The sequence below is a fragment of the Neorhizobium sp. P1_A6 genome (genome assembly GCF_056406795.1).
On the sequence record NZ_JBFTZM010000013.1, the window covers coordinates 1 to 57,671 of the forward strand.

General features: G+C 60.7%; 51 protein-coding genes (1 of these 51 running past the window's edge). 22 read left to right on the forward strand and 29 right to left on the reverse strand.

Going from position 1 to position 57,671, the window contains the following annotated elements:
* Positions 1-92 precede the first annotated feature (92 nt).
* From AC1D3C_RS22975 to AC1D3C_RS22990, 4 genes are all read right to left on the reverse strand, one after another.
* Entirely contained in the window at positions 93-854 is a 762-nt protein-coding gene (locus AC1D3C_RS22975; RefSeq protein WP_477484483.1) for a M48 family metallopeptidase, read from the reverse strand.
* Positions 855-945: 91 nt separating this feature from the next.
* Positions 946-1,368 carry a DUF2852 domain-containing protein gene (locus AC1D3C_RS22980; protein WP_038547389.1) on the reverse strand — a complete coding sequence of 141 codons (423 nt, stop codon included), beginning with the start codon at positions 1,366-1,368 and terminating at the stop codon, positions 946-948.
* 147 nt (positions 1,369-1,515) lie between these two features.
* Positions 1,516-2,799: a polyhydroxyalkanoate depolymerase gene (locus AC1D3C_RS22985; RefSeq protein WP_247135357.1), complete on the reverse strand. Its 1,284-nt coding sequence runs from the start codon at positions 2,797-2,799 to the stop codon at positions 1,516-1,518.
* Between the two features lie 261 nt (positions 2,800-3,060).
* The gene (locus tag AC1D3C_RS22990; protein WP_477484484.1) at positions 3,061-3,903 is read right to left on the reverse strand and encodes a fumarylacetoacetate hydrolase family protein; all 843 of its coding nucleotides are present in this window, start codon (positions 3,901-3,903) and stop codon (positions 3,061-3,063) included.
* 155 nt (positions 3,904-4,058) lie between these two features.
* Between AC1D3C_RS22990 and AC1D3C_RS22995 the strand changes: the two genes are divergently transcribed.
* Positions 4,059-4,658 carry a nitroreductase family protein gene (locus AC1D3C_RS22995; RefSeq protein ID WP_247135323.1) on the forward strand — a complete coding sequence of 200 codons (600 nt, stop codon included), beginning with the start codon at positions 4,059-4,061 and terminating at the stop codon, positions 4,656-4,658.
* A gap of 139 nt (positions 4,659-4,797) precedes the next feature.
* Here AC1D3C_RS22995 and gyrB read toward each other — a convergent pair whose 3' ends face one another.
* The 5 genes from gyrB to AC1D3C_RS23020 all read right to left on the reverse strand — a co-directional run bounded on the left by gyrB (position 4,798) and on the right by AC1D3C_RS23020 (position 10,126).
* A complete protein-coding gene (gyrB, locus tag AC1D3C_RS23000; RefSeq protein WP_247033264.1) occupies positions 4,798-7,233 on the reverse strand; it encodes a DNA topoisomerase (ATP-hydrolyzing) subunit B in 2,436 nt (811 codons plus the stop codon).
* 139 nt (positions 7,234-7,372) lie between these two features.
* The gene (locus AC1D3C_RS23005; RefSeq protein WP_477484485.1) at positions 7,373-7,738 is read right to left on the reverse strand and encodes a helix-turn-helix domain-containing protein; all 366 of its coding nucleotides are present in this window, start codon (positions 7,736-7,738) and stop codon (positions 7,373-7,375) included.
* Positions 7,735-8,316 (reverse strand): Smr/MutS family protein, encoded by a 582-nt coding sequence (locus tag AC1D3C_RS23010; protein WP_477484486.1) that lies wholly within the window; start codon positions 8,314-8,316, stop codon positions 7,735-7,737. Before AC1D3C_RS23010 ends, AC1D3C_RS23005 begins: the two co-directional genes overlap by 4 nt.
* The gene (gene mltA / locus AC1D3C_RS23015; protein WP_477484487.1) at positions 8,313-9,431 is read right to left on the reverse strand and encodes a murein transglycosylase A; all 1,119 of its coding nucleotides are present in this window, start codon (positions 9,429-9,431) and stop codon (positions 8,313-8,315) included. Before mltA ends, AC1D3C_RS23010 begins: the two co-directional genes overlap by 4 nt.
* Positions 9,428-10,126, reverse strand: coding sequence for a Tim44/TimA family putative adaptor protein (locus AC1D3C_RS23020; RefSeq protein WP_038594330.1), 699 nt, complete (start codon positions 10,124-10,126; stop codon positions 9,428-9,430). Before AC1D3C_RS23020 ends, mltA begins: the two co-directional genes overlap by 4 nt.
* A gap of 126 nt (positions 10,127-10,252) precedes the next feature.
* Between AC1D3C_RS23020 and AC1D3C_RS23025 the strand changes: the two genes are divergently transcribed.
* Positions 10,253-10,768 (forward strand): FxsA family protein, encoded by a 516-nt coding sequence (locus AC1D3C_RS23025; RefSeq protein ID WP_038547374.1) that lies wholly within the window; start codon positions 10,253-10,255, stop codon positions 10,766-10,768.
* An 85-nt stretch (positions 10,769-10,853) separates the two neighbouring features.
* On the forward strand, positions 10,854-11,330 hold the full coding sequence (gene secB / locus AC1D3C_RS23030) for a protein-export chaperone SecB (protein ID WP_038591599.1): 477 nt from the start codon (positions 10,854-10,856) through the stop codon (positions 11,328-11,330).
* A gap of 51 nt (positions 11,331-11,381) precedes the next feature.
* Here the strand turns inward: secB and dnaQ are convergent, their stop codons facing one another.
* From dnaQ to AC1D3C_RS23055, 5 genes are read right to left on the reverse strand one after another with little or no spacing between them, the layout of a single operon-like run.
* On the reverse strand, positions 11,382-12,086 hold the full coding sequence (dnaQ, locus tag AC1D3C_RS23035) for a DNA polymerase III subunit epsilon (protein ID WP_477484488.1): 705 nt from the start codon (positions 12,084-12,086) through the stop codon (positions 11,382-11,384).
* Positions 12,079-12,690, reverse strand: coding sequence for a dephospho-CoA kinase (gene coaE / locus AC1D3C_RS23040; RefSeq protein WP_477484489.1), 612 nt, complete (start codon positions 12,688-12,690; stop codon positions 12,079-12,081). The genes dnaQ and coaE overlap by 8 nt, the downstream gene beginning before the upstream one ends.
* Positions 12,687-13,547, reverse strand: a complete 861-nt coding sequence (locus tag AC1D3C_RS23045) for a shikimate dehydrogenase (RefSeq protein WP_477484490.1) — start codon at positions 13,545-13,547, stop codon at positions 12,687-12,689. The genes coaE and AC1D3C_RS23045 overlap by 4 nt, the downstream gene beginning before the upstream one ends.
* Positions 13,540-14,133: a Maf-like protein gene (locus tag AC1D3C_RS23050; protein WP_477484491.1), complete on the reverse strand. Its 594-nt coding sequence runs from the start codon at positions 14,131-14,133 to the stop codon at positions 13,540-13,542. Before AC1D3C_RS23050 ends, AC1D3C_RS23045 begins: the two co-directional genes overlap by 8 nt.
* Before the next feature lie 32 nt (positions 14,134-14,165).
* Positions 14,166-14,987 (reverse strand): pyruvate, water dikinase regulatory protein, encoded by an 822-nt coding sequence (locus AC1D3C_RS23055; protein WP_247033251.1) that lies wholly within the window; start codon positions 14,985-14,987, stop codon positions 14,166-14,168.
* A gap of 476 nt (positions 14,988-15,463) precedes the next feature.
* Here AC1D3C_RS23055 and hemE point away from each other — a divergent pair, with 476 nt between their 5' ends.
* The 8 genes from hemE (at position 15,464) to AC1D3C_RS23095 (ending at position 24,071) form a co-directional block, all read left to right on the forward strand.
* Complete coding sequence (hemE, locus tag AC1D3C_RS23060) at positions 15,464-16,426, forward strand: uroporphyrinogen decarboxylase (RefSeq protein WP_477484582.1); 963 nt, start codon at positions 15,464-15,466, stop codon at positions 16,424-16,426.
* A complete protein-coding gene (hemJ, locus tag AC1D3C_RS23065) occupies positions 16,423-16,968 on the forward strand; it encodes a protoporphyrinogen oxidase HemJ (RefSeq protein WP_477484492.1) in 546 nt (181 codons plus the stop codon). Before hemE ends, hemJ begins: the two co-directional genes overlap by 4 nt.
* A gap of 191 nt (positions 16,969-17,159) precedes the next feature.
* Positions 17,160-18,425: a transcription termination factor Rho gene (rho, locus tag AC1D3C_RS23070; RefSeq protein WP_477484493.1), complete on the forward strand. Its 1,266-nt coding sequence runs from the start codon at positions 17,160-17,162 to the stop codon at positions 18,423-18,425.
* 86 nt (positions 18,426-18,511) lie between these two features.
* Complete coding sequence (gene mnmE / locus AC1D3C_RS23075; RefSeq protein WP_477484494.1) at positions 18,512-19,816, forward strand: tRNA uridine-5-carboxymethylaminomethyl(34) synthesis GTPase MnmE; 1,305 nt, start codon at positions 18,512-18,514, stop codon at positions 19,814-19,816.
* Positions 19,817-19,861: 45 nt separating this feature from the next.
* Positions 19,862-21,742: a tRNA uridine-5-carboxymethylaminomethyl(34) synthesis enzyme MnmG gene (mnmG, locus tag AC1D3C_RS23080; RefSeq protein WP_477484495.1), complete on the forward strand. Its 1,881-nt coding sequence runs from the start codon at positions 19,862-19,864 to the stop codon at positions 21,740-21,742.
* Entirely contained in the window at positions 21,742-22,359 is a 618-nt protein-coding gene (gene rsmG / locus AC1D3C_RS23085) for a 16S rRNA (guanine(527)-N(7))-methyltransferase RsmG (protein WP_477484496.1), read from the forward strand. Before mnmG ends, rsmG begins: the two co-directional genes overlap by 1 nt.
* A 15-nt stretch (positions 22,360-22,374) precedes the next feature.
* Positions 22,375-23,166: a ParA family protein gene (locus tag AC1D3C_RS23090; protein WP_477484497.1), complete on the forward strand. Its 792-nt coding sequence runs from the start codon at positions 22,375-22,377 to the stop codon at positions 23,164-23,166.
* Between the two features lie 23 nt (positions 23,167-23,189).
* Entirely contained in the window at positions 23,190-24,071 is an 882-nt protein-coding gene (locus AC1D3C_RS23095; protein WP_038591563.1) for a ParB/RepB/Spo0J family partition protein, read from the forward strand.
* Between the two features lie 10 nt (positions 24,072-24,081).
* Here the strand turns inward: AC1D3C_RS23095 and holA are convergent, their stop codons facing one another.
* From holA to leuS, 3 genes are read right to left on the reverse strand one after another with little or no spacing between them, the layout of a single operon-like run.
* On the reverse strand, positions 24,082-25,113 hold the full coding sequence (gene holA, locus AC1D3C_RS23100; protein ID WP_477484498.1) for a DNA polymerase III subunit delta: 1,032 nt from the start codon (positions 25,111-25,113) through the stop codon (positions 24,082-24,084).
* On the reverse strand, positions 25,101-25,610 hold the full coding sequence (locus AC1D3C_RS23105) for a hypothetical protein (RefSeq protein ID WP_477484499.1): 510 nt from the start codon (positions 25,608-25,610) through the stop codon (positions 25,101-25,103). Before AC1D3C_RS23105 ends, holA begins: the two co-directional genes overlap by 13 nt.
* A 40-nt stretch (positions 25,611-25,650) precedes the next feature.
* Positions 25,651-28,281, reverse strand: coding sequence for a leucine--tRNA ligase (gene leuS / locus AC1D3C_RS23110; protein ID WP_477484500.1), 2,631 nt, complete (start codon positions 28,279-28,281; stop codon positions 25,651-25,653).
* 177 nt (positions 28,282-28,458) lie between these two features.
* On the opposite strand from leuS, the gene AC1D3C_RS23115 reads away from it, so the two are divergent.
* Together AC1D3C_RS23115 and AC1D3C_RS23120 are read left to right on the forward strand one after the other, a co-directional pair.
* Complete coding sequence (locus AC1D3C_RS23115) at positions 28,459-29,118, forward strand: YggS family pyridoxal phosphate-dependent enzyme (protein ID WP_477484501.1); 660 nt, start codon at positions 28,459-28,461, stop codon at positions 29,116-29,118.
* A gap of 106 nt (positions 29,119-29,224) precedes the next feature.
* Positions 29,225-31,156, forward strand: coding sequence for a propionyl-CoA synthetase (locus tag AC1D3C_RS23120; RefSeq protein ID WP_477484502.1), 1,932 nt, complete (start codon positions 29,225-29,227; stop codon positions 31,154-31,156).
* A 57-nt stretch (positions 31,157-31,213) separates the two neighbouring features.
* Here the strand turns inward: AC1D3C_RS23120 and AC1D3C_RS23125 are convergent, their stop codons facing one another.
* Entirely contained in the window at positions 31,214-31,930 is a 717-nt protein-coding gene (locus tag AC1D3C_RS23125; protein ID WP_477484503.1) for a DUF1013 domain-containing protein, read from the reverse strand.
* 239 nt (positions 31,931-32,169) lie between these two features.
* Here AC1D3C_RS23125 and acs point away from each other — a divergent pair, with 239 nt between their 5' ends.
* Positions 32,170-34,122 (forward strand): acetate--CoA ligase, encoded by a 1,953-nt coding sequence (gene acs, locus AC1D3C_RS23130; RefSeq protein WP_038547318.1) that lies wholly within the window; start codon positions 32,170-32,172, stop codon positions 34,120-34,122.
* 38 nt (positions 34,123-34,160) lie between these two features.
* Here acs and AC1D3C_RS23135 read toward each other — a convergent pair whose 3' ends face one another.
* Positions 34,161-34,607, reverse strand: coding sequence for a thermonuclease family protein (locus AC1D3C_RS23135; protein WP_477484504.1), 447 nt, complete (start codon positions 34,605-34,607; stop codon positions 34,161-34,163).
* A 49-nt stretch (positions 34,608-34,656) separates the two neighbouring features.
* Entirely contained in the window at positions 34,657-34,875 is a 219-nt protein-coding gene (locus AC1D3C_RS23140) for a DUF1674 domain-containing protein (protein ID WP_477484505.1), read from the reverse strand.
* A gap of 123 nt (positions 34,876-34,998) precedes the next feature.
* Between AC1D3C_RS23140 and htpX the strand changes: the two genes are divergently transcribed.
* The 4 genes from htpX (at position 34,999) to purH (ending at position 40,855) form a co-directional block, all read left to right on the forward strand.
* Complete coding sequence (gene htpX, locus AC1D3C_RS23145; protein ID WP_477484506.1) at positions 34,999-35,961, forward strand: zinc metalloprotease HtpX; 963 nt, start codon at positions 34,999-35,001, stop codon at positions 35,959-35,961.
* Positions 35,952-37,370 (forward strand): RsmB/NOP family class I SAM-dependent RNA methyltransferase, encoded by a 1,419-nt coding sequence (locus AC1D3C_RS23150; RefSeq protein WP_477484583.1) that lies wholly within the window; start codon positions 35,952-35,954, stop codon positions 37,368-37,370. The genes htpX and AC1D3C_RS23150 overlap by 10 nt, the downstream gene beginning before the upstream one ends.
* Positions 37,371-37,469: 99 nt before the next feature.
* On the forward strand, positions 37,470-39,152 hold the full coding sequence (locus AC1D3C_RS23155) for a heparinase II/III family protein (protein ID WP_477484584.1): 1,683 nt from the start codon (positions 37,470-37,472) through the stop codon (positions 39,150-39,152).
* An 86-nt stretch (positions 39,153-39,238) separates the two neighbouring features.
* Entirely contained in the window at positions 39,239-40,855 is a 1,617-nt protein-coding gene (gene purH, locus AC1D3C_RS23160; RefSeq protein WP_477484507.1) for a bifunctional phosphoribosylaminoimidazolecarboxamide formyltransferase/IMP cyclohydrolase, read from the forward strand.
* 204 nt (positions 40,856-41,059) lie between these two features.
* Here purH and AC1D3C_RS23165 read toward each other — a convergent pair whose 3' ends face one another.
* On the reverse strand, positions 41,060-42,442 hold the full coding sequence (locus AC1D3C_RS23165) for an MFS transporter (RefSeq protein ID WP_477484508.1): 1,383 nt from the start codon (positions 42,440-42,442) through the stop codon (positions 41,060-41,062).
* 34 nt (positions 42,443-42,476) lie between these two features.
* Entirely contained in the window at positions 42,477-47,243 is a 4,767-nt protein-coding gene (locus AC1D3C_RS23170) for an NAD-glutamate dehydrogenase (protein ID WP_477484509.1), read from the reverse strand.
* A 174-nt stretch (positions 47,244-47,417) separates the two neighbouring features.
* On the opposite strand from AC1D3C_RS23170, the gene pdxY reads away from it, so the two are divergent.
* A complete protein-coding gene (gene pdxY, locus AC1D3C_RS23175; protein WP_038547291.1) occupies positions 47,418-48,290 on the forward strand; it encodes a pyridoxal kinase PdxY in 873 nt (290 codons plus the stop codon).
* 70 nt (positions 48,291-48,360) lie between these two features.
* Positions 48,361-49,035, forward strand: coding sequence for a carbonic anhydrase (locus AC1D3C_RS23180; protein WP_038591515.1), 675 nt, complete (start codon positions 48,361-48,363; stop codon positions 49,033-49,035).
* 37 nt (positions 49,036-49,072) lie between these two features.
* Here AC1D3C_RS23180 and AC1D3C_RS23185 read toward each other — a convergent pair whose 3' ends face one another.
* Positions 49,073-49,885 (reverse strand): lytic murein transglycosylase, encoded by an 813-nt coding sequence (locus tag AC1D3C_RS23185; RefSeq protein ID WP_477484510.1) that lies wholly within the window; start codon positions 49,883-49,885, stop codon positions 49,073-49,075.
* Between the two features lie 203 nt (positions 49,886-50,088).
* A complete protein-coding gene (locus AC1D3C_RS23190; RefSeq protein WP_038549857.1) occupies positions 50,089-51,123 on the reverse strand; it encodes an aspartate-semialdehyde dehydrogenase in 1,035 nt (344 codons plus the stop codon).
* A 502-nt stretch (positions 51,124-51,625) separates the two neighbouring features.
* Between AC1D3C_RS23190 and AC1D3C_RS23195 the strand changes: the two genes are divergently transcribed.
* Entirely contained in the window at positions 51,626-53,509 is a 1,884-nt protein-coding gene (locus AC1D3C_RS23195; protein WP_477484511.1) for an MFS transporter, read from the forward strand.
* A gap of 94 nt (positions 53,510-53,603) precedes the next feature.
* Here AC1D3C_RS23195 and lpxE read toward each other — a convergent pair whose 3' ends face one another.
* From lpxE to AC1D3C_RS23220, 5 genes are all read right to left on the reverse strand, one after another.
* Positions 53,604-54,419 carry a lipid A 1-phosphatase LpxE gene (lpxE, locus tag AC1D3C_RS23200; RefSeq protein WP_477484512.1) on the reverse strand — a complete coding sequence of 272 codons (816 nt, stop codon included), beginning with the start codon at positions 54,417-54,419 and terminating at the stop codon, positions 53,604-53,606.
* 135 nt (positions 54,420-54,554) lie between these two features.
* Entirely contained in the window at positions 54,555-55,664 is a 1,110-nt protein-coding gene (leuB, locus tag AC1D3C_RS23205) for a 3-isopropylmalate dehydrogenase (RefSeq protein WP_477484513.1), read from the reverse strand.
* 109 nt (positions 55,665-55,773) lie between these two features.
* Complete coding sequence (locus AC1D3C_RS23210) at positions 55,774-56,163, reverse strand: RidA family protein (RefSeq protein WP_038547274.1); 390 nt, start codon at positions 56,161-56,163, stop codon at positions 55,774-55,776.
* 16 nt (positions 56,164-56,179) lie between these two features.
* The gene (gene leuD / locus AC1D3C_RS23215; protein ID WP_038547271.1) at positions 56,180-56,785 is read right to left on the reverse strand and encodes a 3-isopropylmalate dehydratase small subunit; all 606 of its coding nucleotides are present in this window, start codon (positions 56,783-56,785) and stop codon (positions 56,180-56,182) included.
* A 138-nt stretch (positions 56,786-56,923) separates the two neighbouring features.
* Entirely contained in the window at positions 56,924-57,151 is a 228-nt protein-coding gene (locus AC1D3C_RS23220; protein ID WP_038591495.1) for a hypothetical protein, read from the reverse strand.
* A gap of 107 nt (positions 57,152-57,258) precedes the next feature.
* On the opposite strand from AC1D3C_RS23220, the gene AC1D3C_RS23225 reads away from it, so the two are divergent.
* Positions 57,259-57,671, forward strand: the 5' end (the start) of a protein-coding gene (locus AC1D3C_RS23225; protein ID WP_477484514.1) for an HpcH/HpaI aldolase/citrate lyase family protein. 490 nt of this gene lie beyond the right edge of the window; only the first 413 of its 903 coding nucleotides appear in the window; it begins with the start codon at positions 57,259-57,261; its stop codon lies beyond the right edge, outside the window.

Here is a 57,671-nt window from a genome sequence, read left to right on the forward strand (position 1 = left end):
YTCCCAGCCAATCTCCCCCCTTGAGGGGGAGATGCCCGGCAGGGCAGAGGGGGGTGCCACGCCCACCGCCGCCTTTCGCGCTTCCTTCTTCGTCACTCGAAATCAATCGCATGTAGCTGGGACCCATGCTGTTTCAGCCATTTTCGGGCCTCTTCCATGCGCGGGCAGAGCTCTCGGCACAGCGCCCAGAATTTCGGGCCGTGGTTCATCTCCTTCAGGTGCGCCACTTCATGGGCGGCGAGATAATCGATGACGAGAGGCGGGGCCATGACGATGCGCCAGGAAAAACTGAGGTTTCCGTCCCAGGAACAGGAGCCCCAACGGCTGCGGGTGTCCTTCATGGAGACCGATTTGACCGGTTTGCGGATGCCGGCGGCGTGGCGGGCGACCAGCACTTCGAGATCCTTGCGCGCTTCCTTCTTGAAGAAGGCGGAGAGCCGACGGCCCATGTGCTCCTCGAGGCCGCTGACCCGCAGCACCGGTTCGCCATCGACCAGGACTGCTTCGGTGAGGCCGCGCAGCGTGCCGGTATGTTCGATCCGATGGGGCATGCCGCGAAAGGCGATGCGGCCGCCTGATCGGATCGGGTTATCGGCCGAAAATTTGGCGAGCTTGGTGAGGAGCCAGCCCTGGTGACGGTCGAGGAAATCGTCGATCTCGCGCTTCAGCAGACCTGCCGGCACGGTGAGATTGAGCGCGCGGCCGCCGGGTTCGATCCTGAGCGTGATGCGGGTGGCGCGGCGGTTTTCCCTGATCGTCAGCGGCATCGCCCGATCACCGACATCAAGGGTCCGCTTCACCGTTTCGAGCGGTTTCGGCTTGGAGCGGACTGGCTTTTTCAGAAGCGCGAACATGGACCCTTTCTAGCCGATTCCTTTCCATAAGAAAGCCGGCGTCTAAACGACGCCGGCTCCCCATCACGTTTCACGTGAATCCCTGGGAGGATCAGAGATCGACAACCGGGTTCTGACCGGAGGAACGGTTCTGCCGCTCGCGCATGAAGCGGTCGAATTCTTCCTGGTCCTTGGCGCGGCGAAGCTCGCGGACATAGTTGTCGAATTCTTCGCGCATCTCATCCAGCTTGCGGCGCTCTTCCTCGATCCGGTCGATCTCGGTCTTGCGCCAGTCGTCGAAGGCGACGTTGCCAGTGGTGAAATGCGTGTTGTAGCGGGACTTCGCCCGACGGCAGCCGGCGAACATCCGGTCGGCGCGGTGGTTGGCATCACGCTTGAAGCCGCGGAGCCTCTCCCCGAACAGAATATAGGCGAGCATGGCAAGGCCGAGCGGCCAGAAAACGACGAAACCGAGCACCATGAGCGCGATGGTAGCCGGCGTCCACTCCGGACGAATCAATGCTGACTGGTTCATTGGTCACACCCTGATGTTTCAGCGGGTGGCCACATGCCAGCCCGACTGAATTCGATTTGGTGAGCCCATGATCCGCCTTCAAGAAGACGGATCATTAAATTCAAGAAGATGCTGAAATATAAACCAGAATTCGAAGACGCGACCGGACTAGCCGGCCTTGCCGCCCTTGATGACCCGCTTGACCGGAGTCTTCTTGACCACAGACCTGGCATGTTTCTGGGTGAAGGCAACGATGCGAGGCGCGATCTCGCGGCGGAAACGCGAGCCGTTGAACACGCCGTAATGGCCGACATCCGGCTGCATGTAATGCAGGCGCATGTCATCGGGGATATTGGGGCAGATGGTCTGCGCCGCATTGGTCTGGCCGAGACCGGAGATATCGTCGTTCTCGCCCTCGACGGTCAGAAGCGCCACCTGACGGATGAGCTTGGTATCGACCGGTACATTCCGGTGCATCATCTCGCCCTTCGGCAGTGAATGCTTGATGAAGACCGTGTCGACCGTCTGGAGGTAGAACTCCTCGGTGAGGTCCATGACCGCCAGATATTCGTCGTAGAACTCGCGATGCTTCTCGGCAGACTCGCCGTCGTTCTTGACGAGGTGCTGGAAAAATTCCTTGTGGGCGCTGACATGGCGGTCAAGGTTCATCGACATGAAGCCGGACAATTGCAGGAAGCCCGGATAGACGCGGCGCATGAAACCCGTATGCGGCCACGGCACGTTCATGATGACGTTATCGCGGAACCATTCGATCGGATGTTCTTCCGCAAGCTTGTTGACGGCGGTCGGGTTGATGCGGGTGTCGATCGGACCGCCCATCAGGATCATCGAAGCCGGAACCATCTGGTCGCGCTGCGATTCCATCACCGCCACGGCAGCCAGCACCGGGACGGAAGGCTGGCAGACCCCGATGACATGGGCGCCGGGGCCGATCGCATGCAGCATCTCGATGATGTAGTCGATATAGTCGTCGAGATCGAAGCGGCCGTCGGTGATCGGCACCATGCGGGCGTCGATCCAGTCCGTAATGTAGACGTCGGCGCTCGGCAACAGCGCTTCCACGGTGCCGCGCAGCAGCGTCGCATAGTGGCCGGACATCGGCGCGACGATCAGGATCTTCTGGTCCGGGGCACGGCCGGTGGGCAGATCGCGGCGGAAATGCAGGAGATTGCAGAAAGGCTTGGTCCAGACGATCTCTTCCGTTACCGCGACGGTCTCACCATCGACAGTCGTGAAGGGGAGATCGAAGGCCGGCTTGCCGTAACGGCGCGTGACGCGCTCGAAGACTTCAAGGCTGGCGGACAGCGTGCGGCCCATCGTGGTGTGGGAAAACGGATTGAGCGGATTGGAATAGAAGAAGTGCATGGCATCCGCGGCGGCGCGGACGGGAGCCATTGCGGCGTGGTTCATCTCGTAGAACTGATAGAACATCGACGTGCTACCTTTCGTGATTTCCGACAGCGCATTCGACAGGGACATCGAACCGATCGGTTCAGGAGCAGTGTGAGGATAGGCAAGCACTTTTCTATTGCGATGCAACATTATGGGGAATACCGGCTGAATTGGCCAAGAGGAAGGCGGGGCGGCAGATCATTCTGCTGTCTTGAGAATGACATGTAAGCCTTAAAGTTCCACCTTCCAAGCCTGGTTAAAGACTCATGCCCCGCCGGTGGGCATGAGTCCTCCTTCTATTTAGACGTCAGCGACGAAGGTCTGGCGCTGGGTGCCGAGGCCGTCGATGCCGAGTTCGACGACTTCGCCGGGTTTCAGGAAACGCTGCGGCTTCATGCCGAGGCCGACGCCCGGAGGCGTGCCGGTGGAGATGATGTCGCCCGGATGCAGCGACATGAACTGGCTGAGGTAGGAGACAAGATAACGGACGCCGTAGACCATCGTCTTCGTGGAGCCGTTCTGCATCTTCTCGCCATTGACCGTGAGCCACATGCCGAGGTTCTGCGGATCGGCGATTTCGTCCTTGGTGACGAGCCAGGGGCCAATCGGGCCGAAGGTGTCGCAGGACTTGCCCTTGGTCCACTGGCCCGAGCGCTCGCTCTGGAAGGCGCGTTCGGAAACGTCGTTGGTCAGGCAGTAGCCGGCGACATAATCCATCGCATCAGCTTCCGGGACATATTTCGCGGTCTTGCCGATGACCACCCCGAGCTCGACTTCCCAGTCTGTCTTCTGGGAACCACGCGGGATGACCACGTCGTCGTTCGGGCCGACGATGGCGGAGGTCGCCTTCATGAAGATGATCGGCTCCGGCGGTACGGTCGCGCCGGTTTCGGCGGCGTGGTCGGAATAGTTGAGGCCGATGCAGATGAACTTCCCGGTGCCGGCGACGCAGGCGCCGATGCGGGTCGGTTGCAGTTCGGGCAGGCTTTCCGGATCGAGAGCGGCGATCCTGGCAAGGCCTTCCGGGGAAATCGCAGGTCCGGCAATGTCGGCTACATGGCCGGACAGATCGCGGATCTTGCCCTTGTTGTCAAAAAGTGCCGGCTTTTCATGGCCCGGCTCACCAATGCGCATCAGTTTCAAAACATGGTCCTCCATTTAATCGAGGAGGTTTATGAAACATGCGCCCCGGCTTGTCACCCCCGTTTTCAGCCAACCAGAAGTCTGTTGCCAACCAGGTCACCGGGCCTATTGTTAATGTTAAACCTCCTCACGACCTGCAATTTCGGAGAATGCCCATGACCAGCAGCAACACTCGCGACTCGGAGTTTCCGATCGATACATTTTTCCTCGACCGCTGGTCGCCGCGGGCGTTTACCGAGGAGACGATCGATCAGGCGACCATGCTGACGATCCTCGATGCCGCTCACTGGGCGCCCTCCTCCGGCAACAACCAGCCTTGGCGTTTCATCTATGCACTGCGTGGGACGCCTTTTTTTCCGGTGCTTGTCGATATTCTTTCGCCGGGTAACCAGCGCTGGGCGCGGAACGCGGCAGCGCTGATGATCGTCGTCTCGAAGACCTATCGCGTGGCAAGCAATGGCGAGCACCGGCTCGCTTACACCCATTCCTACGATACGGGGGCTGCCTGGTTCTCGGTGATCTGCCAGGCGATGAAACTCGGTTATCACGCGCACGGCATGGAGGGTTTCGACAAGGAAAGGGCCGTCGAAGTGCTTGGCATTCCGGAAGGTTACCGGGCCGAGGCAGCGGCGGCGATCGGCCGGATTGCGGACCGGAGCACGCTTCCCGACGATCTTGCCGAACGAGAGTTTCCAAACAAGCGGAAGCCGGTTTCGGAGATCGCCTTTGAAGGAAAGTTTACCGGAGAGCCCTGAGCGCCAGCGACGTCTCAAATTGTTTCACGTGAATCCCTATCCACAGAAAAGATTCACGTGAAACATTTTTCGAGCTGGACAAACGAAAAGCGGCGGCCCTACCCAGGCCGCCGCTTTCTTGTTTTATGAAGCCTAAACCTCAGATGTCGAGGTTGGCGACGCTCAGCGCGTTATCCTGGATGAACTCGCGGCGCGGTTCAACTTCGTCGCCCATCAGGCGTGAGAAGAGACCATCGGCATCGGTCGCATCGTTCACTCTCACCTGCAGTAGCGAGCGGACGTTCGGATCGAGCGTCGTTTCCCAGAGCTGCTCGGCATTCATCTCGCCGAGGCCCTTGTAACGCTGCATGGAGAGGCCCTTGCGGCCGGTTGCGAAGATCGATTCCAGGAGGGCGCGGGGGCCGGACATTTCCTGCTGGCCGTCCTTGCGCGTGAGGACCGGCGGGGTGCGGTAGATTTCCTGCAGGCGCGGGGTCATCTGGTCGATATGGCGGGCATCGGCCGAGCCGATCAGCGCCACGTCAACGGCCGCGACTTCCTTGACGCCGCGCACCATCCGCTCGAAACGCAGGCCGCCCTCGTCGGTCACATGGCCTGACCAGCCGCGTTCGGTCTCCTCGGCGATCATATCGAGGCGACGAGCGACTTCGTCGGCGGTCTGCTGGGCCCGTTCGTGATTGTCGGTCAGCTCCGGATTGAGCGCACCGGCGATCGCAGCCTGTTCGATGATCGAGCGGCTATAGCGGGAATGCAAGCCCTCGACCAGGCTGCGCAGGCGCAGTGCATCCTGGATGACTTCGCGCATATCCTGGCCGGCACGCACTTCACCCGAACCGAGCGTCAGGGTCGCTTCCTCAAGGCCCATGGTGATCAGGTATTCTTCCAGCGCGCCTTCGTTCTTCAGGTACTGGATCGACTTGCCGCGGCTGACCTTATAGAGCGGCGGCTGGGCGATATAGATATGGCCGCGTTCGATCAGATCCGGCATCTGGCGGAAGAAGAAGGTCAGAAGCAGGGTGCGGATATGGGCGCCGTCAACGTCGGCGTCCGTCATGATGATGATCTTGTGGTAACGCAGCTTGTCGGCGTTGAACTCGTCCTTGCCGATCGACGTGCCGAGCGCGGTGATCAGCGTGCCGATTTCCTGGCTTCCGAGCATCTTGTCGAAACGAGCACGCTCGACGTTGAGGATCTTGCCGCGGAGCGGGAGGATCGCCTGGTTCTCTCGCGAACGACCCTGCTTGGCGGAACCGCCGGCGGAATCGCCCTCGACGAGGAAAAGTTCGGACTTGGCCGGATCGCGCTCGGAGCAGTCGGCAAGCTTGCCGGGCAGCGAGGCGATGTCGAGCACGCCCTTGCGGCGGGTCAATTCGCGGGCCTTGCGGGCGGCTTCGCGGGCGACGGCAGCTTCGACCACCTTGCCGACGAGGATCTTCGCTTCGGTCGGATGTTCTTCAAACCAGGTGCTCAGCGCTTCGTTCATCAGGCTTTCGACCACCGGCCGAACTTCCGACGACACGAGCTTGTCCTTGGTCTGCGACGAGAACTTGGGGTCGGGCACCTTGACGGAGAGCACGGCGGTCAGGCCCTCGCGGCAGTCTTCTCCCTGCAGCGTTACCTTTTCCTTTTTGGTGATACCGGAACTATCCGCATAGGACGTCACCTGGCGCGTCAGCGCGCCCCGGAAGCCGGCCATATGGGTGCCGCCATCGCGCTGGGGAATGTTGTTGGTGAAGCAGAGCATGTTTTCGTGGTAGCTGTCGTTCCACCACATGGCTACTTCGACCGTCATGCCGTCCTTCTCGCCCTTGATGGCGACGGGCTTGTCGACCAGCGGCTTCTTGGAGCGATCGAGATAACGGACGAAGGCTTCGAGACCGCCGTCATACAGCATCTCTTCCTCCTTGATGTCCGGCTTGCGCTTGTCCGTTAGCCGGATTCTAACGCCGGAATTCAGGAAGGCCAGTTCGCGCAGGCGATGCTCGAGCGTGCCATAGTCGTATTCGGTCATCGTGAAGGTGTCGGAGCTGGCGAGGAAGGTGACCTCGGTTCCGGAACGGCCTTCGTATTCGCCGATGACTTTGAGCGGTCCGTCGGCGACACCATGAGTGAAGGAAATCTCGTGGAGTTTGCCGTTGCGGCGAATGCGCAGTTTCAGCCAGACGGACAATGCGTTGACGACCGAGACACCGACGCCGTGCAGACCGCCGGACACCTTGTAGGAGTTCTGGTCGAACTTACCGCCCGCATGGAGCTGGGTCATGATCACTTCGGCAGCGGAGACGCCTTCGCCGGTGTGAATGTCGGTCGGGATGCCGCGTCCGTTGTCCGTGACGGTGATCGAACCGTCGGCATTAAGGGTCACGGTAACCAGGTCGGCATGACCGGCAAGCGCTTCGTCGATCGCGTTGTCGACGACTTCGTAGACCATGTGGTGCAGGCCGGAGCCGTCGTCAGTATCGCCGATATACATGCCGGGGCGCTTGCGCACTGCATCAAGGCCCTTCAGAACCTTGATCGAGTCGGCACCGTATTCGGCACTCGCGCCATTATCGCTGACGGGTGTATCGGTCATCAATTATCTTCCAATTCGTTTGAGATGCCGGTGAAGCGAATCACCGGCTATTCCACCCTCAGAATATAGGGAAATCGGGGCGGTTTCTAAAGGTTGAGCCTCGCCAATACGGCATGAAAGCCGTGGATGCGTAGCGAATTCAGCCTCGCATCTCGGCTTTTTTGAGGAGCGTGTCCATTTCCTCTATCACGTCGGGCGGTAAAGAGCGAATCCGCTGCGCCAGACGGTTGGCAAAGCCGGTGTATGATGGCGGCAGACCCGCGGTATCGAGCACGACTTTCGGATGGGACGCTTCGGCCAGCCGGAAAAGTTCTTCCGCCTCGTCCCAGATGACGTTGAAATATCCGGCGATCCGCTGCAGCAGTTCGAACGTCGGACGGCCGCGCTTTCCATGCTCCAGGGCGGAGAGATAGGCAGGCGTGACGCCGATCGCCTCGGCAAGCCCGCGCTGGGTGATGCCCTTGCGGCGGCGCAGCTCTCTCAATGCATGACCGAAGGGCGTCATTCCCGATCTCCGCGGCTGCGGGAAAGCCGCACATACATGGCGCCCTCTCCGCCGTGATGGCGCGCAGCCCATTCATAAGAGGAGATCAGGAAGCGGAATTCGGCTTTCGAAAACCACAGGGGCACGGCGCGTCGCAGCGCGCCTTCGCTACCCATCGAACTGCCCTTGCCGGTGATCACCAGGACATGGCGGAGCCCGCGTTCATGGGCCCGCAGCAAAAAGTCGAGAAGCAGGTCGTGGGCCTCGCCCTGAAATAGTCCGTGCAGATCGAGCCGGGCGTCGATCGGCAGCCGGCCCTTGGCGAGCTTTTTCTTGACAGGCTTTTCGAGCGGCTGATGAGAGCCTACGGGTCGCCTGGAGGGGACGGCAACCGGAAGTTCGACCGCATAACTTTCCTGCCGCGGCGCGGGTTTCGGCTTTTTCGCTTCGACAGCAGCTTCTTCCGCGGCGATCTGTGCGGCCTCCGCTTCCTCGAATTGCAGAATCTCCTTCATGCGGCCGGGCAAGGCGCGGGCCGACTTCGCGACCCTTCCCCACAATATCCGCTCTTCCGGATCGAGTTTGCGACCGCCCTTCATCCGCGGTACCTGACAGACGCTGCCTTGGGGATGAGAATATAGAAGTCCGCATCGTTGCGCACGGTTCCGGCAAGCTCGCCCGCCTCGAAGCCGGAACCGGTAAAAATGTCGCCCCGCGCCGGTCCGACGATCGCCGAGCCAGTGTCGAGCGCCAGCATCAGCCGCGCGAAGGGTTTGCCGCCATCCATATGGGTCAGCGTCTCGGAACGGATAAAGAAGGGAAAACCGAAAGTGTGGATCTGGCGATCGACCGCCAGCGAGCGCCCCGGGATCAGCGGCACCTTGGCGGCGGCCACCGGTCCGAGCGACGGATCGGAGACGTCCGCTTCCCGGAAGAAGATGTACGAACGATTGTGCCAAAGCACTTCATCAACCTTAGCCGGATTCTCAGCCAGCCAGGTTCGGATGCTCTGCATGGAAATCTTCGCAGGATCGATCTCGCCACGGTCGATCAGCAGCCTGCCGATCGGCGAGAACGGATGACCCGCCTTGGCGGCATAGGTGATCCGCCGGATGTTGCCGTCCGGATATCTCAGCCTTGCGGCGCCCTGGACATGGATGAAGAAGACATCGACCTTGGATTTCGCATAGGCGATCTCCAGGCCGCGGCCTTCGAGGAATCCGCGATCGATCTCGCCGCGATCCGGATAAGGCTCGATTCCGTCAGGTGTCTGCCGGCCAAACATGTAGCCGGAGTCCAATCCTGCCGGACGGTTGCCGTCGTCGAGATCAATAAGATCGTCCGGGCGACAATAGAAAGGATGCGCCCAGACCTCGTCCCGCGTTTCCGAGACCTCGATTTCCGGCTCATAAAAAGCGGTAACGAAACCGCGCCGGCCGTCGCTGCGCGCGATCAGGAAGGGTGTGCAATGGGTTTCGAAAAAGGCCCTGGCGGAAACGGCATCGCCCGGGAGGTCCCGGGCGGCTTCGATGAGGGTGCCGAGTTCTTCGGCGGTCAGGCCGAGGGAACCGGTACGGTATGGCTTGACCTTGCGGATATGCTCGAGCGACGCGCGCATGCCGGCAAACAGTGCCGTCGGATCGTCATCGCCCCACCCCGCAAGATCGGAGAAGGATACCGGCCGTAGAGTATAATCCGCAGAGCTCAAGGTCATTGTTCGGATTCGGTAGCGACCAATCTCCAGTTCGGATCGCGGGAGTGGATGTCGCGGGCGAAGGTCCAGATGTCGGTGACTTCGGCCACGGTTTCCTGGTCGCCGTCGATCAGTGCGCCGGCCTTGTCATAGGTGGCGGAAATCAGCTGACTGACGATGCGGACGGTGATCTGTTCCTCGGCATCCTTGACCGCGGCATGGGTGATATCCGCCTTGTCAATGCCGACGAATGTGGACTTCACCACTTCGCCGCGGGATTCCCGGTCGGTGATCGCCGTATCGAAACCGTCGAACACCTCTTTGGAGAGAAGGCCCTTCAGCGTCTTCCGGTCGCCGTCGGCAAAAGCCATAACGATCATTTCGTACGCCATGCGGGCGCCGTTGAGAAACTCGCGGGGACGGAAAGCGGGATCGGACTTGACCAATTCGCGCAGCGCGGCGTTAAGCGGCGTAGCCGGCTTGGCGAGAGCGTCGACATCCGCATAACGCTGCTCGTCCTCAGTGGCGTCCCGGCGCGGCAGGGTCACGACCTTGCTGTCGTCGCCGCCCGGGTTTTTTGCGACGTCGCGGGGGCTGTAAGGATCGAACGGCGGCTTCTCACTTCCCGTCCGGCGTCCGAGCACACTGCGCAGTTGCAGGAAGATCAGAACCGCTGCGACGAGGAAAAAGAGTGTTATAAAGTCGTTAGAGCCCATCTTAACCCGCATTTGGCGTTTAAAAGTTCGGTGCAGTTTCTCATATAGTCTGCATACGCCTATCATTCAAATGGCGAAGACGTTAGCGCTTTGCGCACTTCTGGATATCACGACACAGGGAATACCATGCGCTTCTTTCTCGTGCCGCTTCTTCTTATCGGCTGGCCGCTCGCCGAAATCGCGGGCTTCGTGCTGGTCGGCAAAGCACTCGGCCTCTGGGCGACGCTCGGCCTGGTGATCGGTACGGCGGTGCTCGGAGCCATCCTGCTGCGCAACCAGGGCACCCAGATCCTGAGACAGATTTCCACCGAGAGCCGCGACGGCCGCGCACCCGGCCGCGCACTGATCGACGGGGCGATGATCGTCGTCGCCGGCATCATGCTGCTGCTGCCCGGTTTCATCACCGACATCATCGGGCTTGCGCTGTTCATTCCCTTCGTGCGCAGCCTGATCTGGTCTGTGATCGGCCGGCGTATCGTCGTCGTCCGTTCGCCTCGCAGCAAGAGCTATCGCTACGAAAGTCCGAGGCCTTCGCCGGAGGCCAACAAAACCGGGCCGGTGGTCGATCTCGACGAGCAGGACTACCATCGCGATCCCGATCCCTCCTCGCCCTGGGCCGGACCTAAAAGCAAGGAACCTTGAGCGGTTCAGCCCGTTGGCCAGGGTTGTAAGCCCACAAGCGAAATGTTAGAGGGCCTCAACGCTCCAAAGCCTCGAGGAAATCCCAATGGCAGATGATAACAACCAGGCCGAAACGCCGTCCCTCAACATCCTGGCGCAATACACCAAGGATCTCTCCTTCGAGAACCCGGGCGCTCCTCGCTCGCTGCAGGCGCGCGACAAAGCGCCGGCGATCAACATCAATGTCAACGTCAATGCCAATCCGCTTTCCGACGCCGATTTCGATGTTATCCTGACGCTGAACGCCGAAGCCAAGGAAGGCGACAAGATCGTCTTCGCGGCCGAGCTGGTCTACGGCGGCGTTTTCCGCATCACGGGTTTCCCCCAGGAGCACATGCTGCCGCTCCTCTTCATCGAGTGCCCGCGCCTCCTGTTCCCGTTCGCCCGCCAGATCATCGCCGACGTGACGCGCAACGGCGGTTTCCCGCCGCTGATGATCGACCCGATCGATTTCGCGCAGATGTTCACTCAGCGCATGGCCGAAGAACAGGCTCGCTCCAAGGTCCAGGCACTCGACAGCTGAGATCGGATTTTTCGATTTGACGAAAGAGCCCGGGTTTCGACCCGGGCTTTTTTATTGGGCCTGCTTGTACTTCAGCCAGACCGCCTTGTCCTTCAGCGACGTGACCATGGCCGCATGCGCTTCGATCTCGGCCTCCGTCAGCCGGCGGTCAAGCGGCCGCGGGCGGCCGGTCACCGCCACCACGACTTCATCGACCTCGATCACGGTCGCAGACCGTTCGTTGCCCATCAGGCCGAGCGCCGTCTGACGGCCGCCCGTCATCTCGATATAGACTTCGGCGAGCAGTTCGGAGTCGAGCAGCGCGCCGTGCTTGGTACGGTGGGCGTTGTCGATGCCGTAACGGCGGCAGAGCGCATCAAGCGAATTCGGACCCATCGGGTGTTTGCGGCGGGCCATGGCCAGAGTGTCGATGACCTGGTCGGACATCACCGGCGGCAGGCCGAGGCGACCGAATTCTGCATTCATGAAGCCCATGTCGAAGGTGGCGTTATGGGCGATCCACTTGGCGCCATCGAAGAACTCGATGATCTCCTGGACGACATCGCCGAAGCTCGGCTTGTCCTTCAGGAACTCGTCGGTAATGCCATGGACCGCAAGCGCGTCCGGATGAACCTTGCGGTCGCCCGGATTGATGTAGAGATGAAGCGTCCTGCCGGTCGGAAAATTGTTGATCAGCTCGATGCCGCCGATTTCGATCACCCGATCGACCTTCGATTCGAGGCCCGTGGTTTCCGTATCGAAGATGATCTCACGCATTTGGCTTTTTCTCGCTCGTCTTTCCGGCCTTCAGAGACGCGATGATCTCGCGAACCCGTTCTCTCGCCGCTTCCAGTCCAAGGCCCGTATCGACGAGAAAATCGGCTCTTTTGCGTTTTTCCGCGTCGGGCATCTGGCGGGAGAGAATCATCGCCAATTTTTCCTCCGTCATGGCCGGGCGCGCAAGCACCCTGTCACGCTGTATCTGTGGATCGCAGGTAACGACGACGATGACATCGACGCGATCCTCGCCCTTCACCTCGAAAAGAAGCGGGATATCGAGGAGTACAAGATCGGTGCCGGCCTCTTTGTGGTGGGTCAGGAAATCGACCTCGCGCCGGCGGACCAGCGGATGGACAATCGCTTCGAGGACGGGGAATTTCTCGGGCGACGCCGAAAGCTGGCGGGAAAGTTCCTGGCGGTCGATGACGCCATCCTTGACCGTGCCGGGAAACGCGTCACCGACAGGAGCCACTGCGTCGGTGCGGTAGAGATCGTGGACGACGGCATCGGCGTCATTCACCGGGACGCCCTCTTCCGCGAACATTTTCGCGGTTGTGGATTTTCCCATTCCGATGGAGCCGGTGAGGCCGATCACGATCATCCGTGTTTTTCCATATCGCCGATGACGAGATCCCGGAGTGCCTTGTCGACCACCGGGCGACGGCCGAACCATTTTTCGAAACCCGGTACGGCCTGGTGAAGCAGCATGCCGAGCCCGTCGACGATCGCGAAACCCTGTTCTTCGGCCTGAGTAAGCAGCGGCGTTTTCAACGGGACGTAGACGATATCGGTGACGACCGCGCCGGACGCCAGCGGTGAGAAGTCAATCTTCAGCGCTTCGCTGCCGTCCATGCCGAGCGAGGTCGTGTTCACAAAAAGGCCTGCGCCGGACATGACCTCGTCAAGCGCTTCGACAGGATGGGCGTGAACTTTCGAACCAAAGCGATCGGCCAGTTCCTCGGCGCGTGAAACCGTGCGATTGACCACATGGATCTCACCGAGGCCGCGATCCCGTATCGCTTGGATGACAGCGCGGCTTGCGCCGCCGGCGCCCAAAATCACGGCGCGGCCGATCTTGTCCCAGCCCGAATGGCGGTCGTCGAGATTGGCGGTGAACCCGTGGCCGTCGGTATTGGTGGCATGCAGCAGTCCGTCTTCCATCCAGAGCGTGTTCGATGCCCCGAGTTCTTCGGCAAGATCATCCGGCCGGTCAGCCAGCTTAAAGGCAAGTTCCTTATGGGGAATGGTGACATTGCCGCCGCGAAAACCGGAACTCCCGTCTTTCAGCGATTGGATGAAGGCGGGAAAATCCGCTTCTGTGACAGCCTCGGCCGTGTAGGACCCGGCAATGCCGAACTGTCTCAGCCAGTGACCGTGGATCAGCGGCGAGCGAGAATGTTTCACCGGCCAGCCGGTTACGAAAGCATTAACCAAAAATGTTTCACGTGAATCAGCCATCGATCGCTCCCAATTCGCGCAGCTTCTCGAGGAGCGGCAGCATGGGCAGGCCGAGGATGGTGAAATAATCGCCCTCGATCCTTGAAAACAACTGGATACCCTCCCCTTCGAGCTGATAGGCCCCGACGCTCCCGTAGACCTTTTCGCCGACACGCGACAGATAGCGATCGACGAAGGTTTCGTTCAGCGCGCGGACGGTCAGGTCCGCATGCGCGACATGCTCCCAGACGATCTCGTGATCACGCGTAAAAGCGATTGCACTGTTCAGCCTGTGGGTCTTGCCTGAAAGGGAAAGCAGATTCTCTTTCGCTTCGGCAAGGGTCTTCGGTTTGTGATAAACCCGGCTTCCGAGCGACATGGTCTGATCCGAGCCTATCACAAGTGCGCCAGGGAAATGGCGGCTCACATCCACCGCCTTTGCCTTAGCAAGCGTCAGCGCCACCTGGTCCGGACTTGCGCCTTCCAATCCGGCCTCGATCTTCCGCTCATCAATATCGGCCGCACGGCTTTCAAACGTCAGGCCGGCATTTTCCATCAGCGTCCGGCGGAAGGGGCTGGAGGAGGCAAGTACGAGGGGCGCTGTCACGAAAATCTCCCAAAGGCTGCGAGCGGATTCGCTTAACGCAGCTTCGGGCGCAGCGCAACGATTGCGGCTGCCGTCTCCTCGATCGACCGGCGCGTCACATCGATGACCGGCCAGTTCTGGCGGGCGCAGAGCGCGCGGGCATATTTCAGTTCTTCATTGATCGTCGCGCGGTCCGTATAATGGCGCCGGTCGAAACCCTGGGTGACACCGAGCTCGCGGTTTTCACGCACTTGGCTGATCCGGTCGGTGGTCGCAATGAGACCGACGATCAATGGATGGGTCGCGCGGTATAGGCTATCAGGCAGTTCCACACCCGGCACGATCGGAATGTTGGCGGTCTTGATGCCGCGATTGGCGAGATAGATGCTGGTCGGCGTTTTCGAAGTGCGGCTGATGCCGATCAGCACGACATCCGCCTCGTCATAATCCTCCGGCATCTGGCCATCGTCGTGATCCATGGTGAAATTGAGCGCTTCGATGCGCTTGAAATAATCAGCGTTGAGCGCGTGCTGGGCGCCGACACGGCGACGGGACGGCGCCCCAAGATAAGCCTGAAAGGTCGCCATGACCGGTTCGAGAACATTGACGCAGGGTAGGCCCATTTCCCGACATCGCTGATCGATGAGTTCGGCCAGCTCCTGATCGACGATGGTATAAAGGACGATGCCCGGCTCGCGATCGAGCGCTTCGAGCACGGCCAGCAACTGCTTGCGGTTGCGGATCAGCGGATAAACATGCTCCACCGCTAGCGACGACTGGAATTGCGCCGAGGCCGCCCTGCCGGCGGAGATGAGAGTCTCGCCCGTCGAGTCAGATATGAGATGCAGATGGAAGAAGTTTTTTCTGTTCTCCACGCTAAACTTAACCCTTTGTTGATAACTCGGGAGAGACCATCGGGTTCTCCCAGGCCGGAACCAGGCCTCGGGAAAACCGCCTGGTTTTCCACATTCGCAGTTCCTGCGGATGCGGATCAGGCCTGCTTGTGCGTTCTGGGGATAGGCTCTTCGTCGCTCTTTTTCCTCCCCAGCTTATCCACAGATAGCGCCGAATTCCATTTCCCGCCATCCTCCTGAAATAACTTGCGAAATTCAAGCTATCCCAAGATCCGTCAACCGGAGGTGATTTTCTGTCCCGCGAGTGGCTGCAAAGCGGCGGATCGTCGCGTCGGCTGTGATTTGACTTTAATCCTTGCTACTCACCGACTCTAAGAAATAGAAATCTAGAAAGATTCATTTCTTATATTTTTAGGGAGAACCCATTGACCGGCGCATACCGGAAGATCATCCAAGTGCTGGAAGGCAAGACGGTCAGTCCGCCACCAATCTGGCTCATGAGACAGGCGGGACGTTATCTGCCGGAATATCGGGAGACGCGGGCGGCGGCCGGAAGTTTTCTCGATCTCTGTTACACGCCGGATCTGGCTGTCGAGGTGACCTTGCAGCCGATCCGGCGCTACGGTTTCGATGCGGCGATCCTGTTTTCCGATATCCTGGTCATCCCCGATGCGCTGCACCGGAACGTGCGGTTCGTGCAGGGCGAAGGTCCGCAAATGGATCCGATCGATGTCGCTGGTATCCAGGCGTTGAAGGGCGAAGGCGTTCTTGCCCATCTCGCTCCGGTCATGGAAACGGTTCGCCGGCTGAGACAGGAACTGCCACAGGAAACCACGCTGCTCGGTTTCTGTGGTGCGCCCTGGACGGTTGCGACATACATGATCGCCGGCCACGGGACGCCGGATCAGGCCCCTGCCCGGCTGTTCGCCTATCGGCATCCTGAAGCCTTCGAGAGGCTGCTGTCGCTGCTTGCGGAAATTTCCGCCGAATATCTGATCGCGCAGATCGATGCTGGCGCCGACGCCGTGCAAATCTTCGATTCCTGGGCCGGTGTTCTGGGCGAGAAGGAATTCGACGCCTATGCCGTGAAGCCTGTGGCCCGGATGATCGAGATCGTCCGCAGCGCGCGACCACAGGCGAAGATCATCGCCTTCGCCAAGGGTGCGGGCCTGAACCTGAAATCCTATCGGCAGAAGACCAAAGCCGATGCGATCGGCCTCGACTGGTCGGTGCCGCTGTCGTTTGCGGCCGAGTTGCAGAAGGATGGCCCGGTGCAGGGCAATCTGGATCCGATGCGGGTTGTCGCCGGCGGCAGGTCGCTGGAGGAGGGTATCGACGCCATTCTCGCTAAGCTTGGGCATGGGCCGCTGATCTTCAATCTCGGCCACGGCATCACCCCGGAGGCTAATCCGGATCACGTGCGCCAGCTGATCGAACGTGTGCGGGGAGCGAGCGCGTGAGTGGAGAGGAGCTGCAGACGGGCACGCCGGCGGGGAGGAGATCGGCACTGCGCGCCTTCGTCGCGCTTGCCGTCTTCATCGCTATCCTGGTTGCTGTCTATCTCGCTCAACCGAATGATTTTATTCTCTACATCAAGGCTTTCCATGTGATCGCGGTGATGTCCTGGATGGCGGGCCTCCTCTACCTGCCGCGGCTGTTCATCTATCACAGCGATGCGGAACCCGGCTCGGCGCAGTCCGAAACCTTTAAGATGATGGAACAGCGGCTCCTGAAGATCATCATGAACCCGGCGATGATGATCACTTGGGTTCTCGGTCTTTTTCTCGCTTGGGACGTCTACGAGTTTCGTGGCGGCTGGCTGCATGCGAAGATCGGGCTTGTCGTGCTGCTCACAATGGTGCATGTGCTGTTCAGCCGCGCGGTGCGCAACTTCGCGGTCGATGGTCCGCGAAAAACGCCGCGTTACTGGCGGATGATGAATGAACTCCCGACCGTTCTGATGATCGGGATCGTCATTCTGGTGATCGTGAAACCGTTCTGACGCGAGGATATTCTTTCTTTGGCAAGATTTCCGTCTTGCCCCTTGCGGCGTTCCACGTGAATCGCTATTTTCCTCCCCATCTCATCTCGTGGCATGCGTGTAATTTCCTGTCGTCCCCGGATCATCTTCCGCGGTAGCGAATTTCACCGACACGCCTATCCCCCCGAAATTCTCAATATGGTCCCCCCTTCATGGCTGAAATGAAGCTTCAAGAACTCAAGAGCAAATCCCCCACCGATTTGCTGACCTTCGCCGAATCACTGGAGGTCGAGAACGCCAGCACCATGCGCAAGCAGGAACTGATGTTTGCGATCCTCAAGGTTCTGGCGAGCCAGGACGTCGAAATCATCGGCGAAGGCGTGGTCGAGGTCTTGCAGGACGGGTTTGGTTTCCTGCGTTCCGCGAACGCAAACTATCTGCCCGGTCCCGATGACATCTATATCTCACCCTCCCAGATCCGCCGCTTCTCGCTGAAGACCGGCGACACGGTCGAGGGCCCGATCCGCGGTCCGAAAGAAGGCGAGCGTTATTTCGCCCTTCTCAAGGTCAACACGATCAATTTCGACGACCCGGAAAAGATCCGCCACAAGGTCCACTTCGACAACCTGACGCCGCTCTATCCGAACGAGCGGTTCAAGATGGAACTGGAAGTTCCGACTTCCAAGGATCTCTCCGCCCGCGTCATCGACCTTGTGGCGCCACTCGGCAAAGGCCAGCGTGGCCTGATCGTCGCGCCGCCGCGCACCGGTAAAACCGTTCTGCTACAGAACATCGCCCACTCGATCACCGCCAATCATCCGGAATGTTATCTGATCGTCCTCTTGATCGACGAACGGCCGGAAGAAGTCACGGACATGCAGCGGTCGGTGAAGGGTGAAGTCGTCTCCTCGACCTTCGATGAACCGGCCGTACGCCACGTACAGGTCGCCGAAATGGTCATCGAGAAGGCCAAGCGCCTCGTCGAGCACGGTCGCGACGTCGTCATTCTGCTCGACTCGATCACCCGCCTCGGCCGCGCCTACAACACCGTTGTGCCCTCCTCCGGCAAGGTTCTAACGGGCGGCGTCGACGCCAATGCGCTGCAGCGTCCGAAGCGTTTCTTCGGTGCCGCTCGTAATATCGAAGAAGGCGGTTCGCTGACGATCATTGCGACGGCGCTGATCGATACCGGCAGCCGCATGGACGAAGTTATCTTCGAAGAATTCAAGGGCACCGGCAACTCGGAAATCGTGCTCGACCGCAAGGTCGCCGACAAGCGCATCTTCCCGYCGATGGACATCCTCAAGTCCGGCACACGTAAGGAAGACCTGCTGGTGCCACGCCAGGATCTCCAGAAGATCTTCGTGCTTCGCCGTATCCTTGCCCCGATGGGCACCACGGATGCGATCGAATTCCTGATCGACAAGCTGAAGCAAACGAAGACCAATGGCGATTTCTTCGACTCGATGAACACCTGATCCTTAGCCGGATTCAAATTAGATATGGAGCGCTCGGTTTTGCCGGGCGCTTTTCAGTTTAGTGCCGCCTCTGGTAAGTTGAACCCATGGCCCAGGCAGACAACGATACGATCTTCGCGCTCTCGAGCGGCACCCTGCCAGCGGGTGTCGCTGTTATCCGCTTGAGCGGTCCGCAGGCTTTCGACGCCGCGGTGTCTTTGGCTGGTGAACTGTCGGCCGATCGGAAGGCCGGACTCAGAACGATTCGAAGCCGCAACGGTCTGATGATCGACCAGGCTCTGGTTGTGGCGTTTGCTGGTCCGAATTCGTTTACCGGCGAGGATTGTGTTGAAATGCATCTGCATGGCAGCCGCGCCGTCGTTTCCGCCGTCTATCAGGAACTGGAGGCGATCGGACTTCGGCTGGCGGACGCGGGCGAGTTTTCGCGCCGCGCGTTCGAGAACGGCAAGTTGGATCTGGTCGAGGTCGAAGGCCTGGCGGATCTCATCGCCGCCGAGACCGAGATGCAACGCCGCCTGGCGGTCGAGCAGGGTTTTGGTGGGCAGTCGGCGCTTTATATGGGTTGGGCCGAGAGATTGACCCGAGCTCGCGCGCTGATCGAGGCTGAACTCGATTTTGCCGATGAGGATGACGTCCCGGGGTCGGTGTCCGACAGGGTCTGGACAGAGGTCGGTGATCTTTATTTCGAGATCGAGGGACATATCGCTTCTGCAAAGGCGGGCGAGATTATCCGAGACGGCTACAAGGTGGTTATCGCCGGGCCGCCCAATGCCGGTAAGTCCAGCCTGCTCAATGCATTGGCAAAACGGGACGTTGCAATCGTCACCGAGATTGCCGGGACAACAAGGGATCTCCTGCATGTCGATATCGATATGGAGGGCTACCTCGTTCGTTTCTTCGATACGGCCGGGCTGCGCGAAAGCGAGGATCGCGTCGAGCAGGAAGGCGTTCGCAGGGCCAGGATTGCCATCGAGCAGGCCGATCTCGTCTTGCAGCTCGAAGAGATCGATTCGGACTCGAAACAGACTTACGACAGCGTGAAGGCTGAGGTTCTGCGGATCGGCACCAAGGTCGATATGCACCGACCATCGGCTGGTTATGACCTTGCCATTTCCAGTGAAACGGGAGATGGGCTGGAGGAATTGCGTTCACGGATCCTGTTAAAGCTCAAGGAAGCTTGGTCCGGATCGCTGGTTCCCAACCGGCAGCGGCATCTTCAGTATCTCAAAGAGGCTTCCCATTTTATCGCAGAAGCGTTAAACGGCCAGGAACTTGATCTTCGAGCGGAGAGCCTTCGGGCGGCTGCGTCGTCATTGGGCCGCATCACCGGCCGGGTCGATGTGGAACAGCTCCTTGACGTAATCTTTTCGCAGTTCTGCATCGGTAAGTGATTCACGTGAAACAGGGCGCTTTGCGCGGTTTCATAAGGTGACCAAATGGAAAAGACATTCGACGTAATCGTCATCGGTGGCGGACATGCTGGCTGCGAGGCTGCGAGTGCCGCTGCGCGCTTGGGCGCACAGATCGCTCTTATAACCCATAATCGGCAGACGGTGGGTGTCATGTCCTGCAATCCCGCAATTGGCGGACTTGGCAAGGGTCACCTTGTGCGTGAAGTCGATGCGTTCGATGGGCTGATGGGACGTGTTGCGGATGCCGCGGGCATCCAGTTCCGCCTTCTCAACCGAAGGAAGGGGCCGGCGGTGCGCGGGCCGCGGACGCAAGCCGATCGCAAGCTTTACCGCCAGGCGATGCAGCGCGAGATTTTCAACCACCCCAATCTCACTGTCATTGAAGGGGACGCGTTTGACCTGGAAATCCAGGCTGACCGCGTGACGGCCGTGGAATTGAAGGATGGTCGTCGATTCGGATGCGGAACGGTTGTCCTAACGACCGGCACGTTCCTTCGGGGTTTGATCCATATCGGTGACCAGAAGGTCCCCGCAGGTCGCGTTGGGGAGGCTCCCTCCCTGGGGTTATCGGAGACCCTTTTACGGTTCGGCCTGCGGCTCGGCAGGCTGAAGACCGGTACGCCTGCCCGGCTGGACGGAAATACGATCGACTGGGCACGGGTTGGCCGGCAGGAAGCCGACGAAGATCCGGTGCCTTTCTCCTTTATGACCGACCGAATTACCACGAAGCAGATTGCCTGTGGCGTCACCCGCACGACGGAGGCGACGCATAGGATCATTTCGGACAATATCCATCGGTCTGCGATGTATTCCGGGCAGATCGAGGGTGTCGGTCCGCGTTATTGTCCGTCGATCGAGGACAAGATCGTCCGCTTTGGCGAACGCGACGGGCATCAGATCTTTTTGGAGCCGGAAGGCTTGGACGACTCGACTGTCTATCCAAACGGCATTTCGACCTCGCTTCCCGCCGAGGTTCAGGCAGCGTTCATTCACACCATTCCAGGCTTGGAGGCGGTGTCGATCATCCAGCCCGGCTACGCAATCGAATATGATCACGTGGATCCGCGGGAGTTGACCGCCGCCCTTGAAGTCAAGAAGATTCCCGGMCTCTTTCTTGCGGGCCAGATCAATGGAACGACGGGTTATGAGGAGGCTGCGGCTCAGGGCCTGGTTGCCGGGCTGAACGCCGCGCGTAAAGCTTCCGGCGACGACGCCTATCACTTCAGCCGCGCCGATTCCTACATCGGAGTCATGGTGGACGATCTGACATCCCGTGGGGTGACCGAACCTTACCGAATGTTTACGTCGCGCGCTGAATATCGCCTTTCGCTTCGAGCTGATAATGCGGATGTTCGATTGACTGAAAATGCTATCGAACTTGGTTGCGTGGGAGCAGAACGGGCATCAAGGTTTCGCGATTATACCCAGGCACTAGATGCCGGCAGGGAATTACTGCAGTCTCGCAACCTGACGCCCAATGAGGCACATCGCTTTGGTCTGAAGTTGAATAAGGACGGCCAGCGACGGACGGCGTATGAGTTATTGGCTTATCCCGACCAATCGCTGAATGCGCTTACGACAATCTGGCCGGAACTGGAGCAACTTCCGCCAAAGGTTGCCGAAGCATTGGAGATCGAGGCGTCCTACGCGGTCTATATGAACCGGCAAGCGGCCGACATCCACGCCACCCACCGGGACGAGGCACGAATTATCCCGCAAGCCTTTGATTTCTCAGCGCTTCCGGGACTTTCCAATGAACTCAAACTGAAGCTAACGGCGGCAAACCCCGGCAATCTGGCACAGGCGTCCAAGGTTGACGGAATGACGCCCGCTGCCCTTGCGCTCATTCTAGCACTCCTTCGCAAAGAAGAAGCTGCACCGCAGCGCGTCAAGCGAGTCCTGTAATGCTTCTGAACGGCAAGAGTGTTTCACGTGAAACGCAGGAGAAGCTTGAGCACTTTGCAGCGCTTTTCCAGAAGTGGGCAAAGGCCATCAATCTGGTTGCTCCCTCCACACTGGACGAATTGTGGCGGCGTCATATTGCTGACAGCGCCCAAATCTTCCAACTCTCCCCTCATCCATATAGATGGCTCGATCTTGGTTCCGGGGGTGGCTTCCCTGGCGTGATAACGGCCATCTTTCTGGCCGAGACACAACAGGGATGGGTTCATCTGGTTGAGAGCAATCAGAAAAAGGCCGCGTTTCTTCGAGTGGCGCTCAATGAAACGGGCGCCAGGGGTTCAGTCCATCCTTTGCGAATCGAATCAGCCTTTACGGCCCTTCCCGATTGCGAGCGCATCTCCGCCAGAGCCCTTGCCGAGCTCGATCCGCTTCTTTCCTACACATCGCCTTGGATGATTGGCAAAGATACAAGAGCTTTTTTCCATAAAGGCAGGGATTACGCCGCGGAAGTCGAGAAAGCCCGTGGCCGTTGGTCGTTCGATCTGGTAAAACATCGGAGTGCCGTCGAGCCGGATTCAGTTATCCTCGAGATTAGCAATTTAAGGCACAAAGAACCCTAGATTTTCAGGTGCTGAATGTTTGAAAGAAATCGGGTTATCACGATTGCCAACCAAAAAGGCGGCGTGGGCAAGACAACGACGGCAATCAACCTGGCGACGGCCCTTGCGGCAATTGGCGAACGCGTTCTGATCATCGACCTTGATCCGCAGGGCAATGCCAGCACCGGGCTGGGTATCGACCGTCGAGACCGCAAGCTCTCTTCCTATGATTTGTTGATGGGATACAACTCCATAGCGGAGACGGCGCTCGAGACGGCGGTTCCAAACCTGCACATCGTTCCCTCGACGATGGACCTGCTTGGATTCGAAATGGAAATTTCCCAGGCTTCTGATCGGGCATTCAAGCTGCGAAGCGCGTTGAGAGGCGATGACGCCCTGGTCTATTCCTATATTCTTCTGGACTGCCCCCCGTCGTTCAACCTGTTGACGATGAATGCCATGGCCGCGGCTCATTCCATCCTGGTACCGTTGCAATGCGAGTTCTTTGCACTGGAAGGGTTGAGCCAGTTGCTCGAAACGGTCGATCAGGTGCGTCGCAGCGTCAATCCGTCGCTCGATATCCAGGGAATCGTCCTCACCATGTTCGATGCCCGAAACAACCTGGCTCAACAGGTTGTCAATGATGTGCGGACGCATCTTGGCGAGAAGGTCTATCATACGCTGATTCCGCGCAATGTCCGTGTATCCGAGGCGCCTTCTTACGGTAAGCCGGCGATCCTATACGATCTGAAATGCGCGGGCAGCCAAGCTTATTTGCAACTGGCTTCCGAAGTCATCCAGCGAGAACGCAGGCGTAAAGCCGCCTGATTCAGACCAAGTGAGTGATAAGAATGAACGACGACCTATCGAAACGGCGCCTCGGGCGCGGTCTTGCAGCGCTCATAGGCGAAATGGATCAGCAGGCGCCCGCCGATAACGGTGCCCGGAGCGTTAATCCGGATCGTATGGTCCCGATTGAGCATGTATCCCGCAATCCGAAGAATCCGCGTCGGAGTTTCGATGAGGGCGAGCTGCAGGATCTGGCCAGCTCCATTCGTCAGCACGGAATCGTTCAGCCGGTCGTTGTTCGGCCGCGAGGCCCTGCACAATATGAAATCATAGCCGGCGAACGTCGTTGGCGTGCCGCCCAATTGGCGGGCTTGATCGAAATTCCTGTCATCGTCCGCGACGTGGACGATCGGACGGCACTCGAGATCGCAATCGTCGAGAACGTTCAACGTTCGGACCTCAATCCCCTGGAAGAGGCCCTTGGCTACGACCAGCTGATCGCCGAGCACGGCTATACTCAGAACGATCTGGGCGAGATCATCGGCAAGAGCCGAAGCCATGTCGCCAACAGTCTTCGCCTGCTGAAGCTGCCCGAACCGGTGCGGGATATGCTGGCAGCAGGGAGCCTTTCCGCGGGGCATGCCCGTGCGTTGATCACGACGTCGGATCCGGCTTCACTGGCGCGTACCATTATTGCCAAGGGAATGTCGGTGCGGGATGCCGAAAAGCTGGCACAGAACGATATCAAGGCTCAAGCCGAGCCGACAACCGTTTCGAAAGCGGAACAAAAAGATTCCGATACGCTGGCGCTTGAGCGGACCCTTTCGGATTCCCTCGGACTGGAAGTGAAGATCAACCACAAGAATGGTGGGGGCCAGATCAAGATCGGCTACCGGACGCTGGAGCAGCTCGAGGAGATCTGCCGTCTTCTAGAACGGAGATAATCTAGGAAATTCAACGGCTTGATTGAATGGTCGTGGCCATCAGCGTGTGAAAGGCAATGTTGGATTCCAGGCTCTGCCTCTGCCGCGACATCAGGATTGCGGCTTGCAGCCTTTCCGTTTCACGCGAGAGCGCTGGTGAGCTCCATGTTCTCAGCACTTTTTCTATGAGCGGTTTGCGCTTGAAGTGAATATGCCGGCCGAGTGTCATCATCACCTGGGCGGTCTGGAGCTTCTTTTCCTCCATTTCCGCCTTCATCAGATCCAGCAGCTGGAATTGTTTCAGGCAGGATTGCAGGACGAGAAAAACCGGGGTCTTCGATGAGACGACCTTCTGGATGGCACGGTGCAGGCCCGGCAAGTCACCGCTGAGGATCGCATCGACGGCCTCGTCGGCCGAAACGGCACTCGCGTCCCCGATAATCCCATCGATATGCTCTTCCTCGACCATGCCCATACCACGGCAATAGAGAGCGAGCTTGCGGATCTCGTTACGGGAGGCTACGCGATCCCCGCCGAGCAGCTCCAGGAGCCTCTGGCGCGCGCCTTGGCTGATTCTGAGACCTTCGCTCCCCAGTTCCGAATCGATCAGCCCGTTCAGCGCCTTCACGTCGTCCGCATAACAGGGAATGACAGCGATCGACCGCGAAGGTTCCGCGATCTTGCGCAGTCCGCTCCCCTTCTTGAGGTCTCCCGCTTCGACAATCAGGATGTTGGCCGGCGGCGGACCATCCACGAGAGCCTGCATCGCGTCGAGAAGGGGTTTTTCGTTGGCGGCACCGCGCAGCCATACGAGTTTGGAGCCGCCGAAGAGGCCGAGCGAGTTCACCTCGTCGAGAAGCCGTCCGGGGTCACCCTGCAGATCCGAGACGTCGAGCTTGAGCATGGCGAACGGATCGTCCTGGGAGACGCCTGTCTTGCCTGCAATGAGTGCTGCCCGTTCGGAGACAAGGCCGCGATCCGGTCCGTAGATCACGAAGATCTTGTAAAGATCCGAGCTCTTTTCGACAAACCGATCGAATTCGTGGGACTTTACTTCTGCCATACCGTCTGCGGCTGAGGTTCGCGGGCGAGCGCGATGGCGATCTCGGCGCGGATGAATTCAGCGAGCTCTCTTGCAGCGCGGTTTTCGGCATCGCGAACGGCGCGGAGCGAGGCATAACCCTGACCCGAGACATCCATGAGCGATACGACTTCACGCTTGCCGGACTTCAAGATCTTTCCGTCGCTAATGCGGGTGATCGTGTAGATGCCCTCCACCTGAACGCGGCCCGGGACAGGCACGCCGGTCGGAGAGACATTGTCGTTGTCCTCATCAGCGCTAATGTTGGAGGACGCACTTTTTGTCGATAGTTTTACCTCGTAAGCCGGATGAGCCGACTCGCCGGCACCCCCGGAGGTCAGGAAAACCAGTTGATTGCGGACAACCTGGTCGAGGCGGGTGCGGGGTTGCCAAAAGCCGACCGAAGCCAAGCGTTCGCCCGTACCGGAAGCCTCGGAATAGAGCGGGCGGACCTGGCAGCCGGCAAGCACAGTCAACATTACCAGGCCAGATATGAACCCGAAACGACGAAGAGAGCGGTCAGACGACAATGTTTACGATCCTCTGTGGGACGACGATGACTTTCTTCGGCGCCCGGCCTTCAAGAGCCGCTTTGACCGTATCCAGTGCCAGAACCGCAGCTTCGACCGCACTTTGATCCGCGTCGCGCGCGATTGTCAATTCGCCGCGCTTCTTGCCGTTGATTTGGATCGGCAGTGTGATCTCGTTCTCGATGACGAGAGCTTCGTCATATTGCGGCCAGGGGGCTACGGAAAGCAGTTCCTTGTTGCCGAAAACCGCCCAGCATTCTTCCGCCAGATGCGGTGTCATCGGGGCAACAAGCTGGATCAGAATTTCCGAAGCGTTGCGGACGGCGCCGCGATAGGCAGCATCGCCCTCGCCGGCAGCGACCCGGCCTAGCGGCGCCGCAAGCGCATTCACCAGTTCATAGATGCGCGCTACGGCTTTGTTGAACGAGAGCCTGTCGTAATCGCCCTGAACCGCCTTCAGCGTCTTGTGGGCGAGCTGCGAGATTGCCAGCGCTTCGCCCTCGTTAGCCGGCATCGGATCGATACCAGCCAGGTTCTCCGAGGCTTCGGAGATCAGACGCCACAGGCGCTGGGTGAAGCGGTGAGCACCTTCGACACCGGCTTCGGACCAGATCACGTCTCGGTCCGGCGGCGAGTCGGAGAGCACGAAGAAGCGGGCCGTATCGGCGCCGTAGGAGGCGATGATATCGTCCGGATCGACGACGTTCTTTTTCGATTTCGACATCTTCTCGATCGAGCCGATCGTCACTTCCTCGCCGCCCTTCAGCATGGTGGCACGGCGCTTGCCATCGACTTCCTCGATGCGGATATCGGCCGGGGCCACCCATTCACCATTGGGGCCGGTGCCACGACGATAGGTTTCGTGCACGACCATGCCTTGCGTGAAGAGGCCCTTGAAGGGCTCCTTGACCTCGACATGGCCGGTCTCGCGCATGGCGCGGGTGAAGAAACGGGAATAGAGCAGGTGCAGGATCGCGTGCTCGATGCCGCCGATATACTGGTCAACCGGCAGCCAGCGGTTGGCGACGGCTGGATCGGTCGGATCCTTCTCCCAGGGCGCCGTGAAGCGGGTGAAATACCAGCTCGAATCGACGAACGTGTCCATCGTGTCCGTCTCGCGGCGGGCCTGCTTGCCGCATTGCGGGCAGGCGACATGGCGCCAGGTCGGATGTCGGTCGAGCGGGTTGCCCGGCAGGTCGAAAGTCACGTCGTCCGGCAGCTTGACCGGCAGGTCCGCTTTCGGCACCGGCACGACGCCGCAGTCATCGCAATGGATGACTGGGATCGGGCAGCCCCAGTAGCGCTGGCGCGAGATGCCCCAGTCGCGCAGGCGGAAATTCACCTTGCGCTCACCCTGCGGCATGTTGCCGACAATCGTTTCCGACAGCCGGTTCGCAACGATCTCGAAGGCTTCATCGGTCGTCTTGCCGTCGAGGAAGCGCGAATTGATCATCACGCCGTCATCGACGTAAGCGGTGTCGCCGACCTCGAAGGTCGCGGCGTCGCCGTCCTCCGGCATGACGACCGGCACGACGGGCAGACCATATTTGCGGGCGAAATCCAGGTCTCGCTGGTCACCGGACGGGCAGCCGAAGATGGCGCCGGTGCCGTAATCCATCAGCACGAAGTTGGCGACATAGACCGGCAGTTCCCAGGATGGGTCGAGTGGGTGCCTGACCCGGACGCCGGTATCGATGCCCTTCTTCTCGGCTGTTTCCAGCGCTGCGAGCGAGGTCCCGTGATGGCGGCATTCCTCGGCAAAAGCTTCGATAGCCGGATTCTGCGCGGCTGCGGCTTTGGCCAGCGGATGGTCGGCGGCAATGGCCAGGAACGAAGCACCGAACAGCGTGTCTGGACGGGTCGTGTAGACCACGACTTCGCTTTCGCCGGCGGGTGCCGTCGAACTGACGATTTCCCAGCGAACCGTCAGGCCCTCGGATCGGCCGATCCAGTTCTTCTGCATCAGCCGGACCTTTTCAGGCCACTGGTCGAGCGTATCGAGCGAGTCCAACAGATCCTGGCTGAAATCGGTGATCTTGAAGAACCACTGCACCAGATCGCGCTGCTCCACCAGCGCACCCGAGCGCCAGCCGCGGCCGTCGATAACCTGCTCGTTAGCCAGAACCGTCTGGTCGACCGGATCCCAGTTGACCTTGGACTGCTTGCGATAAACCAGTCCCTTTTCCATCATGTCGAGGAAGAGGTGCTGCTGCTGCTGGTAATATTCGACGTCACAGGTGGCGAACTCGCGTGACCAGTCGAGCGACAGGCCCATGGCCTTCAGCTGCGCCTTCATGGATTCGATGTTCTGGTAGGTCCAGGTCTTCGGATGCACCTTGTTGTCGCGAGCGGCATTTTCAGCCGGCATGCCGAAAGCGTCCCAGCCCATCGGATGCAGGACGTTGAAACCGCGGGCGCGCTTGTAGCGGGCCACCACGTCGCCCATGGCATAGTTGCGCACGTGGCCCATATGGATGCGGCCCGACGGATAGGGAAACATCTCCAGAACGTAGTATTTTTCGCGCGGATCGCTGTTGTCAGTCTCGAAAACCTTGGCATCGTTCCAGGTCTGCTGCCAACGGGGCTCGGCATCGCGCGGATTATAACGTTCAGTCGCCATTTCAATGATATTCCGGGAAAATAAGATCAAGAGTCGGGCGAGACCTTCACCATGAAACCCGGCGAGCGTCAAGTTTTACGGGGGCGGGAAAGGCCAAGTTCAGGGCGAAACACCCTTGGCAGAGCCTTATATGAGGACTAAGCGCTGAGCTTGCAAGAAAAGCGGAAGGTAGAGGCCATGAACGTCGAAGAACGGCTGCAGGATGTGAAGGCACGGATCGGCAAGGCGGAGCGCCTGTCGAGGCGGCCGGTGGGGTCGGTGACGCTCGTGGCGGTTTCGAAAACGTTCGAAGCGCAGGACATTCGGCCAGCAATCGCCGCGGGACAGCGGGTATTCGGCGAGAACCGCGTGCAGGAAAGCCAGGACAAGTGGCCGGAACTGAAGTCCGAGACGCCTGAAATCGAGCTGCATCTGATCGGGCCGCTGCAATCCAACAAGGCGGCCGACGCCGTGGCGCTGTTCGATGTCATCGAGACGGTGGACAGGGAAAAGATCGCCCGCGCGCTTGCCAGCGAGATCAACAAGCAGGGCAAAGCGCCAAAACTCTATGTGCAGGTCAATACCGGGCTTGAGCCCCAGAAGGCGGGGATCGAGCCGAAGCAGGCCGTTGCCTTCGTAGAGTTCTGCCGCAAGGAGCTCGGGCTTTCGATCGAGGGGCTGATGTGCATTCCGCCGGCTGAGGAAAATCCGGGGCCGCATTTTGCGCTGCTCGCCGAGCTTGCCGTGCAATGCGGCGTCGAAAAACTCTCCATGGGGATGTCCGGCGATTTCGAGACGGCGGTCGAATTCGGGGCGACCAGCGTACGCGTCGGCTCGGCCATCTTCGGCTCGCGCTGAAAACAGGCTTTCGCCAAGCACCTAGCGCTTTCGTCGGGCTTTCCCGCACCTCGCCTGCACCCTAGATTGACCATTCCGGGCTGTGCTCATGTGACGGGAGGTGCAGATGCAAAGCCGCTATTTCGACGTTTATGAAGGCTGGCAAAAGGATCCAGAAGGGTTCTGGAGAGGCGCGTCCGCTGCCATCGACTGGTTCAAGGAACCGGAGAAGATCTTCGACAGGGACGAAGGGGTCTATGGCCGCTGGTTCACCGGCGGCGAGACCAATACCTGCCATAACTGCCTCGACCGGCATGTGGCGGCCGGACGGGGCGGCCAGCGGGCATTTATCCACGACAGCGCCATGACGGGAAGGCAGAAGAGCTTCACCTATGCCGAGGTGCTCGACGAGGTGAAGGCGATCGCAGCGGTTATGGGTGATCTCGGCATCGGCAAGGGAGACCGCGTCGTCATCTACATGCCGATGGTGCCGGAAGCGGTCTTCTCGATGCTGGCCTGCGCCCGGCTTGGGGCGGTGCATTCGGTGGTGTTCGGCGGGTTTGCGGCGCTGGAGTTGGCGGCGCGACTGAACGATTCGGAAGCCAAACTGGTGGTCAGTGCGAGCTGCGGCCTCGAGCCTGGCCGCACCGTCGCCTATAAGCCGCTGCTCGACCAGGCGATCGAGCTTGCCCGGGTAAAACCCGAACATTGCCTCATCCTGCAGCGCGAACAGCTCCAGGTGGAGCTGCGGTCGGAGCGGGGAGAGCTGGATTTCTCGGAGGCGGTGGAGAAGGCGCGGGGCAGGGACGTACCATGCGTGGCGGTCAAGGCGACCGATCCGCTCTACATCCTCTACACGTCCGGAACGACCGGCCAGCCCAAGGGCGTCGTGCGCGACAATGGCGGGCACATGGTGGCGCTGCATTGGAGCATGGAGAACATCTTTGGCGTCAAGCCGGGGGAGGTGTTCTGGACTGCATCCGATATCGGCTGGGTGGTCGGCCATTCCTATATCGTCTACGGACCGCTGCTCGCCGGCAATACAAGCGTGATCTTTGAGGGCAAGCCGGTCGGCACGCCGGATGCCGGCACGTTCTGGCGGGTCGTCAGCGATCACGACGTGAAAGTGCTGTTCACGGCGCCGACGGCTTTTCGGGCGATCCGTCGTGACGATCCGGAGGGCGAACTGGTCGAAAAATACGATCTGACCGGGATGCTTGCCCTGTTCCTCGCCGGCGAGCGGGCCGATTCGGAAACACTGAAATGGGCCGAGCAGAAGCTTAAGATCCCGGTGATCGATCACTGGTGGCAGACGGAGACGGGCTGGCCTGTAGCCGCCAACACGGTCGGGCTCGGTCTGATGCCGGTCAAGCACGGTTCGCCGACGCGGCCGATGCCCGGTTATGCGCTCGACGTGCTGGACGATGCCGGCCATCCGGTGCCGCGCGGGACGCTCGGCAATATTGTCATCAAGCTGCCGCTGCCGCCCGGCTGCCTCGTCAGCTTCTGGAATGCTGACCAGCGGTTCCGCGAGGCTTGCCTTGACGAGTTCCCGGGGTATTACAAGACGGCCGATGCCGGGGTGATGGACGAGGACGGTTATATCTTCGTGATGGCGCGCACCGATGACATCATCAACTGCGCCGGCCATCGGCTTTCGACCGGGGCAATGGAGGAAGTCTGCGCCAAACATCCCGATGTCGCAGAATGCGCGGTAATCGGCGTCCATGATGCCACCAAGGGGCAGATCCCCTGCGGCTTCATGGTGCTGAAGAACCATGTTTCACGGGAAATCACTGATATTGCGAGAGAAGTGGCCGAGCTGGTGCGCAACGAGATCGGCCCGGTGGCGGCGTTCAAGACGGTGATGGTGGTTCATAAGCTGCCGAAGACCCGATCGGGCAAGATCCTGCGCGGCACGATGCAGAAGATTGCCGACGACATGCCGTGGAAAATGCCGGCAACGATCGAGGATGCGACGGTGCTGGACGAGATCACCGCGATCCTGAAGGCGAACGGCTACGCCCGCGAAGGGAGCGGCCTCAAACAGAGTGCCTGAACGAAAGAAGCCCGGATCGTCTCCGGGGCTTCTTGAATGCAATCGAAATGGGGTCGATCAGAAGCGGTCGTCTTCCTCGTCGTCGTCGCGACGGGTGGACTTGAGCGACGAGAGCTTGGCGAAAACGGCGTCCGCGTCGATTTCCTTTTCCTTCTCTTCCTCGCGCTCGTTGCGATAATTGAAACCGAGGTTTTCGGTTTCGCTCGCCGGCTGCAGGGAAGCGCCGAGTTCGGCGGCGGTCGGCAGCGGACGACCCTTGGAAGCGCGCTCCACTTCGAGGTCGAGGTCGATCTGGCTGCAGAGGCCAAGCGTCACCGGATCCATCGGCGTCAGGTTGGTCGAGTTCCAGTGGGTGCGYTCGCGRATCTGCTCGATCGTCGACTTGGTGGTGCCGACGAGGCGGGAGATTTGCGCGTCCTTGAGTTCAGGATGGTTGCGAACCAGCCAGAGAATGGCGTTCGGGCGATCCTGGCGCTTGGAGACCGGCGTATAGCGCGGGCCGCGGCGTTTCGATTCCGGCACGCGAACCTTCGGTTCCGAAAGCTTCAGCTTATGATTGACGTCCTTTTCGCCGCGTTCGATTTCATCGCGCGAAAGCTGGCCGGTTGCGATCGGGTCCAGGCCCTTGATGCCCTGCGCCGCTTCGCCATCCGCAATGGCTTTCACCTCGAGCGGGTGGAGCTTGCAGAAATTGGCGATCTGTTCGAAGGAAAGCGCGGTATTGTCGACCAGCCATACAGCGGTCGCCTTCGGCATGAGCAATTGTTGAGCCATGGGTATAGGTCCTCTGTCCGTCCGCGCCGGTGTCGCGGGCCGTGGGTATCAACCACAATTTCCGGGAATTTACCGCCCTATAATCGAATTGGGACAGAATTGCAAATCTTTGAAGCGAGATCGTCGCCCCGAGATGAACCGTTTGTCTAATTGCCGCTCTTGCCTCACCTGTTATGAATGCGGCACATATCGCTGACGGCTCGATGCGTCGTTATGCGTGCCAATTCAGGGAGGTGTTCATGTCGGAAAAAGTCTACCCGGTTCTCAAGTCCGCCAAAGCGAAAGCGCTCATCGACAAGGATAGATACGAGAAGTGGTACGAGGAGAGCGTCGAGGATCCGGACAAGTTCTGGGGCAAACACGGCAGGCGCATTGACTGGTTCAAGCCCTATACCAAAGTCAAGAACACGTCCTTCAAGGGCAAGGTCTCGATCAAATGGTTCGAGGACGGTCTGACCAACGTTTCCTACAACTGCATCGACCGCCACCTGAAGACCCATGGAGAGCGCACAGCGCTGATCTGGGAAGGCGACAATCCCTATATCGACAAGAAGATCACCTATAACCAGCTTTACGATCAGGTCTGCCGGCTGGCGAACGTCTTGAAGAAACACGGCGTCAAGAAGGGCGACCGCGTCACCATCTACATGCCGATGATCCCCGAAGCGGCCTATGCGATGCTCGCCTGCGCCCGTATCGGCGCGGTACATTCGGTCGTGTTCGGCGGGTTCTCGCCGGAAGCGCTGGCCGGCCGCATCATCGACTGCCAGTCTACCTTCGTGATCACCTGCGACGAGGGCGTCCGCGGTGGCAAGCCGGTGCCGCTCAAGGACAATACCGATACGGCGATCCATATCGCGGCCCGCCAGCACGTGATCGTCAACAAGGTCGTGGTGGTGCGCCGCACTGGCGGCAAGACCGGCTGGGCGCCTGGCCGCGACCTCTGGTACCACCAGGAAATAGCCACCGTGAAGGAGCACTGCGAGCCGGCGAAGATGAAGGCGGAAGATCCGCTGTTCATCCTTTACACTTCGGGCTCGACCGGAAAGCCGAAGGGCGTGCTGCACACGACCGGCGGTTACCTCGTCTTCGCGGCGATGACCCACGAATATACGTTCGACTACCATGACGGCGACATCTACTGGTGCACGGCGGATGTGGGCTGGGTGACCGGCCATTCCTACATCGTCTACGGGCCGCTGGCGAACTGCGCCACCTCGCTGATGTTCGAAGGCGTGCCGAACTTCCCCGATCAAGGCCGTTTCTGGGAAATCATCGATAAGCACAAGGTCAACATCTTCTACACCGCCCCGACGGCGATCCGTTCGCTGATGGGTGCCGGCGACGAGTTCGTGAAACGCTCCTCGCGGACAAGCCTGCGCCTGCTTGGCACGGTCGGCGAACCGATCAACCCGGAAGCCTGGGAATGGTATTACAACGTGGTCGGCGACAAGCGCTGCCCGGTCGTCGATACCTGGTGGCAGACGGAAACCGGCGGCCACATGATCACCCCGCTGCCGGGTGCCACCGACCTGAAGCCGGGTTCGGCCACCAAACCGTTCTTCGGCGTGAAGCCCGAACTGGTGGATAACGAGGGCAAGGTGCTGGAAGGCGCGGCCGACGGCAATCTCTGCATCGCAGACAGCTGGCCGGGCATGATGCGCACGCTCTACGGCGACCACGACCGCTTCATCCAGGCCTATTTCTCCACCTACAAGGGGAAATATTTCACCGGCGACGGCTGCCGGCGGGACGAGGACGGTTATTACTGGATTACCGGCCGCGTCGACGACGTGCTGAACGTCTCCGGTCACCGGCTCGGCACGGCGGAAGTGGAATCGGCGCTCGTCTCACACAATCTCGTGTCGGAAGCGGCGGTCGTCGGTTATCCGCACAATATCAAGGGCCAGGGCATCTATTGCTACGTGACCCTGATGTCCGGCCACGAAGGCAGCGACGCGCTGCGCCAGGAACTGGTGAAGCATGTCCGCCAGGAAATCGGCCCGATCGCGCAACCCGACAAGATCCAGTTCGCGCCCGGCCTACCAAAAACCCGCTCCGGCAAGATCATGCGCCGCATCCTGCGCAAGATCGCCGAGGACGATTTCGGTTCGCTCGGGGATATCTCGACGCTCGCTGATCCGGGCGTGGTGGACGATCTGATCGCCAACCGCCAGAACAAAGCGGGCTGATTGAACTTAAAGGCCGCTCGGGAAACCGGGCGGCCTTTTCAGTCTGTGTCGCAGACCTCGCGCGGCTTGCGTCCGCCGTCATAGGGCCGCACGAAGCCCGCGAGCAGCAGGTCGCCGCCGGCGCTGCGGCCATCGGAGAGCACGACGTCAGCGACGATGCGACCGAAATATTTATCGCCGGAAATATGGGTGAGCTGAATTTTACGTGATTGGGCGGTCAGCGCTTCGAGCGCCCGTTGGGCATCGAGGCCCGCTTCGCGCAGCCGCTCGCATTTCGATTTCAGCTCCGGCGCATCGATGCCCCGAATACGCACATAAACTTCCATCTTCTGCTGCGGCCAGGGCTGCGCTTCGACCAGCAGCGTATCGCCGTCGATGACCCGCAGGATTTCAGCCGCCACCGGTCCCGGGATTTCGTCACGCGCTTCAACTCTGGTCGTGAAGACCGTGGCGATGCCAGTGAGAATCAGAAGGGACTTGATCATGGAAAGGAATAAATTCCGATCCATGGAGGAAGTCAATAGGAATATTTACTTAGAAGTCGATCGCCCGGCCGTTGATCTCCCAGTCGCCGAAGCGGGCGGGGTCGGCGCCGCCGCGGCCGCCGAATTCTTCGGGCAGTTCGGCCTTGGCCGCTGCCTGGCGGCGTTCCTCGGCTTCCTTGAGCGCGCGCTCGGCGGCTGGGGAAAGCGGCTTCTTGGGCGCACCTTCTTCCGGTATGATTTCTGAATTGTCGTTGTCTGCGCTTTGCATCGTGGCCTTCGCCGGGTGGATTATTGAAAACTCTGGTTGAATTGACCACATCATAAGGCGTTCGCGCCTGGGGGAAAACCCTTTAAAGGCCTTTGGGCGATATCGGCAACGGGAGAGATGACGATGAATGTGATGCGCACCGCCATGCTTCTGGCCTTCATGACGGCCCTGTTCATGGGGATCGGCTTCCTGATCGGCGGCACGGGCGGCATGATGATCGCTCTGGTGATCGCTGCCGGTATGAACCTGTTTTCCTACTGGAATTCCGACAAGATGGTTCTGTCGGCCTACCATGCGCAGGAGGTCGATGCCCGTAGCGCGCCGGAATTCTACAACATGATCCGCGATCTTTCGGCCAATGCCGGCCTGCCGATGCCAAAAGTCTATGTCTACGACAATCCGCAGCCGAACGCCTTTGCGACCGGCCGTAATCCGCAGAACGCCGCCGTTGCGGCCTCCACCGGGCTGATGCAGCGGCTGACGCATGAGGAAGTGGCGGGTGTGATGGCGCATGAACTCGCGCATATCCAGAACCGCGATACGCTGACCATGACGATCACCGCGACGCTTGCCGGCGCGATTTCGATGCTCGGCAATTTCGCCTTTTTCTTCGGTGGCAATCGCGAAAACAACAATCCTTTCGGTTTCGTCGGCGTGCTGGTGGCGATGATCGTCGCTCCGTTCGCCGCGATGCTGGTGCAGATGGCGATCAGCCGGACGCGCGAATATTCGGCCGACCGTCGCGGCGCCGAGATCTGCGGCAATCCGCTGTGGCTCGCCTCCGCACTCGGCAAGATCGCCGGTGCGGCGCATCAGATTCCGAACTACGAGGCCGAGCGCAATCCGGCCACGGCGCATATGTTCATCATCAACCCGCTGTCGGGTGAGCGCATGGACAACCTGTTCTCCACACACCCGGATACCGGAAACCGTATCGCCGCGCTTCAGCAGATGGCCGGTGAGTTCCGCAACGGTGCCTCGACGGCGCAGTTCCGGACTGATAGACCGCAGCGCACCGCGCGCTCCGTTCCGAATACCGGTTGGGGCCGCGGCTCGGATGAACCGCGTAAAGGTCCCTGGTCTTGAACGAAGACAAAAAGAACAAGAAGCCATACAAGCCAGCGGGCAAACCAGCCGAACAGCGCAGGAAACCGGCTCACTCGGAGAAGGAGAGCGGTCCCTTCAAGGCAGGTCTCGAAGTTCGTGTCACAGCCGCCAAGCTTCTGGCGGCCGTCATCGACCGAAAAATCTCGCTCGACGGCATGCTCGACCTTGTTCATGGCAATCCGGCCTATCGGGCGCTGGGCGATGCCGACCGGGCGCTGACACGCGCCATTCTCAATACAGCGCTTCGTCATCTGCCGCGCATCGAGGCGGCGATCGCGTCGCTGATCGACACGCCGCTGCCGGAAGGCGCTCGGGCGCTTCACCATGTGCTGGTGATCGCTGCCGCGCAGATCCTGCATCTCGACGTGCCGCCGCATGCGGCCGTCGACCTTGCGGTCGAACAGGCCAACCGTGATCCGCGCAACCGCCGTTTCGCCAAGCTGGTGAATGCTGTCCTGCGCCGGCTGGACCGGGAGAAGGACGAGATCCTTGCCACGACCGCCAGCATCTCGCCGGTGCCCGCCTGGTTCCGCAAGCGCCTGGTCGCCCTCTATGGCGAGGTGGAGGCGGAACGTATCGCCGAAGCGCAGCTCGTTCCGGCGGCCATCGACCTGACGGTCAAATCCGACCCCGCCGCCTGGGCGGAAAAGCTCGGCGGCACGGTTCTGCCGACCGGCAGCATTCGCCTTACGGCCTTTGACGGTGCGGTTTCTGCGCTCGAAGGGTTCGAAGACGGCGTGTGGTGGGTACAGGATGTTGCAGCCAGCATTCCGGCAAAGCTGTTCGGCGATCTGAAGGGCAAGAAGGTCGCAGATCTCTGCGCGGCGCCCGGTGGCAAGACCGCGCAGCTGATTGCGGCCGGTGCCGAGGTGATCGCGGTCGAGCAATCCGCCAACCGGTTGGCACGGCTCAAGGAAAATCTTGGGCGGCTCGGTTACGAGGCGGAGCTGGTCGGCGGCGACCTTTTCGAGTTCAAGCCGGCGGAGCTGCTGGACGGCGTGCTGCTCGACGCGCCCTGTTCCTCGACCGGCACGACGCGCCGGCATCCGGACGTGCTCTGGACCAAGGGTCCGGAGGATGTGAGCAAACTTGCAGCCCTCCAGGAAAAGATGCTGCGCCACGCCGTCACGCTGGTGAAACCGGGCGGCATTATCGTTTTCTCCAATTGCTCGCTCGATTCTCAGGAGGGGGAGGAACTGGTCGTGCGCGTGCTGAAGGACCATCCGGAATTGAAACGCCTGGCCGTCGATCCCAGAGACTGGCCGGGGTTGGAAGGCGCGATCTCGGCGCTCGGCGAATTCCGCACCACGCCTGCGATGCTGCCCGCCAGCGAAAATTTCGTGGGCGGCATGGACGGCTTCTTCGCAAGCGTGCTGCAGATCCGGTAAGGCTTTCTTCACCATACCGACCGATACTTTCGAACAATCTAATAGTTGATTCCCGCCGGCGGGGCGGAGGCTGATTCCTGCGGAGTGTCCAGATTGAAGATGCGGCTCGCGGATCGCCGGAGGCTTTTGTCCTTCGGCTTGCGGGAAATCTGGCGGCGCCTTTGCCGGCGTTCCGCCGGATTCCGCTTGGCCGTGACCTCGTTTTCCATGCAGGTGCCGGATCGGCTGATTGTCGCGCCGACGGATCTGCGGGCGCTCGACCCGTTCGTGGCGGAGGAAATCCTGGAAGGCCGGTTCCCGCTCGCGGGGCGGATTCTCGAAACCTATGGCCAATCGCCGTTCTCCGTCGAGCTGCCGTCCCGGGCGGCGGCGGAGCGGCTGCATTCGTTTGCCTGGCTGCGTCATATCCGCACCAACAAGACGGAAGCCGCCTGTGCCAGCGCCCGTCAGGTGGTCGCCGACTGGATCGCGCTTTATGGCCGAGATCCGAAAGGCATTGCCTGGGAGGCGCATGTCGCGGCGGAACGGGTGATCGCCTGGCTTTCGCATTCGACGGTGGTGCTGCAGGGCGCAGAGGCCGGCTTCTACCGCCGTTTCATGAAAAGCCTCGCCTACCAGGTCCGTTATCTCAGGAAGATAGCCGGCTGCACGCCGGAGGGCGATACGCGGTTGAGGCTTCGGATCGCGCTTGCCATGGCGTCGATCTCGATGCCGACGCGGGCTGCCTATATCCGTCGTGAGGGCAGGCGGCTGGATCGGGAGCTGGAACGTCAGATCCTTGCCGATGGCGGGCATGTGTCGCGCAATCCACGTGCGGTGCTCGACCTGCTGATCGATCTCCTGCCGCTTCGCCAGACCTATATCAATCTCGGCCACGACCTGCCGCAAAAACTCATCCCGACGATCGATCGCATGTATCCGGCGCTCCGCTTCTTCCGGCACCAGGATGGCGATCTGGCGCTGTTCAACGGTGCGAGCTCGACGCCCGCGAGCGAGCTGATGTCGGTGCTGCGCTATGACGAAACGGCGGGCAAGCCATTCAAGGCGCTGCCGCACATGAACTATCATCGCCTCTCGGCGGACGGCACGACGCTGATCGTCGATACCGGCCGTCCGCTGTCCCCCGGGCTTTCCCGCGGCGCGCATGCGGGTTGTCTTTCCTTCGAGATGTCGGCCGGCCGGCATCGTTTCATCGTCAATTGCGGCTCGCCGAAATATGCCGGACGAAATTACCGGCACATGGCCCGCTCGACGCCCGCCCATTCGACGGTGACGCTCAACGAGACATCGTCCAGTCGCATCATCCGGTCCCGCTTCGCAGGCTCCATGCTGCTTGGTGGCGTTTCGGAGGTAGAGGTGGAGCGCTGGGACGACATGCATGGCAATGACTGGCTGCGCGCCAGCCATGACGGCTACGTCCATCAGTTCGGTTATTTCCACGAGCGTGAAATCGGGCTCAATGCGAAGGGCAACAAGATCAAGGGACATGACCGGCTTTTCCTGCCCGAGGGCGAGGCGCCCGATAACGAGGCTTTCTTCGCGGTTGCACGTTTCCACATCCATCCCGTGATCACGCTCTCGCGGCGGGACGAGGAGAGCGTGACCATGCGCGCGCCGGATGGTGAGACCTGGATCTTTGCGGCACCGGGGCTTCAGGTGATGATCGATGAAGATATCTTCTTTGCGGACGTCTCCGGGGTGCGGCCGAGTCAGCAGCTGGTCATCGAGTTTTCTCCGCCGGAGACCTCGGAAATACGCTGGATGCTGAGGCGCGGCGAATAGGCCGTTTCTTCTTCTGCCAAGCTGTGCTAACGGGCGGCGATCTTACCTTTGCGCCGGGTTCCGCGGCGCGTTTCCAGGAGAGACCGATGGCCGTCGTTTCCAAGAAAATCCCCGCTCCCGATCGCATCAGGATTCGCACCGCCCTGCTCTCGGTCTCCGACAAGACCGGTATCATCGAGCTTGCCCAGGCCCTCACCGAGCAGGGTGTAAAGTTGCTGTCGACGGGTGGCACCCACAAGGCGATCGCTGCCGCCGGTCTCGCCGTGACCGACGTATCGGAAGTCACCGGTTTTCCGGAAATCATGGACGGCCGGGTGAAGACGCTGCACCCGACCGTGCATGGCGGCCTGCTGGCGATCCGCGACGATGCGGAACATGTCGCGGCGATGAAGGAACACGGCATCGAGGGCATCGATCTTGCCGTCATCAACCTCTACCCGTTCGAGGAAGTCCGCGCCGCCGGCGGCGACTACCCGACGACCGTCGAAAATATCGATATCGGCGGCCCGGCGATGATCCGCGCGTCGGCCAAGAACCACGCCTATGTGACCACCGTTACCGATCCTTCCGACTATCCTGCCCTCATCGAGGAGCTGCGTTCGAACGATGGCCAGACGGTCTATGCCTTCCGCCAGAAGCTGGCGGCGAAGGCCTATGCCCGCACGGCGGCCTACGACACGGCGATCTCGAACTGGTTCGCCGAAGCGCTTGACATCGAGATCCCGCGCTACCGGACGATCGGCGGCGTTCTGAAGGAAGAGATGCGCTACGGCGAGAACCCGCACCAGAGCGCCGGCTTCTACGTGACCGGTGAAAACCGCCCCGGTGTCGCGACCGCAAAACTGCTGCAGGGCAAGCAGCTCTCCTACAACAATATCAACGACACCGACGGCGCTTTCGAGCTGATCGCCGAGTTCTCGCCCGAAAAGGCGCCGGCCTGCGCGATCATCAAGCACGCCAACCCCTGCGGCGTGGCGACCGGCCCAAGCCTCAAGGAAGCTTATCTGCGGGCGCTCGCCTGCGATTCCACCTCGGCCTTCGGCGGCATCATCGCGGTCAACCAGCTTTTGGACGCCGAGACGGCCGAAGAGATCGTCAAGCTGTTCACGGAAGTGATCATTGCGCCGGAAGTTTCCGACGAGGCTCAGGCCATCATCGCCGCCAAGAAGAACCTACGCCTGCTGGTGACCGGCGGCCTGCCGGATCCGCGCTCGCGCGGGCTGACCGCGAAGACGGTTTCGGGCGGCCTGCTGGTCCAGACCCGCGACAACGGCATGGTCGAGGATATCGACCTGCGCGTCGTCACCAAGCGCGCGCCGACGCCGACCGAGCTTGAAGACATGAAGTTCGCCTTCAAGGTCGCCAAGCACGTGAAGTCGAATGCGGTCGTCTACGCCAAGAACGGCCAGACGGCCGGCATCGGCGCCGGCCAGATGAGCCGCATCGATTCCGCTCGCATCGCCGGCATCAAGGCGGAAGAGGCGGCCAGGGCAATGGGCTGGGCCGAGCCGATGACAAAGGGTTCCGCGGTCGCCTCGGAAGCGTTCTTCCCGTTCGCGGACGGCCTGCTGTCGGCCATTGCGGCCGGCGCCACGGCGGTTATCCAACCGGGTGGTTCGATGCGTGACGACGAGGTGATCGCCGCTGCCGACGAACATGGCGTGGCCATGGTGTTTACCGGAATGCGGCATTTCCGGCATTGATGTTGCTGGACGTTATGCTCTGAGCGTGTGGCGCTGGATCCTCGGGTCAAGCCCGAGGATGACGGCGGGGAGGTTTCAAGAGCCACCCAAAGCAGCATTTGGGTCAGCTGTAACGCTTCCTGTTTTCGCCATGCGCTTACGCATACTCCGTCATCCTCGGGCTCGACCCGAGGATCCACGTCGCAGCCGGAGCGCTATCCGTCTCTACTTCCTGTTCGCCGGATAAGGCGTCGCAAACAGCAACAGCAACCCGGCGACGAGGAAGATCAGCAGCGTCGCCATGCCGAGCCGGGCAGAGCCGCTGGCATAGGTCATCACCGAGAAGAACAGGGTGGCGAGAAAGCTCGTTGCGCGGCCGGAGAGCGCGTAGATGCCGAAATAGCGGCCGGTCTCCGAAAGGCTGACGCTGCGGGCGAGATAGGACCTGGACGAAGCCTGGACGGGGCCGAAGGCGAGGCCGATCAGCAATCCGAACAGGATATAGGCTTTTTCGGCCGCGGTGCCGAACAGGCCGCCGCTGTCCTCTGCCGAAAGCGGCAGAAGGCCGAAAAAGACGAAGCCGGGGCCGGTGGAAATGATGCCGAGGGTTGCCACCAGCAACAGAACGAGGCTGATGATCACGACGATCTTAGAGCCGAGCAGGCGGTCGAGCCAGCCGGCGACGATGCAGCCGAAGATCGCCACGACGTTCAGGATGATGCCGTAGATGCCGATCTCGATCGTCGCCCAGCCGAACATGCCGGCTGCGAACGTGCCGCCGAGGATCAGCAGGCCGTTGACGCCGTCCTGGTAGAGCATGCGGGCGACCAGGAACCTGGTGATGCCGGTGCGCTGCCTCAGGTCCCGCAGCGTGCCGCTGAGCTCCCTTATGCCGGAGCGGACCGCCGCGGCGAGCGGCAGGCCCTTCTTGGCGTCGGGCGTGAAGAAGAACATCGGCAGGATAAAGAGAAAATACCAGAAGGCCGAGATCGGCCCGGTGATGCGCGCGTCTTCGCCGAGATGCGGGTCGAGGCCAAAAAGCGGGGGGATGCCGATCAGCGTTTTGCCGCTTTCGGGATTGGCGGCGAGCAGCGCCACGACGGCGATCAGTACGATCATGCCGCCGAGATAACCGAGCCCCCAGGCGACGTTGGAAATGCGGCCGACATCGTCCTTGGAGACCAGCCGCGGCATCATCGAATCGTTGAAGACGGTCGAAAATTCCGCGGCGATCGATGCGAAGATCATGAAGATCATCGGCCAGATGATCGGCGAGCCGGGTGCCGCGAACCAGAGGGCCGAAACACAAACGATCTTGATCACCGCAAAAAAGGCGATCCAGGGTTTCCGCGGACCGGCCTGGTCGGCGATCGAACCGAGGACCGGGGAGAATACGGCGATGACCAGCGACGAGATCGTCGCCATGTTGCTCCACGCCGCCTGCGCCGAGACGGGATCCTCGGTCAGCCGCGCAACGAAATAGGGACCGAAGATGAAGGTGGTGACGACGGTAAAAAACGGCTGGGCTGCCCAATCGAAGAACATCCAGCCCCAGATGCCGCGCCGGCTCGTTTTCACCGGCGCATCGTCCACATCAATAACGGCCATTTTTCCCCCGGATCAGCCAGTTCGGTCCGTTGTCCTACATCGCCCGACCGTGCGCAAGATCGCTCAGGAGGCCGGCCGCGACGGTGATCTTGGGAAGCGTCAGTTCACCGCTTTCGCTCAAGGTCACCAGTTCGGCGCCGATGCGGTTCACTCGCACCCGATCGCCGCCGACCCAAGCTTCCAGCGGCTTTTTCTCCTTCGGATGGGCAGTCATCGCGGCGATGACGATATCGCGGCGCGCCGAGGCGAGCTGCTGCAGGCTACGGGAGAGCGCTAGGCTCTCATAGTGTTCCGAGGTGCTGATGCGTTCGCCTGCGCCGATCAGCCGGTTGATGCGGAAGGTTTCGGTAACGGTGAAATAGCTTTCGGTGGCGCGCGCCATGGTTTCGCCGGTGCGGTCGGCGATCAGCATGATCTCCGGCACCAGGACCAGCGTCGACAGCAACAGGATTTCACGGGCAAGCGATGCCGGTATGCCCTGCGCTTCGAGTTCTGCGGCGCGGGCTGCGGTTTCCACGAAATCTTCGCCCGCGAGCGACGAGCGCAGCCCCTTGATCGCGGCCCTGAGCCGGCTCATAGCACCGTCCATGTCGCCGCTTCCGACCTGCGTCTGCAGGATGAGGCGGGTCGCTTCCGCGAAGGTCTCGGTGGTGCGGGCGTAGAGATCGTTTTGCAGCTGGCCGGGGATTTTTCCATCCAGCGCATCGATCTCGGCCCAGAGCTTGGGAAGTTCGAAGCCGTCGCGGGCAAGGAAGGCGGCCTTGACGACATTTGCCGCCGTAGCGCCGGTCATGTCGCTCATCTGCTGTATGAAACCCGGGCCGCCGCGGTTGATCGCCTCGTTGGCGAGCGCGGTGGCGACGATTTCGCGGTGCAGGCGGTGAGACTGGATGTCCGCGGCATAAGCCTTCTGCATCCTGGCCGGGAAATAGGCTTTCAGGACAGCCGAGAAATAGGGGTCGTCCGGCAGGCTGCTCTCGATCAGGGCGTCGAACAGGACGATCTTCGAATAGGAGACCAATACGCCGATTTCTGGCCGGCTCAGCGGCCTGCCGGAGGCATAACGCTCGGCAAGCTCCGCGTCGTCGGGCAGGGTTTCGACCTTGCGGTTGAGCTGGCCTTGCGATTCCAGCACGGACATCAGCCGTGAAAGCTCTTCGCGGTTGCCGGTACCCTTGCGTTCGGTCAGCGAGATCGACAGCGGCTGCAGATAGTTGTTGCGCAGAACCAAGTGGCCGACTTCCTCGGTCATCGAGGCGAGAAGCTGGTTGCGTTTGTCGCGGGTCAGGCGGCCGTCCTGCATGGCCGAATTGAGGGCGATCTTGATGTTGACCTCGACGTCGGAGCAGTTGACGCCGGCGGAATTGTCGATCGCATCCGAATTGCAGCGCCCGCCATTCAGGGAGTAGGCGATGCGGCCCTTCTGGGTCATGCCGAGATTGGCGCCTTCGCCGATGACGCTGGCGCGCACTTCAGCCGCGGTGATGCGGATCGGGTCATTGGCGCGATCGCCGACTTCCGTATCGGTCTCGGCGGCCGCCTTGATATAGGTGCCGATGCCGCCGAACCAGAGAAGGTCGACCGGGCTTTTCAGGATCGCGGTCATGATCTCGAAAGGCGTTGCGGTCGTCTTGTCGATGCCGATCGCGGCCGCTGCCTGCCTGGTGAGCTTGACCGACTTCTCCGAGCGGGAAATGATCATTGCGCCTTCGGAAAGGACCGACTTGTCGTAATCCTGCCAGCTCGAGCGCGGTAAGGCGAACATGCGTTCGCGTTCCGCGAATGACTTTTCGATATCCGGATCCGGATCGATGACGATATCGCGGTGGTCGAAGGCGGCGATGAGACGGATCTTGCGCGACAGCAGCATGCCGTTGCCGAAGACGTCGCCGGACATGTCGCCGACCCCGGCGACCGTGAACGGCGTCGTCTGGATATCGATGTCCTTCTCGCGGAAATGCCGCTTCACGGCCTCCCAGGCGCCGCGGGCGGTGATGCCCATCTTCTTGTGGTCGTAACCGACCGAACCGCCGGAGGCGAAGGCATCGTCCAGCCAGAAGCCGGCTTCCTGCGCCAGGCCGTTGGCGGTGTCGGAGAAGGTCGCCGTACCCTTGTCGGCGGCAACCACGAAATAGGGGTCGTCGCCATCGAGGCGGATCGTGTCCGGCGGCCCGACGATGTCGGCGCCGACGATATTGTCGGTGATCGACAAAAGGGTGCGGATGAAGGTCTTGTAGGCTTCCCGGCCGGCATTGAAGAATGCGTCGCGCGCGCTTGCCGGCGGCAGCATCTTCGGGAAGAAGCCGCCCTTGGCACCGACCGGCACGATGACGGCGTTCTTGACCTGCTGTGCCTTTACGAGGCCAAGGATTTCGGTGCGGTAATCCTCGCCGCGGTCCGACCAGCGCAGCCCGCCGCGGGCGACCTTGCCGAAGCGCAGATGCACGCCTTCGACCTCGGTGCCGTAGACGAAGATTTCACGGAAGGGCCGGGGTTCCGGCAGGCCGTCCAGCAGCTTCGGATCGAGCTTGAAGGCGAACATCCGGTATGGAGCCCCATTGGGGTCGCGCTGGAAGTAGTTGGTCCTGAGCGTCGCATCGACCGCATTGACGAAACGACGAAGCGTGCGGTCCTCGTCGAGGTTAGGCACGTTGCCGAGCGCTTCCTCGATCTCCGCATGATGGTCGGTGAGTTTCTTGACGCGGGCCTTCTCAGTGATCTTGGGGTCGAAACCATCGCGGAAGAGGCGGAAGATGGCGGCGGATATGGCCGGGTATTTCACCAGCGTATCGCCGATATAGGCCTGCGAATAAACGATGCCGGTCTGCCGCAGATAACGGGAATATGCACGCAGCACCGTGACTTCGCGAGCTGACAGGCCGGCCAGCAGAACCAGCCGGTTGAAGCCGTCATTGTCGATCAGGCCTTCGAAGGCGGAGAGGAAGGCCTCCTCCAGCGCCAAACCTTCACGCGACAGGTCAACCTCACGCCCATCGCCGAGCTGCAGTTCCATGTCGTGGAGGACGACTTGGCTGCGGTCGTTTTCCGGCCCCACCTGGATTTCGAACGTCTGCTCGCTGACGGCGTGGAACCCGAGATTTTCGAGGAGCGGCACACGCCGGGAGAGCGACAGATGCCGGTCCTTGTGGAAGATCTTCAGCGACACGGTGTTGGCGGGGTCGCCCGGGCGGCGATAGAAGGCGATGCGGATCGTTTCGCCGGCGGCGCAGGCGGCGATGTCGGGCAGGTCGGCGAAGGTTTCCTCGGGCGAGAAGGCTTCCTGGAAGGCCTGGGTGACGGTGAGCCGCGGCCCCTTCTCCGCAAGCGCTGCGAAGCGGTCTTCCCAGGGCGTGGCGATGAGCCGGATCGCTTCCTCGAGCTTGGCTTGCGCTATCCTCGGGGTCTTGCCGCCGCGCCTGCCGATGATCATGTGGACGCGGGCGACGCCGCCCTCCGGGAAAGCCGGATAATAGGCCGAGACATGGCCATCATAGACCTTGGTCAGGTAGTCGCCGACCTTTTCGCGGACGAGGGAATTATAGTCCTCGCGGGGCACGTAGACGATCACCGAGACAAAACGGTCGAAATGGTCGATGCGCGGCAGGACCCGGACGCGCGGACGCTCGCTCAATGCCATGATCTGCTCGCAGAAGCGGGCGAGCAGATCGACATCGATCTGGAAAAGGTCGTCGCGCGGATAGGATTCGAGCGTGTTTTCCAGCATTCGGCCGGAATGGCTGTCGGGGTCGAAGCCGAACTGCTCTTCGACCCGGCCGGTCTTGGCGCGCAGGAGAGGGATGTCGCGGACGGAGTGAGTATAGGCGGTTGCCGTAAAAAGGCCGACGACACGAAGTTCGCCGACAACTTCGCCCTGTTCGTCGAAGCGCTTGACGCCGACATAATCCATATAGGCGCGGCGGTGCACCACGGATTTCACGTTCGCCTTGGTGACGATCAGGAAATCGGGCCCGTCGAGGAATTCCAGAATTTCCGGCGTCGTCGTCACCGCGTCCTTGCCCTGGCGCAGCACCAGAACATCCGGATCGGAGAGGATGCCGAGACCGCGGCCCTTGCCGCGTTCGACCTTGGCCTCAGTGCCCTTGCCGGAATAGACATATTCGCGCATGCCAAGGAAGGTGAAGTTGTCGTCGCGCAGCCAGTCCAGGAAGGCGAGCGCCTCGTCGCGGTCGGCCTTGCGGCGGCTCGTCGAGTTGTTGAGCTGCTTGGCGGCGCCGTCGAGGACTTCCAGCATGGAGCCCCAGTCGGTGATCGACAGATGCACCTGGTCGAGGATGTAACGAATACGCTCGGTGAGCGAAGCCGCCTGTGCCTCGTTGAGCGGCGACAGATGGATCTGGATGAGGCTCACATGATGAGCCGGGTTACCGGGCTGTTCGTTGGAGCGGAGCACCGGTTCCTTGCCGGGCTCCACGACCAGGATCGGATGGACGGCCATGGTGAGGTCGCGGTGGGTGGCGGTCACTTCGCCCATGACCGAGTCGAACAGGAAGGGCATGTTGCGATCGACGACGGTCAGCACCGAGACCGGAATTCCGTCCGGCGCGACGCCGGCGATCGGCTCGACCGTGATGTCTGCCCGAATCCGGGTCCAGGCCATCAGCCGCTCGGCTGCATGATTGGCGGAAAGCGCCAGCATTTCCGGCGTATAGCTTTCGAGGTCGTCAGTGCTGGCCCGGGCGAACAGGATGAGCGGGTCGAGATGCGGCCCCTTGCTCGCAGCAACGATCTTGCGTGCGCTTTCGATCTGTTTTTCCCGTTTCGGATTCTGCCTGACGGCCATGTCCCTCTCCCCTTTTCCGTGCCCGCACGGAATAAATTAGCTTTGTGTCATCACGCGGCAACGTGGCTGATCCATGTCAAGCGACACTACACGTTTCATTCTTCCGTGAAGCCTTGTTGACATGCGGCGGCGAAGAAACGATCAACAGGGCCATCGTAGCCGGAAACCGATCTCATGCAGGATACCAGCAGTGCCGTCCTCGTCATCTCCAGCCATGTCGTGCGCGGCTCGGTCGGCAATCGTGCCGCCGTCTTCGCGCTCGAGACGCTGGGGTTCCCCGTCTGGGCAATGCCGACCGTCGTCCTCCCCTGGCATCCCGGTCACGGACCTTCCACGCGGCTGACCTTTCCCGAATCAGATTTCGACAAGGCTATAGACGATCTTATTCGCGCGCCATGGCTCGGAGAAGTGAAGGCGGTGCTGACCGGTTATTTCGGCAACGCCGCCCAGCCGCGTTCGGTGGCGCGGCTGATAAGGGCGCTGAAGGAGAAAAACCCGGACCTTCTCTATGTCTGCGATCCCGTCATGGGCGATCTCGGCGGTCTCTATATCCCGCAGCCGACGGCAGAGGCGATCCGCGACGAACTCATTCCGCTGGCAACGATCGCCACCCCGAACCGTTACGAACTCGCCTGGCTTTCCGGCGCGCCGCTTGAAACCAACAACGATATCATGGATGCCGCAATCGCGCTCGGGCCGCCGCGCATCCTGGTGACTTCGGCCGTGCCGATGATGGCGGGCGGTACCGGCAATCTTTACCTGACGGGCAAACACGCGCTGCTTGCCGAACACCGGCTGATAGACAATCCGCCAAACGGGTTGGGGGACCTGTTGGGAGCCCTGTTCCTGGGGCGGATCCTTGCCGGCATGGACGAGGAAAAGGCGCTGCAGCTGGCTACCGCGAGCGTTTTCGAGGTCTTGGCGCGCACAGCCAAGCGCGGCGGCGACGAGCTGACACTGGAGACCGACGCGTCCAGCCTCTCCACTCCCATGGCGATGGTCCAGATGCGCCGGCTCGTGCATCCGTTGCAGCGCACCAAGCGGTAACCGGCATCGGAAGTTCGCAGATGCACAATGGCCGTTGATCTTCGCTCGGCGGCGCTATAATCGTTGTTCCATGACGGATTTTCCAGCCAAACTTCTGGCGGGCTACCGCAACTTCATGAGCGGGCGCTATAGCGATGAACGCGAGCGCTACCGCGTGTTGGCGGAGACCGGGCAGAACCCCCACACCCTTCTCATCGCTTGTTGCGATTCCCGTGCCGCACCGGAAACCATTTTCGACTGCGGTCCGGGCGAACTCTTCGTCGTCCGCAACGTCGCCAACATGGTCCCGCCTTTTGAACCGGATGGCCAGTTCCATGCCACTTCGGCGGCGTTGGAATATGCGGTCGAGGTTTTGGAGATCGACAATATCGTGGTGATGGGTCACGGCCGTTGCGGCGGTATCCGAGCGGCACTGGATCCGAGCATGTCGCCGCTTTCTCCCGGCGATTTCATCGGCCGCTGGATGGCGCTGGTCAAACCGGCCGCCGAACAGATCCAGAGCAACGAGTTCATGACCCAGGCCGAGCGGCAGACAGCGCTGGAACGGGTGTCGATCCGCAATTCGATCGCCAACCTGGAGACGTTCCCGTTCGTCAAAAAACGTGGAGAGAAAGGCGAACTCAGCGTTCACGGCGCCTGGTTCGATATCTCGAGCGGCGAATTGTGGATTATGGACAGCAAGGGCGACTTCGTCCGTCCGGACCTTACCGAACTGCCCGTCCAGGCCGAACAAGCGTCGGCCTGAATTTTTCAGGTGAAGCGAAACTTCACTGCCGGCGGGCTTATTGGCCGTCGATCTGTGCGCCCATATAGGCGATCGCCTGCTGATAGACGGTTGCGGCGTTCCAGCCCTGGATAGCAACGAAGTTCGGCTGGCCCGGCTGGTAACCGGCACCGGCTCTCCAGCCATGTCCTTTTAGGAAGTTGGCGGTCGAGGCAAGCGCATCGGCACGCGAACGGACCATGTCGATATGGCCGTCGCCGTCGCCGTCGGCTCCGTAGCGGACAACGTTCAGCGGCAGGAACTGGGTCTGGCCGATTTCGCCGTGGGCAGCGCCACGGGCGGTGACGCTCAGATCACCTCGGCCGACCAGCTCAAGCGCAGCATAAAGCTGTTCGGTGAAATAGGCGGAGCGGCGGCAATCGTAAGCGAGCGTCGCGACAGCGGAAAGCGTATGCTGATCACCCATGAAGCTGCCGAAGCCGGTTTCCATGCCCCAGATAGCGATGATCGGGCCGGCCGGCACGCCGAAGCGGCGCTCGATCTGCGCAAACAGCGAGGCATTGCCGGACTTCATGCCTTTGCCGCGGGAGATGATGGCAGCCCCGCCGCGCTTCTTCATGAAGTCGTCGAATGAGAGTTTGAAGCTTTTCTGACCGCGATCGGCGCTGATGGTCGGGCGATTGTAGGAGACGCCCGAAAAGGCCTTTTCGACGACCGAAGGATTGACGCCGTTCGACGGCGCAACCCGTTTGAACTCCTCGACCCAGCGGGCGAAGCCGGATGAATCGTTGCCGCATTGGAGCGCGGCAAGCGCCGGACTAGCGGTCATGAAACCGGTTGCGATCAATCCTGCCAGCAAAATCTTCTTCATGCGGTCAAACCCGTCCCCGAGAACCGGATCGCTCGGCCAGAAGCGTCCGGATAATGTGCATTGTTTCGGCCTTATGGCGGCGGTTGCAAACAATCGCAACTCATCCGTTCATGAATAGTTCGTGATATGGGTGATTCGACAGAAAAACCCCGCCATTTCTGACGGGGTTTCTATCGGAACATGCTTAATAAATTTATTATCTATCAGGCAGCAACCTTGCGCGGCTTGATCAGGCCGCGATTGACAAGCAACTCGGCGATCTGGATGGCGTTGAGCGCCGCGCCCTTGCGCAGGTTGTCGGAAACGACCCAGATGTTGAGACCGTTTTCCACCGTCGCATCCTCACGGATGCGGGAAATGTAGGTGGCGTCCTCGCCGGCGCATTCATAGGGCGTGATGTAACCGCCGTTCTCGTGCTTATCGATGACGAGGCAGCCCGGAGCTTCGCGGAGAATGTCACGGGCCTGATCGGCGGTGATCTCGTTTTCGAATTCGATATTGACCGCTTCCGAATGACCGATAAAAACTGGAACGCGCACGGCAGTGCAGGTCACTCTGATCTTCGGATCGAGGATCTTCTTGGTTTCGGCCAAGACCTTCCACTCTTCCTTCGTATAGCCGTCTTCCATGAAGCTATCGATATGCGGGATGACGTTGAAGGCGATGCGCTTGGTGAACTTCTTGGATTCGACCGGATCGGCCACGAAGACGGCGCGGGTCTGCGTGAAGAGCTCGTCCATGCCTTCCTTGCCGGCGCCGGAAACCGACTGGTAGGTCGAGACGACGACACGCTTGATCTTGGCAAAGTCGTGCAGCGGCTTCAGGGCAACGACGAGCTGCGCGGTCGAGCAATTCGGATTGGCGATGATGTTGCGCTTGGTGAAACCGGAGATCGCATCGGGGTTTACTTCCGGAACGATCAGCGGAACGTCCTGATCGTAACGCCAGGCGGAAGAGTTATCGATGACGACGCAGCCCTGGGCGCCGATCTTCGGCGACCACTTCTTGGAAACCTCGCCTCCTGCCGACATCAGRCAGATATCGGTGTCGGAAAAGTCGTAGTTTTCCAGGTTGGAAACCTTCAGCGTCCGGTCGCCGAACGAAACTTCGGTTCCCTGGCTACGGGCGGATGCCAGCGCCACGACTTCGTCGACCGGGAAGCCGCGCTCGGAAAGGATCGTCAGCATTTCCCTGCCGACATTGCCGGTTGCACCGGCGACTGCGATCTTGAAACCCATTTTTTGCTCTCTTTCTGTCTCTCCTCGTTTCCGGTGAGGGGGAAGCCGCGGTTGAAGTCGCGGAATTCCTTGTCCCCGGCCATCCGGGGAGAGAGCGGCGGCCAGAGACGTCAGACGGTTTTCGTCGTCGTTTTGGCCTTGGTTTTGAAGAAAGCGGAAAAACACGCCCGCTGCGCAGCTTGGATAGCCGGCAGTGCGGAGGCAGCGATGTCGAATTCGCAGGCGCGCATGTGGGTGTCTTCCCGTTCGCGAAGGTGTTTAGAAGATTTTTGCAATGAGTCAAGCGATGCTAACCCGATTGCTGCGCTGCATTGACCTCATGCCGCGCTGCGGCATCCGTGGTGCACGGTGCCCGCGATATTAGACGAAAGTCATAATCCCAAAGCATCCCTCTTCTTGAGCCTTGAATTCTGTCAATCTGCGACAATGCGTCGCCGTGGCCAAGCCCAGGAGGAACGGGCCCGGAGTCGGCACGCGAGTTTTATCTTGAGGGAGGACGATAATGGCAAATGTCGCAACGGGGGTCGGCGCGAAGGCCGGACCGATGACGCGGGAGGAGAAGAAAGTCATCTTCGCTTCTTCGCTCGGCACCGTATTCGAATGGTACGATTTCTATCTCTATGGTTCACTCGCCACCTATATCGGCGCGACCTTTTTCACCCAGTATCCGGAAGCAACGCGTAACATCTTCACGCTGCTCGCGTTCGCTGCGGGCTTTCTGGTCCGCCCCTTCGGCGCGCTGGTATTTGGCCGCCTGGGCGACCTCGTCGGCCGGAAATACACCTTCCTTGTGACCATTCTGATCATGGGCATGTCGACCTTCCTGGTCGGTATCCTGCCGGGTGCCGCCACGATCGGCATCGCAGCCCCGATCATCCTGATCGCCCTGCGCCTCCTGCAAGGCCTTGCGCTTGGTGGCGAATATGGCGGTGCCGCGACCTATGTGGCCGAACATGCGCCCCATGGGCGACGTGGCTATTTCACCTCGTGGATACAGACGACCGCGACACTCGGCCTCTTCCTGTCGCTGATCGTCATCGTCTTCGTCCAGTGGCTCATGGGTGCCACCGCGTTTGCGGCATGGGGCTGGCGCATTCCGTTCCTCGTTTCCGTCATCCTGCTCGGGGTTTCCGTCTGGATCCGCCTGAAGATGAACGAGTCACCGGCATTCCAGAAGATGAAGGCCGAAGGCAAGGGCTCCAAGGCTCCGCTGACGGAAGCCTTCGGCACCTGGCGCAACGCCAAGATCGCCATCATCGCGCTTCTCGGCGCGACCATGGGCCAGGCCGTCGTCTGGTATGGCGGCCAGTTCTATGCACTGTTCTTCCTGCAGAACGTGCTGAAGGTGGATCTCCTGTCGGCCAATATCATGGTCGCGATCGCGCTCTTCCTCGGCACACCGTTCTTCGTCATCTTCGGCGGGCTTTCCGACAAGATCGGCCGCAAGCCGATCATCATGGCCGGCCTGCTGATTGCGGCGGTCACCTACTTCCCGCTTTTCAAGGCGATGACCTCGATGGCGAACCCGGCACTTGCCGAAGCCCAGGCGACGATCAAGGCGACTGTCACGGCCGATCCGGCGGATTGTAAATTCCAGTTCAACCCGACCGGCACATCGAAGTTCACCAGCTCCTGCGATATCGCCACGTCGTTCTTGACCCGTAACTCGGTGCCTTACGAAGTTGTCGTCGGTCCCACCGGCCAGCCGGCTACGGTGAAGATCGCCGGCAAGAGCGTCACCAGCTTTGACTCGGTTGCTGCCGGTGCCGATGCCGCAGCCAAACAGCGCGCCTTCGAAAAGGGCGTCAATGTTGCGCTTCACGATGCCGGTTACCCGCTAAGCCGCGGTGCGATCAAGGTGGCGGATTCCAAGCTCGACGCCTTCATCGCCGCCAATCCGGAACTTGCTCTCAATGCCGCCTCCGTTCGCGGCGGCGAAAAGGCGAGCGTTCCTGCGGCCGACCTCGTCAGCCAAAAGCTGCTGACCGCGGACGAAGCGAAGGGCGTCACCGACATGCCGGTCTATTCGATCGCCAAGGGCGGTGCGTTCACGATGGTGGCCGATCCGGCCCGGGTGAACTGGATCGGCACGATCGCCGTCCTCTTCGTTCTGGTCATCTATGTGACGATGGTCTACGGCCCGATCGCGGCCCTGCTGGTCGAACTCTTTCCGACCCGCATCCGGTATACCGGCATGTCGCTGCCTTACCACATTGGTAACGGCTGGTTCGGCGGCCTTCTGCCGGCAACGGCTTTTGCGATGAGCGCGGCCGCGGGCGATATCTACTATGGCCTCTGGTATCCGATTGTTTTCGCAGTCATCACTCTGGTGATCGGGCTGCTCTTCCTGCCGGAAACCAAGGATCGCGATATCCACGCGGAATAAGGGTTTCGTTCCCTGTCCGGGTTTGCGTCAGCAACCCCGCTAAAATGAAAAAGCCCGGCGCAGGCAACTGCGCCGGGCTTTTTTCATGAAGGGGTCATTGCTGTTTTACGTCCGTCTCCCGCTTCGGCGGTATGCCGCGCGGCGGGAAGGGGGTGTTTTTCCAGTCGGGACGTATCAGCAGGGGTATCGCCCGGCGCAGAACCGGCCAGCCGTCCGGCTCCTGCCGGAAAAGCAGCCCGTAACGGGAAAAGACGATTGCCATGATCACCGAGAACCAGGCGCCGAAGGAGAGGCCTGCAATCACGTCGCTCGGATAATGGGCTCCGACGATGACGCGCGAAAAACCGAGCCAGAAGCTGATGATCAGAAAGAACAGGCGGTAGCGCGGAGCAAGCAGCGCCAGTGCCATCAGGAACGCGCCCACCGTGGTTGCGTGGCCGGAAGGGAAGCTTTCGAACCGAGAGCCGGAAAAAGGGCTGAAGCCGTGGAAACCCCATTGCTCGTAAAGTCCTGGCCGGGCGCGTCCGATGATACGCTTCACCAGGTTGGCGAGAAGGCCGGAACCGGCAACGGCCACAAAGATATAAGCCGCGACATGGCTGACCAGCATCGCCTGGAAGCGGGCTTTCAGGCCGGGTGCGAGCCGGATAACGGCGAGCGCTTCGAAAAACAGGAGCGCTGTCGCAAAAAGGATCCAGCCGGACGTGCCGAAATCGGTGATCGCCTTGCCGACCGGCAGCAGCACGTTGGGCGTATGGGCGGCATAGGAGCCGACGGGGGCATCGAGCAGGAAAAAGGCGATCAGGATCAGGTTGATCGTGACCAGCGCATAAGGCAGCCATCGCGGCGACGGCGGCCCGGATGGATGGCGATACCGCCGATGTTTCAGTTTTTCGATTGTCCGTTTCATCGGCCTCTGTCCGTGGCGCGGGATCGATCCCGCGCCGCTTTTTCCCATAGATTCCGCGATATGGGTAGCAGGATGCCGAACGCCAAATATGAAGGTACCTTTCCGCCTTGGGCGGAAAGGCACCGATCGGTGTTATCAGGCGGAAAGGCTTACGAATTCCTTGAGGATCGCATCGCCCATTTCGGCGGTGCCGACCTTGCGGGCGCCTTCGGCCATGATGTCGCCGGTGCGGATACCCTGATCCAGCACGTTGGCGATGGCCTTTTCGAGGTTGTCGGCTTCCGTGACCATGTTGAAGGAGTAACGAAGGCACATGGCGAACGAAGCGATCATCGCAATCGGGTTGGCAACGCCGGTGCCGGCGATATCAGGCGCCGAACCGTGGACCGGCTCATAAAGCGCCTTGCGCTTGCCGGTCTTGGCATCGGGTGCGCCGAGCGATGCGGACGGCAGCATGCCGAGCGAGCCGGTGAGCATCGCCGCGACGTCGGAGAGCATGTCGCCGAACAGGTTGTCGGTGACGATCACGTCGAACTGTTTTGGAGCACGGACCAGTTGCATGCCGCCGGCATCGGCCAGCATGTGTTCCAGCTTGACGTCTGAATATTTCGCCTTGTGCGTCTCGGTGACCACCTGGTTCCAGAGCACGCCCGACTTCATGACGTTGCGCTTTTCCATCGAGCAGACGGCATTCTTACGGGTGCGGGCAAGCTCGAAGGCGACGCCGGCAATGCGCTCGATTTCATACGTATCGTAGACCTGCGTATCGATGCCGCGCTTCTGGCCGTTGCCGAGGTCGACGATTTCCTTCGGTTCGCCGAAATAGACGCCGCCGGTCAATTCGCGGACGATCAGGATATCGAGGCCTTCGACCAGTTCCGGCTTCAGGGAGGAAGCGGAACTAAGCGCCGGATAGCAGATGGCTGGACGCAGGTTGGCAAACAGTTCCATGTCCTTGCGCAGGCGAAGCAGGCCGGCTTCCGGACGGACTTCATAAGGAACCTGATCCCATTTCGGGCCGCCGACGGCGCCGAAGAGCACGGCATCTGCGTTCATGGCCTTGCTCATGTCCTCTTCGGAAATCGCGGCGCCATGGGCATCGTAAGCGCAGCCGCCGACCAGCCCTTCGTCGAGGACGAAATCGGCCTTCATGGCGCTGTTCATATGGGCGATGATCTTGCGGACTTCGCCCATGGCCTCGGGGCCGATGCCGTCGCCGGGAAGGAGGAAGAGGTTCTTTGCCATATCGTTTGGTATCCTTGCGGGTTTTGCAGGCTCGCGTCCTCCCGCGCGGAATTTCCGCGCCTGGCAAAACCTCGTCCGAACCTGCTAGAGCGACGAGGTTGGAAAGGTTTTAAGGGCTGCCGGCGCCGATGCGGGCAGTCACTTCGATCTCGATCTTCATTTCGGGCATGGTGAGCCCGCAGACGACCATCGTGGCCGCTGGCCGGATCTCGGAGAAGGTCTCGCCAAGTACCTGAACGATGGCGTCGTAATCGGCCATATCGGTGAGGTAATAGCGCACCCGGACGACGTCCTGAAGGCTGCTGCCGGCCTCTTTCAATGCCTTCTCGATCGTGCCGAGCGTATTGCGGGCCTGGGCGGCGGCGTCTTCGGGCATTTCCATCCGACCATAGTCGTAGCCGGTGGTGCCGGAGACATAGACCATGTCGCGGTCGACGACGGCGCGCGAATAGCCGATCCGCGCTTCGAAGGGCGATCCGGAGGAAATCCGCTTGACCATCAGGATGCTCCGGAAATCAGAGCCAGGGGCGAGCGGCTCGGTTGTTGTTTTCGAACGTGCTGATCGCCGCATCGCTCTTCAGCGTCGAGGCAATGTCGTCGAGGCCTTCGAGCATGATATGGCGGCGGCCGGGATCGATGTCGAAACGGATGGAGCCGCCATCCGGGCCGGTGATTTCCTGGGCTTCCAGGTCGATCGAAAGGATGGCGTTCGAGCCGCGCTCGGCATCGTCCATCAGCTTTTCAAGATCTTCCGGGGAAACGACGATCGGCAGGATGCCGTTCTTGAAACAGTTATTGTAGAAAATGTCGGCGAAGCTCGTCGAGATGACGCAGCGGATGCCGAAATCGAGAAGCGCCCACGGCGCGTGTTCGCGCGAGGAACCGCAGCCGAAATTGTCGCCGGCGACCAGGATCTTGGCGTTCTGATAGGCGGGCTTGTTCAGTACGAAATCCGGGTTGATCGAGCCGTCGTCATTGTAACGGGCTTCCGCGAACAGGCCCTTGCCGAGGCCGGTGCGCTTGATCGTCTTGAGATAATCCTTCGGAATGATCATGTCCGTGTCGATATTGACGACCGGCAGCGGCGCTGCAACGCCGGTGAGCTTGGTGAACTTTTCCATGATCTGCCTCCACGTGGACTTATCTGCGGAAGCTGCCATAAAGCATATTGACGCGGATTTGAAGGGCTGTTTGGCGTGAACCGGTACGCCCACGCGCCGGAAACCGGCGCATTCGTCTCTATTACCGCTTCGGCGCGATCAGAGGTCGATGATCGTGCCGCGGCCGTCGTTCCAGACGCGCATCTCGCGCTTGCTCGCCTTGGCCCGTACCGGAACCGGCTTCAGCCGCGCCGAAAGCGCACGCCCGATGGACAGAACTGCGAGAATGCCGGCAAAGGCGACGGTCAGCGAAGCCGTCAGAAGTGCTGCCATGGCGAGCACGGCAATGGCCGATATGATGACGAAGAATACGCGAATGTTTTGCATGGTATATACCTTTCTCATCAAGGAATGTGGAGCCTTCCGCCCTGTCTTGCAAGGGGCTTTGGGCATGCAGTATTGCCGCAGACCAAAAAGATTGGCACAAAGCGCGGATGATCGCCTTGACTGATATCAAATCCGCCTCCTTTCGTATTCGCCGCTCGATCCTGAGCGTGCCGGCCGGCAATGCGAGGGCATTGGAAAAGGTGCATGGCCTCGATTGCGATGCGGCGATCTTCGATCTGGAAGATTCCGTCGCGCCGGAAAAGAAGGCGGAGGCCCGCGACAACCTGCGCCGGTTGTTTAAGGAAAATCCGCTCCGGGGCAGGGAAACGGTCATCCGCATCAACCCGCTCGAAACCGAATTCGGCAAGGCGGATATGGACCTGGTGACCGAGGTCTCTCCCGACGTGGTGCTGATCTCGAAGGTCGAGCACATGTCGCAGGTCCAGGCGGTGGCGGATATCCTGTCCGAGGCCGGGGCTCCGGACGATCTTGCCATCTGGGCAATGATCGAAACGCCGAA

What these genes read in the sequence shown, in the direction of transcription:
- AC1D3C_RS22975 (WP_477484483.1), bottom strand. Translation starts at nt 854, where the DNA reads ATGTTCGCGCTTCTGAAAAAGCCAGTCCGCTCCAAGCCGAAACCGCTC.
- AC1D3C_RS22980 (WP_038547389.1), bottom strand. Translation starts at nt 1,368, where the DNA reads ATGAACCAGTCAGCATTGATTCGTCCGGAGTGGACGCCGGCTACCATC.
- AC1D3C_RS22985 (WP_247135357.1), bottom strand. Translation starts at nt 2,799, where the DNA reads ATGTTCTATCAGTTCTACGAGATGAACCACGCCGCAATGGCTCCCGTC.
- AC1D3C_RS22995 (WP_247135323.1), top strand. Translation starts at nt 4,059, where the DNA reads ATGACCAGCAGCAACACTCGCGACTCGGAGTTTCCGATCGATACATTT.
- gyrB (WP_247033264.1), bottom strand. Translation starts at nt 7,233, where the DNA reads ATGACCGATACACCCGTCAGCGATAATGGCGCGAGTGCCGAATACGGT.
- AC1D3C_RS23005 (WP_477484485.1), bottom strand. Translation starts at nt 7,738, where the DNA reads ATGACGCCCTTCGGTCATGCATTGAGAGAGCTGCGCCGCCGCAAGGGC.
- AC1D3C_RS23010 (WP_477484486.1), bottom strand. Translation starts at nt 8,316, where the DNA reads ATGAAGGGCGGTCGCAAACTCGATCCGGAAGAGCGGATATTGTGGGGA.
- mltA (WP_477484487.1), bottom strand. Translation starts at nt 9,431, where the DNA reads ATGACCTTGAGCTCTGCGGATTATACTCTACGGCCGGTATCCTTCTCC.
- AC1D3C_RS23020 (WP_038594330.1), bottom strand. Translation starts at nt 10,126, where the DNA reads ATGGGCTCTAACGACTTTATAACACTCTTTTTCCTCGTCGCAGCGGTT.
- AC1D3C_RS23025 (WP_038547374.1), top strand. Translation starts at nt 10,253, where the DNA reads ATGCGCTTCTTTCTCGTGCCGCTTCTTCTTATCGGCTGGCCGCTCGCC.
- secB (WP_038591599.1), top strand. Translation starts at nt 10,854, where the DNA reads ATGGCAGATGATAACAACCAGGCCGAAACGCCGTCCCTCAACATCCTG.
- dnaQ (WP_477484488.1), bottom strand. Translation starts at nt 12,086, where the DNA reads ATGCGTGAGATCATCTTCGATACGGAAACCACGGGCCTCGAATCGAAG.
- coaE (WP_477484489.1), bottom strand. Translation starts at nt 12,690, where the DNA reads ATGATCGTGATCGGCCTCACCGGCTCCATCGGAATGGGAAAATCCACA.
- AC1D3C_RS23045 (WP_477484490.1), bottom strand. Translation starts at nt 13,547, where the DNA reads ATGGCTGATTCACGTGAAACATTTTTGGTTAATGCTTTCGTAACCGGC.
- hemE (WP_477484582.1), top strand. Translation starts at nt 15,464, where the DNA reads ATGAGACAGGCGGGACGTTATCTGCCGGAATATCGGGAGACGCGGGCG.
- mnmE (WP_477484494.1), top strand. Translation starts at nt 18,512, where the DNA reads ATGGCCCAGGCAGACAACGATACGATCTTCGCGCTCTCGAGCGGCACC.
- rsmG (WP_477484496.1), top strand. Translation starts at nt 21,742, where the DNA reads ATGCTTCTGAACGGCAAGAGTGTTTCACGTGAAACGCAGGAGAAGCTT.
- AC1D3C_RS23090 (WP_477484497.1), top strand. Translation starts at nt 22,375, where the DNA reads ATGTTTGAAAGAAATCGGGTTATCACGATTGCCAACCAAAAAGGCGGC.
- AC1D3C_RS23095 (WP_038591563.1), top strand. Translation starts at nt 23,190, where the DNA reads ATGAACGACGACCTATCGAAACGGCGCCTCGGGCGCGGTCTTGCAGCG.
- holA (WP_477484498.1), bottom strand. Translation starts at nt 25,113, where the DNA reads ATGGCAGAAGTAAAGTCCCACGAATTCGATCGGTTTGTCGAAAAGAGC.
- AC1D3C_RS23105 (WP_477484499.1), bottom strand. Translation starts at nt 25,610, where the DNA reads ATGTTGACTGTGCTTGCCGGCTGCCAGGTCCGCCCGCTCTATTCCGAG.
- leuS (WP_477484500.1), bottom strand. Translation starts at nt 28,281, where the DNA reads ATGGCGACTGAACGTTATAATCCGCGCGATGCCGAGCCCCGTTGGCAG.
- AC1D3C_RS23115 (WP_477484501.1), top strand. Translation starts at nt 28,459, where the DNA reads ATGAACGTCGAAGAACGGCTGCAGGATGTGAAGGCACGGATCGGCAAG.
- AC1D3C_RS23120 (WP_477484502.1), top strand. Translation starts at nt 29,225, where the DNA reads ATGCAAAGCCGCTATTTCGACGTTTATGAAGGCTGGCAAAAGGATCCA.
- acs (WP_038547318.1), top strand. Translation starts at nt 32,170, where the DNA reads ATGTCGGAAAAAGTCTACCCGGTTCTCAAGTCCGCCAAAGCGAAAGCG.
- AC1D3C_RS23135 (WP_477484504.1), bottom strand. Translation starts at nt 34,607, where the DNA reads ATGATCAAGTCCCTTCTGATTCTCACTGGCATCGCCACGGTCTTCACG.
- AC1D3C_RS23140 (WP_477484505.1), bottom strand. Translation starts at nt 34,875, where the DNA reads ATGCAAAGCGCAGACAACGACAATTCAGAAATCATACCGGAAGAAGGT.
- htpX (WP_477484506.1), top strand. Translation starts at nt 34,999, where the DNA reads ATGAATGTGATGCGCACCGCCATGCTTCTGGCCTTCATGACGGCCCTG.
- AC1D3C_RS23155 (WP_477484584.1), top strand. Translation starts at nt 37,470, where the DNA reads ATGCGGCTCGCGGATCGCCGGAGGCTTTTGTCCTTCGGCTTGCGGGAA.
- purH (WP_477484507.1), top strand. Translation starts at nt 39,239, where the DNA reads ATGGCCGTCGTTTCCAAGAAAATCCCCGCTCCCGATCGCATCAGGATT.
- AC1D3C_RS23165 (WP_477484508.1), bottom strand. Translation starts at nt 42,442, where the DNA reads ATGGCCGTTATTGATGTGGACGATGCGCCGGTGAAAACGAGCCGGCGC.
- AC1D3C_RS23170 (WP_477484509.1), bottom strand. Translation starts at nt 47,243, where the DNA reads ATGGCCGTCAGGCAGAATCCGAAACGGGAAAAACAGATCGAAAGCGCA.
- pdxY (WP_038547291.1), top strand. Translation starts at nt 47,418, where the DNA reads ATGCAGGATACCAGCAGTGCCGTCCTCGTCATCTCCAGCCATGTCGTG.
- AC1D3C_RS23180 (WP_038591515.1), top strand. Translation starts at nt 48,361, where the DNA reads ATGACGGATTTTCCAGCCAAACTTCTGGCGGGCTACCGCAACTTCATG.
- AC1D3C_RS23185 (WP_477484510.1), bottom strand. Translation starts at nt 49,885, where the DNA reads ATGAAGAAGATTTTGCTGGCAGGATTGATCGCAACCGGTTTCATGACC.
- AC1D3C_RS23195 (WP_477484511.1), top strand. Translation starts at nt 51,626, where the DNA reads ATGGCAAATGTCGCAACGGGGGTCGGCGCGAAGGCCGGACCGATGACG.
- lpxE (WP_477484512.1), bottom strand. Translation starts at nt 54,419, where the DNA reads ATGAAACGGACAATCGAAAAACTGAAACATCGGCGGTATCGCCATCCA.
- leuB (WP_477484513.1), bottom strand. Translation starts at nt 55,664, where the DNA reads ATGGCAAAGAACCTCTTCCTCCTTCCCGGCGACGGCATCGGCCCCGAG.
- AC1D3C_RS23210 (WP_038547274.1), bottom strand. Translation starts at nt 56,163, where the DNA reads ATGGTCAAGCGGATTTCCTCCGGATCGCCCTTCGAAGCGCGGATCGGC.
- leuD (WP_038547271.1), bottom strand. Translation starts at nt 56,785, where the DNA reads ATGGAAAAGTTCACCAAGCTCACCGGCGTTGCAGCGCCGCTGCCGGTC.
- AC1D3C_RS23220 (WP_038591495.1), bottom strand. Translation starts at nt 57,151, where the DNA reads ATGCAAAACATTCGCGTATTCTTCGTCATCATATCGGCCATTGCCGTG.